At 60.5% G+C, this 48,403-nt stretch carries 59 protein-coding genes, 2 pseudogenes and 1 other annotated feature; of the genes and pseudogenes, 36 read left to right on the forward strand and 25 right to left on the reverse strand.

Features of this window, described 5'->3' with window-relative positions; translation table 11 throughout:
• Window positions 1-21: 21 nt before the first annotated feature.
• From ACWNCF_RS00845 to ACWNCF_RS00855, 3 genes are read right to left on the reverse strand one after another with little or no spacing between them, the layout of a single operon-like run.
• Entirely contained in the window at window positions 22-393 is a 372-nt protein-coding gene (locus tag ACWNCF_RS00845) for a hypothetical protein (RefSeq protein ID WP_449405686.1), read from the reverse strand.
• The gene (locus ACWNCF_RS00850; RefSeq protein ID WP_449405687.1) at window positions 341-685 is read right to left on the reverse strand and encodes a hypothetical protein; all 345 of its coding nucleotides are present in this window, start codon (window positions 683-685) and stop codon (window positions 341-343) included. The genes ACWNCF_RS00845 and ACWNCF_RS00850 overlap by 53 nt, the downstream gene beginning before the upstream one ends.
• Before the next feature lies 1 nt (window position 686).
• Entirely contained in the window at window positions 687-1,136 is a 450-nt protein-coding gene (locus tag ACWNCF_RS00855) for an FAD-dependent oxidoreductase (protein WP_449405688.1), read from the reverse strand.
• Between the two features lie 233 nt (window positions 1,137-1,369).
• Here ACWNCF_RS00855 and ACWNCF_RS00860 point away from each other — a divergent pair, with 233 nt between their 5' ends.
• The 6 genes from ACWNCF_RS00860 to arsH all read left to right on the forward strand — a co-directional run bounded on the left by ACWNCF_RS00860 (window position 1,370) and on the right by arsH (window position 5,320).
• Entirely contained in the window at window positions 1,370-1,882 is a 513-nt protein-coding gene (locus ACWNCF_RS00860) for an arsenate reductase ArsC (RefSeq protein ID WP_449405689.1), read from the forward strand.
• A 61-nt stretch (window positions 1,883-1,943) separates the two neighbouring features.
• On the forward strand, window positions 1,944-2,288 hold the full coding sequence (locus ACWNCF_RS00865; protein WP_075796165.1) for an ArsR/SmtB family transcription factor: 345 nt from the start codon (window positions 1,944-1,946) through the stop codon (window positions 2,286-2,288).
• A 36-nt stretch (window positions 2,289-2,324) separates the two neighbouring features.
• The gene (locus ACWNCF_RS00870) at window positions 2,325-2,804 is read left to right on the forward strand and encodes an arsenate reductase ArsC (protein WP_075791085.1); all 480 of its coding nucleotides are present in this window, start codon (window positions 2,325-2,327) and stop codon (window positions 2,802-2,804) included.
• Between the two features lie 74 nt (window positions 2,805-2,878).
• Window positions 2,879-4,159 carry an arsenic transporter gene (locus ACWNCF_RS00875; protein ID WP_075791084.1) on the forward strand — a complete coding sequence of 427 codons (1,281 nt, stop codon included), beginning with the start codon at window positions 2,879-2,881 and terminating at the stop codon, window positions 4,157-4,159.
• Between the two features lie 25 nt (window positions 4,160-4,184).
• On the forward strand, window positions 4,185-4,607 hold the full coding sequence (gene arsC / locus ACWNCF_RS00880; protein ID WP_258844231.1) for an arsenate reductase (glutaredoxin): 423 nt from the start codon (window positions 4,185-4,187) through the stop codon (window positions 4,605-4,607).
• On the forward strand, window positions 4,604-5,320 hold the full coding sequence (gene arsH, locus ACWNCF_RS00885) for an arsenical resistance protein ArsH (protein ID WP_258844102.1): 717 nt from the start codon (window positions 4,604-4,606) through the stop codon (window positions 5,318-5,320). Before arsC ends, arsH begins: the two co-directional genes overlap by 4 nt.
• A 47-nt stretch (window positions 5,321-5,367) precedes the next feature.
• Here arsH and ACWNCF_RS00890 read toward each other — a convergent pair whose 3' ends face one another.
• From ACWNCF_RS00890 to ACWNCF_RS00915, 6 genes are all read right to left on the reverse strand, one after another.
• On the reverse strand, window positions 5,368-5,697 hold the full coding sequence (locus ACWNCF_RS00890) for a YnfA family protein (RefSeq protein WP_308632806.1): 330 nt from the start codon (window positions 5,695-5,697) through the stop codon (window positions 5,368-5,370).
• Window positions 5,698-5,976: 279 nt separating this feature from the next.
• Window positions 5,977-7,173, reverse strand: coding sequence for an MFS transporter (locus ACWNCF_RS00895; RefSeq protein ID WP_075791071.1), 1,197 nt, complete (start codon window positions 7,171-7,173; stop codon window positions 5,977-5,979).
• Between the two features lie 158 nt (window positions 7,174-7,331).
• Entirely contained in the window at window positions 7,332-7,559 is a 228-nt protein-coding gene (locus ACWNCF_RS00900; protein WP_075791070.1) for a heavy-metal-associated domain-containing protein, read from the reverse strand.
• Window positions 7,560-7,583: 24 nt separating this feature from the next.
• Window positions 7,584-8,336 carry an HAD-IC family P-type ATPase gene (locus ACWNCF_RS00905; protein WP_449405690.1) on the reverse strand — a complete coding sequence of 251 codons (753 nt, stop codon included), beginning with the start codon at window positions 8,334-8,336 and terminating at the stop codon, window positions 7,584-7,586.
• Window positions 8,321-9,442: a heavy metal translocating P-type ATPase gene (locus ACWNCF_RS00910; protein ID WP_449405691.1), complete on the reverse strand. Its 1,122-nt coding sequence runs from the start codon at window positions 9,440-9,442 to the stop codon at window positions 8,321-8,323. The genes ACWNCF_RS00905 and ACWNCF_RS00910 overlap by 16 nt, the downstream gene beginning before the upstream one ends.
• Before the next feature lie 293 nt (window positions 9,443-9,735).
• The gene (locus ACWNCF_RS00915; RefSeq protein WP_449405692.1) at window positions 9,736-10,050 is read right to left on the reverse strand and encodes a heavy-metal-associated domain-containing protein; all 315 of its coding nucleotides are present in this window, start codon (window positions 10,048-10,050) and stop codon (window positions 9,736-9,738) included.
• A gap of 116 nt (window positions 10,051-10,166) precedes the next feature.
• On the opposite strand from ACWNCF_RS00915, the gene ACWNCF_RS00920 reads away from it, so the two are divergent.
• The 5 genes from ACWNCF_RS00920 to ACWNCF_RS00940 all read left to right on the forward strand — a co-directional run bounded on the left by ACWNCF_RS00920 (window position 10,167) and on the right by ACWNCF_RS00940 (window position 11,795).
• Window positions 10,167-10,613: a heavy metal-responsive transcriptional regulator gene (locus ACWNCF_RS00920; protein ID WP_449405693.1), complete on the forward strand. Its 447-nt coding sequence runs from the start codon at window positions 10,167-10,169 to the stop codon at window positions 10,611-10,613.
• A gap of 106 nt (window positions 10,614-10,719) precedes the next feature.
• A complete protein-coding gene (locus tag ACWNCF_RS00925) occupies window positions 10,720-10,878 on the forward strand; it encodes a hypothetical protein (RefSeq protein ID WP_449405694.1) in 159 nt (52 codons plus the stop codon).
• Entirely contained in the window at window positions 10,875-11,153 is a 279-nt protein-coding gene (locus ACWNCF_RS00930; protein WP_449405695.1) for a hypothetical protein, read from the forward strand. The genes ACWNCF_RS00925 and ACWNCF_RS00930 overlap by 4 nt, the downstream gene beginning before the upstream one ends.
• Window positions 11,154-11,228: 75 nt before the next feature.
• Complete coding sequence (locus tag ACWNCF_RS00935; protein WP_449405696.1) at window positions 11,229-11,576, forward strand: urease accessory protein UreH domain-containing protein; 348 nt, start codon at window positions 11,229-11,231, stop codon at window positions 11,574-11,576.
• 12 nt (window positions 11,577-11,588) lie between these two features.
• Window positions 11,589-11,795: a hypothetical protein gene (locus tag ACWNCF_RS00940; protein ID WP_449405697.1), complete on the forward strand. Its 207-nt coding sequence runs from the start codon at window positions 11,589-11,591 to the stop codon at window positions 11,793-11,795.
• Window positions 11,796-11,880: 85 nt separating this feature from the next.
• Here ACWNCF_RS00940 and merR read toward each other — a convergent pair whose 3' ends face one another.
• The 4 genes from merR to ACWNCF_RS00960 all read right to left on the reverse strand — a co-directional run bounded on the left by merR (window position 11,881) and on the right by ACWNCF_RS00960 (window position 14,705).
• The gene (merR, locus tag ACWNCF_RS00945; RefSeq protein ID WP_449405698.1) at window positions 11,881-12,267 is read right to left on the reverse strand and encodes an Hg(II)-responsive transcriptional regulator; all 387 of its coding nucleotides are present in this window, start codon (window positions 12,265-12,267) and stop codon (window positions 11,881-11,883) included.
• Between the two features lie 355 nt (window positions 12,268-12,622).
• Window positions 12,623-13,297, reverse strand: coding sequence for a TlpA family protein disulfide reductase (locus ACWNCF_RS00950; protein WP_226994866.1), 675 nt, complete (start codon window positions 13,295-13,297; stop codon window positions 12,623-12,625).
• 201 nt (window positions 13,298-13,498) lie between these two features.
• Window positions 13,499-13,927, reverse strand: a complete 429-nt coding sequence (locus ACWNCF_RS00955; protein WP_053821754.1) for a beta-lactamase hydrolase domain-containing protein — start codon at window positions 13,925-13,927, stop codon at window positions 13,499-13,501.
• A gap of 28 nt (window positions 13,928-13,955) precedes the next feature.
• Window positions 13,956-14,705 (reverse strand): MBL fold metallo-hydrolase, encoded by a 750-nt coding sequence (locus ACWNCF_RS00960; RefSeq protein WP_053821755.1) that lies wholly within the window; start codon window positions 14,703-14,705, stop codon window positions 13,956-13,958.
• Between the two features lie 124 nt (window positions 14,706-14,829).
• Here ACWNCF_RS00960 and ACWNCF_RS00965 point away from each other — a divergent pair, with 124 nt between their 5' ends.
• The 9 genes from ACWNCF_RS00965 (at window position 14,830) to ACWNCF_RS01005 (ending at window position 21,608) form a co-directional block, all read left to right on the forward strand.
• Window positions 14,830-15,138: an ArsR/SmtB family transcription factor gene (locus ACWNCF_RS00965; protein WP_053821756.1), complete on the forward strand. Its 309-nt coding sequence runs from the start codon at window positions 14,830-14,832 to the stop codon at window positions 15,136-15,138.
• Between the two features lie 12 nt (window positions 15,139-15,150).
• Window positions 15,151-15,582: a YeeE/YedE family protein gene (locus tag ACWNCF_RS00970; RefSeq protein WP_053821757.1), complete on the forward strand. Its 432-nt coding sequence runs from the start codon at window positions 15,151-15,153 to the stop codon at window positions 15,580-15,582.
• 10 nt (window positions 15,583-15,592) lie between these two features.
• Window positions 15,593-16,030, forward strand: a complete 438-nt coding sequence (locus ACWNCF_RS00975) for a DUF6691 family protein (protein WP_053821758.1) — start codon at window positions 15,593-15,595, stop codon at window positions 16,028-16,030.
• 11 nt (window positions 16,031-16,041) lie between these two features.
• On the forward strand, window positions 16,042-16,836 hold the full coding sequence (locus ACWNCF_RS00980) for a sulfite exporter TauE/SafE family protein (RefSeq protein ID WP_053821759.1): 795 nt from the start codon (window positions 16,042-16,044) through the stop codon (window positions 16,834-16,836).
• Between the two features lie 255 nt (window positions 16,837-17,091).
• On the forward strand, window positions 17,092-17,655 hold the full coding sequence (locus ACWNCF_RS00985) for a recombinase family protein (protein ID WP_075791073.1): 564 nt from the start codon (window positions 17,092-17,094) through the stop codon (window positions 17,653-17,655).
• Window positions 17,656-17,745: 90 nt separating this feature from the next.
• Entirely contained in the window at window positions 17,746-20,712 is a 2,967-nt protein-coding gene (locus ACWNCF_RS00990; RefSeq protein ID WP_449405699.1) for a Tn3 family transposase, read from the forward strand.
• A gap of 70 nt (window positions 20,713-20,782) precedes the next feature.
• Window positions 20,783-21,103, forward strand: a complete 321-nt coding sequence (locus ACWNCF_RS00995; RefSeq protein WP_449405700.1) for a mercuric transporter MerT family protein — start codon at window positions 20,783-20,785, stop codon at window positions 21,101-21,103.
• Window positions 21,104-21,115: 12 nt separating this feature from the next.
• Entirely contained in the window at window positions 21,116-21,391 is a 276-nt protein-coding gene (gene merP, locus ACWNCF_RS01000) for a mercury resistance system periplasmic binding protein MerP (RefSeq protein WP_075791065.1), read from the forward strand.
• Window positions 21,392-21,395: 4 nt separating this feature from the next.
• Entirely contained in the window at window positions 21,396-21,608 is a 213-nt protein-coding gene (locus ACWNCF_RS01005) for a GDCCVxC domain-containing (seleno)protein (protein ID WP_075791064.1), read from the forward strand.
• A 31-nt stretch (window positions 21,609-21,639) separates the two neighbouring features.
• Here ACWNCF_RS01005 and ACWNCF_RS01010 read toward each other — a convergent pair.
• Window positions 21,640-21,806, reverse strand: a pseudogene (locus ACWNCF_RS01010) (transposase domain-containing protein); the annotation flags it as partial.
• Window positions 21,807-22,029: 223 nt separating this feature from the next.
• Here ACWNCF_RS01010 and ACWNCF_RS01015 point away from each other — a divergent pair.
• The 9 genes and pseudogenes from ACWNCF_RS01015 to cadR all read left to right on the forward strand — a co-directional run bounded on the left by ACWNCF_RS01015 (window position 22,030) and on the right by cadR (window position 33,135).
• Window positions 22,030-23,174 (forward strand): IS3 family transposase gene (locus tag ACWNCF_RS01015; protein ID WP_449405701.1). Its coding sequence is split into 2 segments (ribosomal slippage): window positions 22,030-22,288 and window positions 22,288-23,174, totalling 1,146 coding nucleotides; the frame shifts between segments, so codons are not numbered across the junction.
• A gap of 27 nt (window positions 23,175-23,201) precedes the next feature.
• Window positions 23,202-24,329 (forward strand): annotated as a pseudogene (locus tag ACWNCF_RS01020) (FTR1 family iron permease); the annotation flags it as partial.
• A gap of 56 nt (window positions 24,330-24,385) precedes the next feature.
• Entirely contained in the window at window positions 24,386-25,390 is a 1,005-nt protein-coding gene (locus ACWNCF_RS01025; RefSeq protein WP_449405702.1) for a TolC family protein, read from the forward strand.
• Window positions 25,320-25,661: a TolC family protein gene (locus ACWNCF_RS01030; protein ID WP_449405703.1), complete on the forward strand. Its 342-nt coding sequence runs from the start codon at window positions 25,320-25,322 to the stop codon at window positions 25,659-25,661. Before ACWNCF_RS01025 ends, ACWNCF_RS01030 begins: the two co-directional genes overlap by 71 nt.
• Before the next feature lie 108 nt (window positions 25,662-25,769).
• The gene (locus ACWNCF_RS01035) at window positions 25,770-26,888 is read left to right on the forward strand and encodes an efflux RND transporter periplasmic adaptor subunit (protein WP_449405704.1); all 1,119 of its coding nucleotides are present in this window, start codon (window positions 25,770-25,772) and stop codon (window positions 26,886-26,888) included.
• Between the two features lie 36 nt (window positions 26,889-26,924).
• On the forward strand, window positions 26,925-30,125 hold the full coding sequence (locus ACWNCF_RS01040) for an efflux RND transporter permease subunit (protein WP_449405705.1): 3,201 nt from the start codon (window positions 26,925-26,927) through the stop codon (window positions 30,123-30,125).
• Between the two features lie 108 nt (window positions 30,126-30,233).
• Window positions 30,234-31,456 (forward strand): IS3 family transposase gene (locus ACWNCF_RS01045; protein ID WP_449405706.1). Its coding sequence is split into 2 segments (ribosomal slippage): window positions 30,234-30,522 and window positions 30,522-31,456, totalling 1,224 coding nucleotides; the frame shifts between segments, so codons are not numbered across the junction.
• Window positions 30,512-30,628: a sequence feature (AL1L pseudoknot), on the forward strand. It overlaps the preceding gene by 117 nt.
• 86 nt (window positions 31,457-31,542) lie before the next feature.
• Window positions 31,543-32,601 (forward strand): cation transporter, encoded by a 1,059-nt coding sequence (locus ACWNCF_RS01050; protein ID WP_075796717.1) that lies wholly within the window; start codon window positions 31,543-31,545, stop codon window positions 32,599-32,601.
• Between the two features lie 93 nt (window positions 32,602-32,694).
• Window positions 32,695-33,135 (forward strand): Cd(II)/Pb(II)-responsive transcriptional regulator, encoded by a 441-nt coding sequence (cadR, locus tag ACWNCF_RS01055; RefSeq protein WP_075796155.1) that lies wholly within the window; start codon window positions 32,695-32,697, stop codon window positions 33,133-33,135.
• Window positions 33,136-33,196: 61 nt separating this feature from the next.
• Here the strand turns inward: cadR and ACWNCF_RS01060 are convergent, their stop codons facing one another.
• Window positions 33,197-33,625 (reverse strand): YybH family protein, encoded by a 429-nt coding sequence (locus tag ACWNCF_RS01060; protein WP_075796154.1) that lies wholly within the window; start codon window positions 33,623-33,625, stop codon window positions 33,197-33,199.
• A gap of 121 nt (window positions 33,626-33,746) precedes the next feature.
• Window positions 33,747-34,904: an acyltransferase family protein gene (locus tag ACWNCF_RS01065; RefSeq protein WP_449405707.1), complete on the reverse strand. Its 1,158-nt coding sequence runs from the start codon at window positions 34,902-34,904 to the stop codon at window positions 33,747-33,749.
• A gap of 172 nt (window positions 34,905-35,076) precedes the next feature.
• Between ACWNCF_RS01065 and ACWNCF_RS01070 the strand changes: the two genes are divergently transcribed.
• Genes ACWNCF_RS01070 through ACWNCF_RS01090 form a run of 5 tightly spaced genes read left to right on the forward strand, consistent with a single transcriptional unit; the run spans window position 35,077 to window position 38,607 of the window.
• Window positions 35,077-35,457, forward strand: a complete 381-nt coding sequence (locus ACWNCF_RS01070) for a hypothetical protein (RefSeq protein WP_075796152.1) — start codon at window positions 35,077-35,079, stop codon at window positions 35,455-35,457.
• 40 nt (window positions 35,458-35,497) lie between these two features.
• Window positions 35,498-35,851 (forward strand): hypothetical protein, encoded by a 354-nt coding sequence (locus ACWNCF_RS01075; RefSeq protein ID WP_449405708.1) that lies wholly within the window; start codon window positions 35,498-35,500, stop codon window positions 35,849-35,851.
• Window positions 35,848-36,486 (forward strand): TolC family protein, encoded by a 639-nt coding sequence (locus ACWNCF_RS01080; RefSeq protein WP_449405709.1) that lies wholly within the window; start codon window positions 35,848-35,850, stop codon window positions 36,484-36,486. Before ACWNCF_RS01075 ends, ACWNCF_RS01080 begins: the two co-directional genes overlap by 4 nt.
• Window positions 36,443-37,219 carry a TolC family protein gene (locus tag ACWNCF_RS01085; RefSeq protein ID WP_449405710.1) on the forward strand — a complete coding sequence of 259 codons (777 nt, stop codon included), beginning with the start codon at window positions 36,443-36,445 and terminating at the stop codon, window positions 37,217-37,219. The genes ACWNCF_RS01080 and ACWNCF_RS01085 overlap by 44 nt, the downstream gene beginning before the upstream one ends.
• On the forward strand, window positions 37,216-38,607 hold the full coding sequence (locus tag ACWNCF_RS01090; protein WP_075796149.1) for a copper oxidase: 1,392 nt from the start codon (window positions 37,216-37,218) through the stop codon (window positions 38,605-38,607). Before ACWNCF_RS01085 ends, ACWNCF_RS01090 begins: the two co-directional genes overlap by 4 nt.
• Before the next feature lie 74 nt (window positions 38,608-38,681).
• Here ACWNCF_RS01090 and ACWNCF_RS01095 read toward each other — a convergent pair whose 3' ends face one another.
• The 6 genes from ACWNCF_RS01095 to ACWNCF_RS01120 all read right to left on the reverse strand — a co-directional run bounded on the left by ACWNCF_RS01095 (window position 38,682) and on the right by ACWNCF_RS01120 (window position 44,185).
• Window positions 38,682-39,176: a DUF305 domain-containing protein gene (locus ACWNCF_RS01095; RefSeq protein ID WP_449405711.1), complete on the reverse strand. Its 495-nt coding sequence runs from the start codon at window positions 39,174-39,176 to the stop codon at window positions 38,682-38,684.
• Between the two features lie 90 nt (window positions 39,177-39,266).
• On the reverse strand, window positions 39,267-39,896 hold the full coding sequence (locus tag ACWNCF_RS01100) for a DUF305 domain-containing protein (protein ID WP_449405712.1): 630 nt from the start codon (window positions 39,894-39,896) through the stop codon (window positions 39,267-39,269).
• Window positions 39,897-40,020: 124 nt separating this feature from the next.
• Window positions 40,021-40,692 (reverse strand): PEP-CTERM sorting domain-containing protein, encoded by a 672-nt coding sequence (locus ACWNCF_RS01105; RefSeq protein WP_075796146.1) that lies wholly within the window; start codon window positions 40,690-40,692, stop codon window positions 40,021-40,023.
• 69 nt (window positions 40,693-40,761) lie between these two features.
• Window positions 40,762-41,100: a four-helix bundle copper-binding protein gene (locus tag ACWNCF_RS01110; RefSeq protein WP_075796145.1), complete on the reverse strand. Its 339-nt coding sequence runs from the start codon at window positions 41,098-41,100 to the stop codon at window positions 40,762-40,764.
• Window positions 41,101-41,186: 86 nt separating this feature from the next.
• A complete protein-coding gene (locus ACWNCF_RS01115; RefSeq protein WP_229503780.1) occupies window positions 41,187-42,305 on the reverse strand; it encodes a copper resistance protein B in 1,119 nt (372 codons plus the stop codon).
• The gene (locus ACWNCF_RS01120) at window positions 42,302-44,185 is read right to left on the reverse strand and encodes a copper resistance system multicopper oxidase (RefSeq protein WP_075796144.1); all 1,884 of its coding nucleotides are present in this window, start codon (window positions 44,183-44,185) and stop codon (window positions 42,302-42,304) included. The genes ACWNCF_RS01115 and ACWNCF_RS01120 overlap by 4 nt, the downstream gene beginning before the upstream one ends.
• A gap of 809 nt (window positions 44,186-44,994) precedes the next feature.
• On the opposite strand from ACWNCF_RS01120, the gene ACWNCF_RS01125 reads away from it, so the two are divergent.
• Window positions 44,995-45,390: a DUF2946 family protein gene (locus tag ACWNCF_RS01125; RefSeq protein WP_075796143.1), complete on the forward strand. Its 396-nt coding sequence runs from the start codon at window positions 44,995-44,997 to the stop codon at window positions 45,388-45,390.
• A gap of 93 nt (window positions 45,391-45,483) precedes the next feature.
• Here the strand turns inward: ACWNCF_RS01125 and ACWNCF_RS01130 are convergent, their stop codons facing one another.
• The 3 genes from ACWNCF_RS01130 to ACWNCF_RS01140 all read right to left on the reverse strand — a co-directional run bounded on the left by ACWNCF_RS01130 (window position 45,484) and on the right by ACWNCF_RS01140 (window position 47,037).
• Window positions 45,484-46,194 carry a hypothetical protein gene (locus tag ACWNCF_RS01130; protein ID WP_449405713.1) on the reverse strand — a complete coding sequence of 237 codons (711 nt, stop codon included), beginning with the start codon at window positions 46,192-46,194 and terminating at the stop codon, window positions 45,484-45,486.
• Window positions 46,194-46,559 carry a copper homeostasis periplasmic binding protein CopC gene (gene copC / locus ACWNCF_RS01135; RefSeq protein ID WP_075796141.1) on the reverse strand — a complete coding sequence of 122 codons (366 nt, stop codon included), beginning with the start codon at window positions 46,557-46,559 and terminating at the stop codon, window positions 46,194-46,196. Before copC ends, ACWNCF_RS01130 begins: the two co-directional genes overlap by 1 nt.
• 82 nt (window positions 46,560-46,641) lie before the next feature.
• The gene (locus tag ACWNCF_RS01140) at window positions 46,642-47,037 is read right to left on the reverse strand and encodes a copper-binding protein (RefSeq protein WP_449405714.1); all 396 of its coding nucleotides are present in this window, start codon (window positions 47,035-47,037) and stop codon (window positions 46,642-46,644) included.
• Window positions 47,038-47,548: 511 nt separating this feature from the next.
• Here ACWNCF_RS01140 and ACWNCF_RS01145 point away from each other — a divergent pair.
• Window positions 47,549-48,400 (forward strand): CopD family protein, encoded by an 852-nt coding sequence (locus tag ACWNCF_RS01145; RefSeq protein ID WP_449405715.1) that lies wholly within the window; start codon window positions 47,549-47,551, stop codon window positions 48,398-48,400.
• The last annotated feature ends 3 nt before the right edge of the window (window positions 48,401-48,403 follow it).

Genomic DNA, 48,403 nt, shown 5'->3' on the forward strand with positions numbered 1-48,403 from the left:
CTGTGTTATGTCGTTACTAGTTCAGTTCATCGTCCTTGCTAAGGTTAAAACGGAGGAGTTAGTTGGATGATCCGGCGCCTTTTCGGTGCCGCAGCTGTGCTTGTTCGGATCGATCAGGGGCGCCAGCGCGTCGGTGCTCTCGAGCCACGGGTCATGGCGCACGCGCAGTTCGCGCGTCAGCGCAAGGTCGGGCCGCGCCCCGGCCGCGCAAATAATACGGTCGATCCCGTCGATCACCGGCGTGGCGCCGCTGATCGGCTCTCCGGTCACGCGGATCCGGCCGTCGACTTCTTCCAGTTGCTCGATCCGGAAGTTCTGGCGCAATTCCAGTCCACCAGAGTCACGCAGGGCCTTCAGGCGTATTCCAGAGCTGGCCGCGTGCCTGCAGGCCATCGGCTTCGCCGCCGCCGAACACCCGGGTCAGGTTGCTGCCGCGGGTTGCCCAGACGATGCTGGTCTTCGGATATGCCTCGGCTAGTTGCGCGAGCGCGAGCAGGCTTCCGGCTGCGGAGTGCCCTGCTCCCACGACCAGCACTCGCCGGCCCGCAAAGCGTTCACGCGCGCTTCCAAGGACATCAGGCATGCCATAGTCGATGCGCGCCGCCAGTACCACTTCGCCAAGCGCAGGGATGCCATCGGCACCCAACGGATTCTGATGCGACCAGGTGCCGGTAGCGTCAATCACGTCACTGGCCAGGTACTGCCGAGTCCCCTTCCGCCGTTTCGGTGCGGATCAGGAAGGGTGCGGCCTCGCGGCCCTTGGTCTTTACCTTGTCGAAACCGACGCGCGTGATGGCAATGACCCGCTGCCCGAGCAGCAGGTTGGCCGCAATTGCAGGCGTCGCTGCGAGCGGAGTAAGGTAAGCGTCGAGTAGTTCGCCCGCGGTCGGCAGCCCGTCGTCCGGCGGCGAAGTCCAACCGTGCTGCTGCAGGAGGCGGCGGGCCGCCTTGTCGACGTTGTATTGCCAGGGCGAGAACAGGCGCACGTGGCGGTAGGTGGCCAGGTTGGCGCCTACCTTGGGGCCAGCTTCGAGAATGAGCGGCGTTAGGCCCCGCTCGATCAGGTGCGCAGCCGCCGCAAGGCCTACAGGCCCAGCTCCAAGCACCGCCACCGGCAGTTTTTTGTTGCTATTCATTCTTGCTCTCCTCGTCTAGTCAGGCAAAGTTCTGTTGGTCCGCAGCCAAACCTCGGCATTTCCTATTTCGTCGAATTACGAATGCATGAGCGCAGCGATAGACCCGGACGCGCGCCTGAACCGGTTATTCGTTAATCGACGAATATAGAATATCGTCGTTGTCATCAAACGGTCAAGATGTTTCGATATATTTGGAAGTGTCGTATCAACCAACCGAACAGGTCGAGACCGCCATGACTGACAACAGGATTTTCAACGTACTATTTCTTTGCACCGGCAACTCCTCGCGCAGCATTATTGCCGAGGCCATCCTCAACGCCACCAGCGCTGGCCGGTTTCGCGCCTACAGCGCAGGAAGCCATCCAGGCAGCTCGGTGCATCCCTTTGCGATCGAACAGATCGAACGGCTCGGCTTCCCCGTCCAGGGCGTGCGCAGCAAAAGCTGGGATGAGTACGCAGTTGCCGATGCTCCGCACATGGACTTCGTGATCACGGTATGCGACAAGGCCGCTGGCGAGGCGTGTCCCCGCTGGCCAGGGCACCCGATCACGGCGCATTGGAGCTTCGAAGATCCAGCAGCATTCGTGGGCAGCGACCGGGAGCATCGCCAGGTCTTTGCCCGCACATGCCGCGAGATCAAGAATCGCCTCGACATCTTTTCCATGCTTCCGTTTGCGACGCTGTCGCGCCTGGCTATCCAAAAGGAACTGGCCGCCATCGGCCGTTCGGACGTGCCGCTCCTGTGAGGGCTTGCCGCACAGGCGTCAATTCCACTATACTGGAACTATCGAATATTTGGACGAGATCATGGACACGAAACCCGCACTTGCCGCGCTTGCCGCCCTCGCCCAGGAATCAAGGCTGGCAACCTTTCGCTTGCTCGTGCAGGCTGGCCCTGCAGGACTTTCCGCAACCAAGATTGCCGAGGCACTCGGCACGCCTCCCTCATCGCTGTCCTTTCATCTGAAAGAACTTACCCACGCCAACCTGGTGATTCCGCGCCAGGAAGGCCGTTTCATCATTTACGCAGCGAACTTCGACACGATGAATCAGCTGCTGGGCTTCCTGACCGAGAACTGCTGTGGCGGCAATCCTTGTTCGCCAACGAATGGCTCGGGATGTGAGCCCATCGCTTCCAGCCAAACAAGCTAATTTCTGCGCTTATTTCCTCTCAACCTAAGGTCTACCGTGAACGTACTTTTTCTTTGCACCGGCAATTCGTGCCGCTCGCTCATCAGTGAAGCCGTCTTCAATCATCTGGCTCCAACTGGCTGGCACGCCATCAGCGCAGGCAGCCAACCGACCGGCAAGTTGAACGACAAGGCGCTCGCCCTGCTCGCCAGCAAAGGCATTTCCACCGAGGGCTACTACAGCAAGTCCTGGGACAATTTGCCCGTCACCCCTGACCTCGTGGTAACGGTGTGTGCCAGCGCTGCCGGTGAAACCTGCCCGGCCTACCTCGGTCCGGTGCTTCGTACGCATTGGGGTGTCGAAGACCCAAGCCACGTCGTCGGTACCGAAGAGGAAATCGACGCCGCCTTCGAAAAGGCCTACGCCATCCTCCGCGCACGTATCGAAGCCTTCCTCGCCCTGCCGCTCGAGAAGTTGAAATCCGACCGCGCGAAGTTCAAGACCGAACTCGACCGCATCGGCCATATCGGCGCCTGAACGCCACCTTCCGTTACGTCAGCCGGGCCATTGCCCGGCTTGTCCATGTGCCCGTAGCTCCCTGAAAGACTTCCGTGCTGATCGCATTTCTCATCTTCCTGATAACCCTCACCTTCGTCATCTGGCAGCCTCGCGGCCTCGGTATCGGCTGGAGCGCCGCCGCGGGCGCCGCCGTGGCCTTGCTCGCGGGCGTCATCCACGTCAGTGACATTCCCACCGTCTGGCATATCGTCTGGAATGCCACCGGTGCGTTCGTGGCCGTCATCATCATCAGCCTCCTGCTCGACAAGGCCGGCTTCTTCGAGTGGGCTGCGTTGCACGTGGCGCGTTGGGGCGGCGGCAGCGGCCGGCGCCTGTTTGTGCTTCTTGTCTTGCTGGGTGCGGCCGTGGCCGCGCTGTTCGCCAACGATGGCGCGGCGCTGATCCTGACGCCCATCGTCATCGCCATGCTGGTCGCCTTGCGATTTTCGCCGAAAGCCACGCTGGCCTTCGTAATGGCGGCCGGTTTCATCGCCGACACTGCCAGCCTGCCGCTGGTCGTGTCGAACCTCGTGAATATCGTCTCGGCCGACTATTTCAATATCGGCTTTGCGCGCTACGCCGCAGTGATGGTGCCGGTGAACCTGGTGTCGGTGGCCGCGACGCTTGCCGCGCTGGTCTGGTTCTTCCGCAAGGACATCCCGGCCAACTACGACGTGACACAACTGAAACGCCCCGAGGAGGCCATCCATGACCGCGCCACCTTCGTCACCGGCTGGTGGGTGCTGGGCATGCTGCTGGTCGGCTTCTTCTGGCTCGACGCTGCCGGCATCCCGATCAGTGCCGTGGCCGCGGTTGGCGCAGTGCTGCTGCTGGCTGTCGCTGCGCGCGGGCACCGGATCTCGACCCGCGAGGTGCTGCGCGGCGCCCCATGGCAGGTGGTCGTATTCTCGCTGGGGATGTACCTGGTGGTCTATGGCCTGCGCAATGCCGGGTTGACGGACTACCTCACTGCCCTGCTCAACCGGTGCGCCGAGCATGGCGTGTGGGGCGCAGCGCTCGGCACCGGCTTCATCACTGCCATCCTGTCGTCGATCATGAATAATATGCCGACCGTACTCGTGGGCGCGCTGGCAATCGACGCCACCACGGCACAGGGTGTTGTGCGCGAAGCGATGGTGTACGCGAACGTGATTGGTGCTGACCTCGGCCCGAAGATCACGCCGATTGGCAGCCTCGCCACGCTGTTGTGGCTGCACGTGCTTTCGGCGAAGAATATCCAGATCTCTTGGGGCTACTACTTCCGGATCGGTATTCTCCTGACCCTGCCGATCCTGCTGGTGACCCTGAGCGCGCTTGCCCTGCGCTTGAGCTGAGAAAGGACCGAACATGAACAAGGCACTGGACGTCACGATCTATCACAACCCCGATTGCGGCACCTCCCGCAACACGCTGGGCCTCATCCGGAATGCCGGCATCGAGCCGACCGTGATCGAATACCTTAAGAACCCGCCCGACCGCGCAACACTGGTCAACCTGATTCAGCGCGCAGGCCTGCAGGTTCGCGGCGCCGTACGCGAGAAAGGCACGCCATTCCTGGAGCTCGGCCTGGATGATCCCGGGACGACGGACGAGCAACTGATCGACGCGATGCTCGCGCATCCGATTCTGATCAACCGGCCCTTCGTCGTCACGCCAGTCGGTGTCCGCCTGTGTCGGCCGTCTGAAGTCGTGCTGGACATCCTGCCGGCGCCGCAGCGTGCCGCCTTCTCGAAAGAGGACGGCGAAGCTGTCGTCGACGAACAAGGAAAGCGAATCAAATGAGTAAAATCCCGAATCTCCCCAACATCAAGCCCGAACTGCTTGACCAGCCTACGCTCGAGAAGCTCGCGCCAGTGGGCGACCTGAGCCATCCGCCGCGCATCCTGATGCTGTACGGCTCGTTGCGTGAGCGTTCCTTCAGCCGCTTCCTGACCGAGGAAGCCGCGCGCATATTGGAGCACTTCGGCGCAGAGGTGAAGATTTTCGATCCGATGGAACTGCCGATGGCCGGCAGCGTGCCGGAGACGCATCCGAAAGTCGTCGAGCTGCGCGAGCTGTGCCTGTGGTCGGAAGGCCAGGTATGGTGCAGCCCGGAGCGCCATGGTGCGATCACGGCGGTGATGAAGAACCAGATCGACTGGATTCCGCTGGAAATGGGCGCGATCCGGCCGAGCCAGGGCCGCACGCTGGCGGTGATGCAGGTCTGCGGCGGTTCGCAGTCCTTCAACGTGGTCAACACCCTGCGCCTGCTGGGGCGCTGGATGCGCATGTTCACGATCCCGAACCAGTCCTCAGTGCCGATGGCCTATAAGGAATTCGACGACGAAGGCCGGATGCGACCGTCTGCCTACTACGATCGGGTTGTCGACGTGATGGAGGAGCTCTTCAAGATCACGTTGCTGATGCGGGGGCGAACCGATTTTCTGACCGACCGCTACAGCGAGCGCAACGAGCGTGCGCTCAAGGCGATCAATCGGCAGATCGAAAAAATTTGAACTGCTGAGGCTGGGTTGGCGCCAGCAGACCTCTTACCCGCGGCCAATCATCCTCTGGACCAGCCGGAGACAATAATCGCCATTCCGAACAAAGCGATCGCCGCGCCAGCCCAGTCCATGGTCGACAGCTTCACGCCGTCGACCACGCGTAGCCAGACCAGTGCAGTAGTAACGTAGACGCCGCCATATGCCGCGTACACGCGGCCGCTGGCGGCAGGGTGTAAAGTCAGCAGCCACACGAAGAGTGCCAGGCTTGCTGCAGCCGGGGCAAGTAGCCAGATCGGGCCATTCTTACGAAGCCATAAATATGGCAGAAAACAGCCTACAATTTCCGCAACGGCTGTGGCAATGAACAACAGTCCAGTCTTCCAGATCATTAATTCTTCTTTCGTCTACGAGGATCCGTCTGCTTTACATGCCAGTGCTCGACCGAGGTAGCAGAATCCTGTTGGTAACAATCCAGGGCGAAGACCAACGGACGGGAAACCTTGTCAGCTTTGGCGTGCATTCGCCGATGCGCATTAACAACGCTGCCTCCTTCCGCATGGTCTGCCAAAGGGGAGGACCTGGCATTATACGATCAGGAGTTGGACGCCAGGCTGTAAGCGCCGCTGCCAATGCTTGAAAGCGCCCCCCAACCTAATCCATCTTTCCGTTCAGGACGCGGTTTCCTCACGGAAAAGCCTAAACGCGAGTAAACAAAGTACCGCTTCCACCACGGCAAAAAGGGTCAATGCCTTTCCGAAGTCAAATAAGCTCAGCACCTCCCCGAAGATGAGACTGCCCAGCCCGAAACCGATGAATAACATAAATACGTTCAGGCCCATCGCTTGTCCTGGGCGCTGGCCCCCGAGGGATGTCACGATGCCGGCGAACAGCGGCTGGGTCATGTCATAACCCAGCGACAACACAGTTACCGCAAGCGCTGCGACCAGCAACGATGTATGCGAGAGCAGCGCTGCAGCGGCCAGTGCGCCGAGGCCCAGGCCGAGTGGCACAATGCGCCCGCGGCCGAAGCGATCTGCGGCGCGTCCGATCAAGGGTCCGAACAAAAAGCCGGGGACGCCGTAACCGAGCAATGCCAAGCCGATACCGACGGGGCCCAGGCCATACTGCCGCTCGAAATACAAGCCGAGCCATGTGAAGACGCCCGAGTGGAAAATCGAATTGAGCAACACAAAGAGATAAGTACGCTGGCCCCGTGCCGATGTGATCAGACCGCGATATGCTTGAAATAGCATGCTCCAGCCGCCCTGGATGGACTGGGTCGCGTCTGCGATCAGATTCCGATACGGAAGCAGAACGGCCAAGATGCCAGCCCCCGCGATGCCGACGCCGATGAAGATGATGCGCCATCCAGTGTACGGCTCCAGAACGGCGCCGATGGTGGAACCGAAAGCCATACCGCCGGCCATGGCGCCAAACAGCCAGCCCAGGGGGCGCCCTCGCCGCTCATAAGGGAATAACCGGCCGATCAGGACAAGGGCCAGCGGCACGACGCCACTTGCGCCGAGGCCGGTCATCAGGCGCCAAAACGCGAGTTGCGTGATCGACTGTGCCGTAGCTGTCAAGGACGTCAGCAGCGCAAACGCGCACAGCGAGGCGGCCATGATCCGCCAGATGCCGATGCGGTCGGCCAACAAACCGTAGGCGAGCGTTGCCGCACCGTATGGAATGAGATACGCAGGGACGATGAACCCGGTTTCGTGCGGCGAGACCGCGAATGTGGCCGCTAGCTGGGGAATGATGGGGGCCACCATGAAGGCCTGAAAGAAGATGATGAACGTTGCGGCAGCGAGCACGCGTAGCAGCGCTTCGCGCTGTCGGTTCATATCAATGGTCGTTGAGGTCATTGTTAATATTCTCGTTTCGGGAAATAGTGATCATTCGGCGGCGGCTGCTTCTTCATCAAGGACAAGCTGACGGTGTCTTGAACCCGCTTGGCGGATGGCGGCAAAATGTACTTACGTTGAATGCTCGCCGCGCACTTCAGTCGTCAATCGTCTCGCAATCAGCTCAAGATCCTGGCTTCGAAGCCCGCAATCTTCAGGGTCGCCAATATTTGTTCAGCTGTCACCAGTTCGGGGGTGATGACAACAGCGATGCGCTGTGTCTTCGCGCTGGCAACCACTTCTTGAACGCCGGGCATCCGTCCCAGCGAAAAACGGACCCGGGTCTCGCAGCCACCGCAATGCATCTTCTCCTCGCCAATCACCTCGAAATCGACCTTGGCAATCATGTTGATATCCTTTCCTATAACAGTTCAAATCCTGACCGGCTCCGCCGCGCGTCCGACGCTCAAAATCGCATCGAAGAAGAGGCGGGGCCGACCGCGTAGCGAGTTCGAAAAAATGGCGGTGACGCTGAACGCCATTGCCGCCATCGCCCAGATGGGGTAGACCAGGCCGGTCGCAGCAAGCGGGATCCCGATCCCGTTGAACATGATGGCCAGACAGACGTTCTGCAACATCTTGCGGTAGCTCCAGCGGCTGATCTCGCGGGCATCCAGAACCGCTTCCAGGCGGTTGTTCAAGATGATGATGTCCGCCGCATCAATCGCGATGTCGGCGCCATTCCCCATCGCGATTCCGACGTTTGCCTGCATCAGGGCGACCGAGTCGTTGATCCCATCGCCGACCATCGCGACACTTCCGGCTTGCTGCATCGTCCTGATCAGGCTTGCCTTCTCCTGCGGAAGCAAGCCTGCATGAACCTCATCGACCCCGACCTCGTTTCCTACACGCTCGACGGCAGCCCTGTTATCGCCACTCATCAGGATCGTGCGTATTCCTGCCTGGCGTAGCCGGTCTATCGTATATTTGGCGTTCGGCCGAACGGCATCACCGAAGGCGAGCAACCCGAGAACTGCGTTCTCGCGCGCTACGAGAACGACGGTCCCGCCTTTTTCTTCCAGCGTTCGTACCCGCGACTCGATGTCCCCCAAGGGCACTGCCTGCTCTTTGAAAAACACAATATTTCCGACCAGGACCATTTGATTCTTCAGCGTCGCCCGCACGCCCCGGCCCGGCCCGGCACCGCTTCAAAGTGGTCGAGCGGCGGCAGTCCAATCCCGCGTTCCAGCGCTGCAGTCATTACGGCTTTTGCCAGCGGGTGCTCCGAAGCCGTTTCCACCGCGGCCGCCACGCCAAGTAATTCGTCTTCCGTGTCGCTCACAGCTTCCAGTTCAAGCAGATCCGGCTTGCCTTCGGTAAGCGTCCCCGTCTTGTCGAACACGATGTGTGTCACCAGCCGCAACCCCTGGAAGGCTTCGCCCGTGCGCATCAGTATGCCGCGCTCCGCAGCTCCGCCAGCACCGCGAACGATCGCCAGCGGCGCCGAGATGCCGAGGGCGCAAGGGTAGCCCATCACGAGAACCGTAAGGCCTGCAAACACGGCACGCTCGATGCCCGGGCTGTTGCCGGTCAGCAAAGGGAGAATCCACCAGGCGAGAAAGGAAAGTGCGGACAGCGACAGCACGGCAGGAGCGTAGAGCTTCAGCACCTTGTCGACCAGGTGCAGCATTCCGGGCTTCAAGGCGCGGGCATCCTCGACCTCTTGCACTACGCGCTGCAGAAAACTGCTTGCTCCGACCGCGGTCACGCGAACAAGTAATGTACCCAGTCCGTTCATCGATCCCCCGACGACAGTGCCGCCGGCCCTGCACTCGACCGGAAGCGGCTCGCCGGTGACCAGCGAGACGTCGACGGACGAATGGCCGTCGGCCACGACGCCGTCGACCGGGATACGCTGGCCAGGACGGACACGCACCAGGTCGCCGATAACGACCTGTTCGATCGGAAGCTCTTGTTCCTGGCCATTACGCAGCACGTACGCGGTGTCGGGCTGCAGATCAAGCAAGCGCCGCACCGCTTGCGAGCTGCGCGTCTTCACGATTAGCGATAGCCACTCCGAAAAGATGTGGTAATTGCAGACCATGACAGCCACACAGAAGAAGGGGGCTGCCGGAAAGGTCGGGCCGCCGGCAACGATGCCGTACACGCCGCCGGCCAGGCCCGCAAACGCCGCTCCTTCCAGCAAGACGTGCTGGTTGATGATCCGGCGTCGCAGCGATTGCCAGGCGATGTAAAGGATTTGCCGCGCGAGCACGAAGACGACTACCACGGCAAGAACGGCAGCGAGCCAAGCTTCGTGGCCCCCCCATCCGCCCGCTTTGCCGCAGCCATGTCAGGCCAATGACTTCGACCAGCGCAAGGAGTGTTCCTGCAGTCGCTTGCGCCCAACCGCGCGGGCGCAATACGAGGAACACCGCCGCAATGAGCGATACGGCGACAAACGCTTCGAGTAGTGCGTACCAGAAATCCCCCGGCCGCGCGACCAGCGTCAGCGACCCCAGGCTGAAGAACGTCGCCCAAAGAAACCGCCTTGCTCCATGTACCAGATCGCGTTCATCCTCTTCAAAGGGCTTTAGCTTGCGTGGATCCGAAATGCTGTAGCCCATCTGGCGCAGAGGTCTCCAGCAGTACCTGTGGCCGAACCTTGGCCGGGTCGTACTCCACCAGCGCCTGCTCGTGCGTAAGGCTGACGGCCACGGCGTCGACGCCCGGGTGCTGGCGCAGCGCCTTTTCAATCGTGCCCGTGCAAAGTGAGCAGTGCATCCCGGCGACCCGCGCTCGCATGCGCATCCGGTCGGGGTGGCTACCTAGTTCCTGTGTCCACATAGGGCTTTCCAGATTAGAAGAAGCCTCCAGAGTGCTTTCAGCCGTGCTCATGAGTTGGTCCGAAGTTGTCGAATGCCGCCATTCTGAAGGCTGGAGCATAGTCAAGGGTCAAGGCCTTTTCGCTCGCAAGACAGGGCTTGACTCTGGACCTACCTCCAGGGTTTAGAATGCAATCGGAGGTGCAAGTGATAACGATAGGAAAACTGGCAACATTGTCGGGCGTGACGGTCGATACGCTGCGGTTTTATGAGCGCGAGGGCCTACTCGCTCCGGCGAGCAAGAGCGAAGGCGGTTACCGGCTCTATGATGAGGATTCGGTCGTCCGGCTCCGGTTCATCAAACAGGCGCGGGACTGCGGCTTCACGCTGGGCGAAATCCAGCAGTTGCTGGTGTTGCGCGGCCAGAGCAAGGCCTGCTGTGGCGATGTCCGGCAGCGGGCGATCGAAAAGAAGCTGCAGGTGGAGGGAAAGATACGGGCACTCTCGGCCATGTCCAAGGCGCTGGACCATTTGATCGCTGACTGTGCCAATGAAACCCACCCTATCAACGGCTGCCCGATCCTGGCGGCTCTCGAGAAGGCAAGCACATCTTCCGACAACGAAGGAAAAACGTGAAGATTGAACTGTTCTACGCACCAGGCTGCGACAAATGCGCTGCCAATCGTGAGAATCTCAAGGCAGACTTGCCAGCCAGTGCATCCCTGACGTCGAGTGGTGCGAGTTGAACGTGCTCGAGCATATGGAATATGCCGTCGAACTTGGGGTGCTTACCTTGCCGGCCATCGCCATCGAGGGAGTGCTCGAGTTCCCGGCGCTGCCAAACGTGAAGCAGTTTGCCGCTGCCATCGCTCGTAAGGCGGCCAGCGTGGAAAGGTCATGATCATGGATCCCTCAGCGCTGGGGCAAGCCGTCCAGCATGCCGGTTTCGCTGCTGTTGGCGTAGGGTTTCTGACCGGTCTCTTCTTCAGCCTGAATCCCGTGGCCGTCGCGGCGATCCCGGTGTCGCTCGCTTACGTCACAAAGGCGCGGGACCGGAGCGAGTCCATCACCTTTGGAAGCATGTTCATTCTTGGCATGCTCGCGATGCACGTGCTGCTCGGGTTGCTGGCCGGCCTGAGCGGACTTTGGGTCGCGCGCCTGCTCGGGCGCCAATGAAGACTCGTGCTTGGGCCGTTCCTGATTCTCCTCGGTCTGATCTGGCCGGGCTGGCTTCGATTGCCGCTCCCGACCGTGTCCGTTCGCGCGCGGCGTGTTACCGGCGTTTGGGGCGCCTTCACGTTGGGCATGGTCTTCTCGGTAGCGGTCTGCCCATTTTGCACGCCAGCCTTGCTGGTCCTGTTGGGAGGGGCCGCTTCGGCCGGCTCGCCACTACTGGGCGCTGCGTTGCTGTTGGCATTCGCGATCGGGCGCTCGATCCCTGTTGGCTTGGGGGCGTGGGCTATAGGCTGGCTGGAGAACTTGAAGCCATTTTCCAAATACTCGAAAACGTTCGAAGTCATCGGTGGCATCGCGCTGATCGCGGCGGGGCTATACATGCTGAACGCCTATTTCTTCATCATTCCATCGCTGGCGGCGTGAGCCGCCTCAACGGTGATCGCCATGAGCGAATCGACCACGTTATCTGATGACATCACAGCGGCATTCGGACGCGCGTGCAGGGAGAAGGACTGGCAAATTGCCGAGTTCCTACTCCAGGCACTGGAAGCACTGTCCGAGCGCGACCAGGCCGATGAACAGGCACGAAGGACGCGCCACCTCCGGCTTGTTTTCTCCTCTGAGAGTCGATTAATACCTTGAGAACGCTCTTGCAGGTAAGATGCGAACCGTTAACACCTTGTTTGCCGCTGCGACTGGCCGGCCACTGGCAAGGACGTGAAAGAAATCAGTCATCGATCAGTGCCTGGATTATTGGGCAACCGGCACCAGGATGCTCGCTATCACAGCGCGATACCATCGTTGCGAGCGCTGTCTTCATTGCAAGCAGATCGCTTAATTTAGCCTCTACCATGGCGAGCTTCTTCGCTGCCAGGTCGCGGGTGCTGGCACAGGTCTGCGAGCCTTCCAGCTTGAGAAGACTCGCGATTTCATCGAGCGTAAAGCCAAGGTGTTGTGCCCGCTTGATGAAGCGAATCCGGCGTACATCCTCGCCCGCATAGGTGCGGTAGCCGCTGTACGGCCGCGCCGGCTCATCGATCAGTCCACTTCGTTGATAGAACCGGACCGTCTCCACATTCACGCCGGCGGCGCTGGCCAAGCGGCTGATGGTCATTTTCTCTGTCATGTACTTTACTCCGTATATGTGTACGGAGTTTATCCTGTTTCACCATAAAAGCTGTTTGGAGCGAGCATGGGGTGAAGAGGGAAAACGGAAAAAATCAGGCGCTAAGACATAATGAGGGGTCGAGGTGCAGCGGAACGGCAAACCAGGTTAAGGCCACTCCTGACTTTTTCGTTGCTTGCTGGGTTATGCAGTGGCCGCAGCCAGCCCTTGGCTACTGCTTCCAACACAGAGTAGGAATACTGGCCAAGCATGTTGATGTGCTCATGCAGTAACGGCGGCAGCCTGGCCATGTCATCATCTCGAACATCAGAGCTGACATAAAACAGCAGCGGTATCCCAGTGCTCAGCGAGAGCCGAAGAAGCTGTCGATTTTCTCGGTTAGTGTTGCGCGCGAAAGCTCACCCATATGCCGCTTGTATAGCCGGCCTTGAGCATCATAGAACAGCGTTGTGGGGTAACCAGACGAACCAGTTCGGGCACTTACCTGCTTGGCCGGATCGAGAACGATATTTGGCATTTGTAACCCATTCGCGTCGAGGTAGCTTTGTACGGTTGCTGCTGATTCTCCTTGATTCGCAAACACGAAGTGGATTTCTGGATGGGCTAGCTGTGCAGCCTTTAATACAGGCATCTCACGTCGGCACGGCGGACACCAAGTTGCCCAAAGATTGATAATCAAGGGGCGGCCCACAAAGGCACTGAGCGGCACAGTTGTGTTGTCGAGGCGGCGTACCTCAATTGTCGGGACAGGCACACCCACCGGCGTAAGGGCATGATTCAGCGCACTTCCTCCGAAAAAGACAAAGCAACCCGTCAAGGTTGCAGTCAGAAGCGGCCTACGTAGTGTCGTCGAGCGCCGTGACAATTCCATGCCAACCAAAACGGCCGTCGCGAAACCGGCCAGGTTGTCGAAGCCTCCATCACGAAAGTCGATGATCGACAATGGAGCATTGGAATAAATCTCATGATGTCTTAATACGAAGATCGAGCGTCCGGCGAGGAAACCGAACACGATCATCTTCCAAAGAACGGGGCCCGGATCGACACCGCGCCTCGTGCGGAACCACGCGGCAACAGAATGGGCAAGCGTTATGCCTGCTAAGAGTAGTGCTACTTGTACAGGGACGACGAGCGGCCCAAATCGTACAGCATCCAAAAAGTGGCTCCCTGAATCGAAATTTGTGAACTTTAACTTGCAGTTCTAGTTGCGAATGAACATCTATTTGGCCGTGACTTGCCTGACGAAGCTGGCGAAATCAGCGGAACCCTGAAGGTTGAACCCCATGGTTTGCGCTTCCTCGAACGTGCGTTCCGCTGTCCACCCATTCTGCTTTGCACGACTAAGCGCGAGCAGCAACGCGGCCCTCGTGCCAGTGGCGCAATGCAGTAAATGCGGCCCTTGTGTTCTCTGCATTACTTGACTTAACTCGTCAATCTGCTGCTCTGACAGGGCTGTCTTGTTGACTGGTACATTGAAGTAATCCAGTCCACTGTTCCTGACCAACTCGGCGTTCGAGGTGGCCGTTTCCCCAGGCGTACGCATGTCAATTACGGTGTGAATGCCTTGCTGCTTCGCCTCCACCAAATCCTGCCCCGAAGGCTGGGGACCGATGAACAGGCCATCCCCTATTTGCTTGAAGTTTGTCATTTCAATTTCTCCGTTGGTTAGCGGCACGTCAGCCCTGCGGGCTCTGGGTCATCTGGCGGCAATAGCTGGCCAAGTTCTCTGGCAGGTCTGGGGGACAGACGCCACATTGCTTATTCCCCGGGACAGCGTAGTCAATGAACTTAGGGTATGGAAGGTTCAGCTTGGCCATGATGTCCCTGAACTCTTCGAGCGTCTTTTCCCCGCCCAGGCGGGGATTACGCTTCTTTTCCTGCGCGATCGAGGAGACAAAACGCTGCTGGTAGTCGTGCGCCGGGTAGACCAAGGTTTCGTCGGGCAAAGCAAACAGCTTCTCTCGCACGCTTTTGTAGAGCGCATCGGCATCACCGTTTTGAAAGTCAGTCCTGCCACACCCCTCGATAAGTAAGGCGTCGCCTGTGAATACGCGGTCATTTAAAAGATAGGCAAAGTGCCCGTCGGTATGGCCGGGGGTATGCAGGGGCTGCAAAGTAATACCCCCGACCTGAAATGGCCTGCCTTCTTCGATGCCGACATCGGCACATGACAACTGATCGTAGGCAGGCGCGGCAATCTTGCTACCCACGGCACGCTTCATTTCCAAAGCTGCGGTGATGTGGTCGGCATGGATATGGGTATCGACCGTGTAAGCCAAGGTCAGACCTAACCTGTGCACCTCGGCCAGATCCCGATCCATGGTCGCAATCACGGGATCGATGAGGACTGCCTGTCCCGTGTCCTCGTCCCCCAGCAGATAGGTATAAGTGCTCGACAGGGGTTCGTACAGTTGTCTAAAAATCATGAGCGCTCCTTAATAGTCGTCGTGATCAGAGTTCGACACATGGATCATCGTCTCTACGTTTAATATATTATGTTATGGTATAATGTTCGTGTAAAGTGTTACTTTTAAACGGATCTACGTGGCCATGCCAAAGCAAATTGATTTAGTGAAACTGCATGCCGCAGCTGGGGAGGCTAGCAAGCTTCTGAAGGTACTGTCCAACCCCGACCGTATGCTCTTGCTATGCCAGATGACGCAGGGCGAGTTCTCGGTCAAAGAGCTGGAAACCATCACTGGGATCTTGCAGCCTACGCTTTCACAGCAGCTGACCGTGCTCCGCGAAGAGCGACTAGTGAATACGCGCCGTGAGGGCAAGCAGATCTTCTACAGCATCTCCAGTAGTGAGGCACTGGCAGTGCTACAGGTGTTGTACCAACTTTACTGCCCAACGTAATAGGAGGCTGTAATGATGATTGACTGGAACAATTTCACGCCCTGGACGTCGCTGGCGGGTGGGCTGATGATCGGAATAGCCACGGCACTGTTCTTGGTATTTAACGGAAGAATTGCGGGCATCAGTGGCATCGTGGGTGGCCTGTTAACGCCCGCAAGGGGCGATATCGCCTGGCGTCTTGCGTTCGTGGGCGGCCTAGTGCTTTCTCCTCTCGTGTTTTCAAGCATCGCTCCCCTGCCCCAAGTGCACATCGAGGCCGGTTACCCGGTCTTGATCCTGGCCGGACTGCTGGTAGGGATCGGTACCCGTTACGGTTCGGGCTGCACTAGCGGACATGGCGTGTGCGGGCTGTCGCGTCGCTCCCCGCGTTCGATGGTGGCTACCGTAGCCTTTATGTCCGCCGGATTCGTGACCGTCTACGTTGTTCGCCATCTTGTCGGCTAAGGGAGCAAAAATGAAAATCTTCATGTCGCTGTTGGTCGGCCTGTTGTTCGGCTTGGGGCTTATTTTGTCCGGCATGAGCGACCCCGCGAAGGTGCTCGGCTTTTTGGACCTGGCCGGAAACTGGGACCCGTCGCTTGCGTTCGTGATGGGCGGCGCTGTAGTCGTCGGCGCGCTGGTGTTTCCGTTCGCGGCCAAACGTCCGAGATCGATCCTGGGCGACGCCATGCGCTTGCCGACGGCTACGCAAATTGACCGCCGTCTCGTGCTCGGCGGACTCGCGTTCGGCGTCGGCTGGGGCCTGGCCGGCTATTGTCCCGGTCCTGCGCTCGCATCGCTCGCACAAGGCGGCGCCAAACCCTTGCTGTTCTTCATCGCCATGCTGGTCGGAATGGCGTTGTTTGAACTGCTCGAACGAGCAAAAGCCAAAGCCGCATCACCGGCCGCGTAACCGGGGCTGTGATGATTACGGGTCTTCTCTTGGGGGCGGTGGTAGGTATTGTCATGGGTCTGACAGGAGCTGGGGGAGGCATTCTCGCGGTCCCACTTCTTGTCTTCGGCATGCACTTAACGATCGCCGAAGCCGGCCCCGTTGGCCTGCTCGCCGTCGGTGTTTCTGCCGCAGCAGGTGCTTTGATGGGCTTAAAGGCTGGGATTGTGCGCTACCGCGCGACCGTGCTCATTGCCGGCACTGGCATCCTGCTCGCGCCACTCGGTGTATGGTTGGCTCACCGTTTGGACACGCGACTGCTCAGCCTGTTGTTTGCCGCTATTCTCGCCTGGGTCGCATATAAAACCTTCCGTGAAATCGTCGGCCGCAGTGTCGAGTCCACCTCTCTTACTCTGGATCGACCCTGCATTCGGGACGACATGAGTGGACGGTTTATCTGGACGAGCAAGTGCGCCGGCGCCTTATCGATCGCAGGTGCCATTGCGGGCATTCTGTCCGGTTTGCTCGGGGTAGGCGGCGGGTTCGTCATGGTGCCGGCCTTGCAGCGTTTCACGGATTTAGCGGTGCAATCGGTCGTCGCTACCTCGCTCGGTGTTATCGCACTTGTTTCGCTAACTGGCGTAGCGGCCAGCCTATCTACAGGAAAATTTCCCCTTGGTGTCGCGCTCCCGTTCGCAGCAGGAAGCATAGTCGGGATGGGAGTCGGCAGTGTGCTCACCTCGCGGCTTCCGCAAAAGTATCTGAAAGCTGCTTTCGGGGTGATATGTCTCGGGGTCGCTGCAATGATGACTTTTAAATCACTGTAGAGGAAACGATCGATAACACAACCCATATGCTCCTGCTGGCTCTCTTGGCCAGAGAATCACTCGTTCGTAGAACAGCATTAAGAAACCCCGTTCGCATTTTCGCCGTCACCTAAGCATGTGAGCTTAGGCTACACCCCAATTAGGCGTCAGGAGGGCCCTGCAAAATGCGTCAGGATAGAGTCATATAAACATTTTATTGACACCTGACCGGAAGGCTCATAGATTTCAGCCTGACATTCACAACAAGGAGGTTCCTTGAAGGGCCAACGAATCGGTTACGTCAGGGTCAGTAGTTTCGACCAGAACCCGGACCGGCAGCTCGAACATGCACAAGTCGACAGGGTATTCACCGACAAGGCATCGGGCAAAGACACTCAACGGCCGCAGCTGGAAGCGCTGCTGGGCTTCGTGCGCGAGGGGGATACCGTGGTCGTGCACAGTATGGACCGCTTGGCCCGCAACCTGGATGACCTCCGGCGCCTTGTGCAGAGCCTGACCAGGCGCGGCGTACGCATCGAGTTCGCCAAGGAGTGTTTGGCCTTTACCGGTGAGGACTCGCCAATGGCGAACCTGATGCTGTCGGTCATGGGCGCCTTTGCCGAGTTCGAGCGCGCCCTGATCCGTGAACGGCAGCGCGAGGGGATCGCGCTGGCCAAGCAACGTGGGGCCTACCGTGGCCGCAAAAAAGCGCTCGCGCCCGAGCGTGTGACTGAGCTACGCACTCGGGTCGCCGCCGGCGAGCCGAAAGCGGTCGTGGCCCGCGACCTTGGCATCAGTCGAGAAACCCTCTACCAGTACCTAAAAACGCGCACCGTATGAACGTTCATGCACTCATGATCGGACAGCCCTGAGCCCGGATTCTCTGCTCCATGTGCTTCTCTTTCATCAGATTTCCAAGAAATCGAACAAATGCCACGCCGCTCACTGCTTTCCGATACTGAACGCGACAGCCTGCTCGTGTTGCCCGAAAGTCAGGATGATCTGATCCAACAATATAGCTTCACGGACGCCGACCTGGCGTTGATCCGGCAACGCCGTGGCGCCGCAAACCGCCTCGGCTTCGCCGTGCAGATGTGCCTGCTGCGCTACCCTGGCTACGCGTTGGCCAGCGACACCATGCTGCCAGATCCTGTGATCCATTGGGTTGCCAAGCAGGTGCGCGGCGACGCCGGCGCCTGGCCGGAATATGGCGGACGGGAGAAAACGCGCAACGAGCACCTGCACGAGCTGCGCGCTTACCTCGGGCTGTCCGTGTTTGGCCTGCCTGATTTCCGCAAGCTGGTACACAGCCTGGCTGACCTCGCCATGCAGACCGACAAGGCCATGATCCTGGCTGCGCATTCCCTCGAAACGCTGCGCCAGAAGCGCATCATTCTGCCGGCGTTGACCGTCATCGAGCGCGCCTGCGCCGAGGCCGTGACGAGGGCGAACCGGCGGCTCTATCGCACGTTGATCGAGCCGCTGGAGCGCCACCACAAGCGCTCCCTGGACAACCTGCTCAACGTCGCGCCTGACATGAGCATTACCTGGCTCGTGTGGCTCCGCCAGTCGCCGCTCAAGCCCAATTCCCGCTACATGCGCGAGCACATCGAACGCCTCAAAGTGTTCCAGTCGCTCGCCCTGCCGGACGGGCTGGGCCGCCAAATCCACCAGAACCGGCTGCTGAAGATGGCCCGCGAAGGCGCGCAGATGACGCCGCGCGACCTAGCCAAGTTCGAGGATGAGCGACGCTACGCGACGCTGGCGGCGCTGGCCATCGAGGGCATGGCCACCGTGACGGACGAACTGGTCGACCTGCACGACCGAATCATGATCAAGCTGTTCAGCGCCGCCAAGAACAAGCATCAGCAGGACTTCCAGAAGCAGGGCAAGGCGATCAACGACAAGGTGCGGCTGTATTCGAAGGTCGGCCGAGCACTGGTTGAAGCCAAGGAATCGGGCGGCGACCCATACGCCGCGATCGAGGCGATCCTTCCATGGTCTGAGTTCGCGCTGAGCGTCACCGAGGCCGGCCAGCTGGCGCAGCCCGAGTCGTTCGACCACCTGTCGCTGGTCGGCGACCAATACAGCACGCTGCGCCGCTATACACCCGAGTTCCTGGATGGGCTCAAGCTGAAGGCGGCGCCGGCCGCGCAAGCGGTGCTCGACGCAATCGACGTGCTGCGCGAAATGAATATGACCGGCGCGCGCAAGGTGCCCGACGACGCACCAATCACTTTCGTCAAGGCGCGCTGGAAGCCGCTCGTCATTACCGACGAGGGGCTTGACCGCCGTTTCTACGAAATCTGCGTGCTGTCGGAGTTGAAGAATTCGCTGCGGTCCGGCGATATCTGGGTCCAGGGATCGCGCCAGTTCCGCGACTTCGAGGAATACCTGCTGCCGACGGCGAAATTCGGCGCCATGAAGACAGCGTGCGAACTGCCGATCGCGGTCAACCAGGACTGTGACCAATACCTGCATAACCGCTTGTTGCTGCTCGAACAGCAACTGGCCAAGGTCAACCACCTGGCGCTGACCAATGAACTGCCCGACGCGATTATCACCGAAACCGGACTGCGGATCAGCCCGCAGGATGCCGTGGTTCCGGAAGAGGCCCAGGCGCTGATCGACATCACCGGCGGCCTGCTGCCTCGTATCAAGATCACGGAGCTGCTGATGGACGTGGACGACTGGACCGGATTCACCCGCCATTTCGTCCACCTCAAGAGCGGCGAACAGGCCAAAGACCGCACGCTGCTGTTGTCGGCGATCCTGGCCGACGCGATCAATCTCGGCCTGACCAAGATGGCGGAATCCAGCCCGGGGGCGACCTATGCGAAGCTGTCCTGGTTGCAGGCCTGGCACATCCGGGACGAGACATATTCGGCGGGCCTGGCCGATCTCGTCAATGCCCAGTTCAAGCATGCGTTCGCTGAGAACTGGGGCGACGGCACGACGTCCTCGTCGGACGGCCAGCGCTTCCGCGCCGGCGGACGGGCGGAGAGTACGGGCCACATCAACCCGAAATACGGCGCCGAGCCGGGCAAGCTGTTCTACACCCACATCTCGGACCAATACGCCCCTTTCAGCACCAGGGTGGTCAACGTCGGCGTTCGCGATTCAACCTATGTGCTGGACGGCCTGCTGTACCATGAATCGGATCTGCGCATTGAGGAGCACTACACTGACACTGCCGGGTTCACGGACCACGTGTTCGCGCTGATGCACTTGCTCGGGTTCCGCTTCGCGCCACGCATCCGCGACGTGGGCGACACCAAGCTGTACGTGCCCGGCAAGGTAGCGGACCACCCGGCACTCCGCTCCATGATCGGCGGTAGTTTGAACATCAAGCACCTGCGCGCTCATTGGGACGACGTGCTGCGCCTGGCCGCCTCGATCAAGCATGGGACCGTCACGGCCTCCCTCATGCTGCGCAAGCTCGGCAGCTACCCGCGGCAAAATGGCTTGGCGATCGCGCTGCGCGAGCTGGGCAGGATCGAACGCACGTTGTTCATCTTGGACTGGCTCCAGAACGTCGAGCTGCGCCGCCGCGTGCACGCCGGTTTGAACAAAGGGGAGGCGCGCAACGCGCTGGCCAGGGCGGTCTTCATTCATCGGTTGGGCGAAATCCGCGACCGGACATTCGAGCAACAACGGTACCGCGCCAGCGGCCTGAACCTGGTGACAGCCGCCATCGTGCTGTGGAATACGGTCTATCTGGAGAGGGCAACGCAGGCCTTGCGCGAGTCGGGCAAGCTCCCCGACGCCCGCCTGCTGCAATTCTTGTCGCCCTTGGGCTGGGAGCACATCAACCTGACCGGGGATTACGTCTGGAGGCAGAACCGGAAGGTCGATGAGGGGAAATACCGGCCGCTGCGGGACTTCAAGGAGCGGTGATAGGGCTTAGCGCCCGATTTTTTCCGTTTTCCCTGTTCGCCCCAGCATGGCAATCGGAACGAAGGGATCCTTGGTCGCAGGCGCGTTGGCGGCGCTTGGCGCCTCAGCATGTTGCGCCGGTCCGCTCATCCTCCTGCTGCTCGGCATTAGCGGCGGATGGGCATCTCACCTGATTGCGTTCGAACCCTACAGCCCCTACTTCACCGCGCTGACGGTGCTATTTTTAGGAGCCGCCTTCCACAACTTGTACCTGCGCCGGCGCGCCTGCGCGCTTGGCGACGCCTGCGCCGTTGACCGTGTCCTCAGGAACCAGCGCATCATGTTCTGGTTCGTTGCCGTCCCCTCCGTACTACTGCTGACGTTTCCCTTGTACGCCCCGCTGTTCTATTAAAAGGATTTCCCGATGCGTATTTCTACATTAATCGTGTCCGTGTTACTGAGCGGATCAGCCTTCGCCGGCACCTCAGAAACGCTTACCCTTAACGTGCAAAACATGACCTGTGCCGGATGCCCGATCACGGTCAAGAAGGCGCTTGAACACGTTCCTGGCGTGAGCGAGGTGAGCATCGACTTCGTGCACAAGACGGCCACCGTGCACCTGGATACGGACAAAGCCAACGTCTCCATGCTGACCAAAGCGACCGCTGACGCAGGCTTCCCTTCGACCGTCAGGAAGTGATGCGATGACCGAGGCAATTTTAGAGTCGACCCTGACCTGTCCGCATTGCGGGCTGAGCAAACTGGAAACCATGCCGACTGATGCATGCCAGTTCTACTACGAGTGCGAAGGCTGTGCCGTCGTGCTGCGGCCAAAGGCCGGTGACTGCTGTGTCTTTTGCTCATACGGTACGGTGAAGTGCCCGCCGATTCAACTGGAGCGTCCCTGCTGTGGCTAACGTACGTTCCTTGGAGCTTCGCTATTGCTGACGACAGCACTTCCGCGCAATCCGGCGGCAAAAACTCGTCGATGCGATTCACCGGATGGTCGGCAATATGGCAAGCACATGGCGCAACCATGTCTCAGAACCCACGCCAGTCACTTTCGCCATGCCGATCAGCGAATAGGCGGCGGCCTCGCGCTCGCCGCCACGTTCATTTTCAGGAATTTGTTCATGGTACGCTGTCCTAACTGACTCTAGGCTTAAAGGCGAGGACGGTGGCACTAGCTAGGGCCGGGCCGATTCCGGCTGGGGGTATCGCACTCCTCGTCGGCCTGCCAGGCATTCGTAACACCCATCAACTAAACTCGTGGCGATGGCCTTCCCCAGTTTTGACGGACACATCCGATAGGTATGATGTCACTATCGGAGGTAATGCATGTCACGTGAACGAAGGTTCTTTTCAGAAGAGTTTAAGCGCGAAGCGGTCAAGTTAGCTAGTCAACCAGGCGCGAACAAGTCGGCGATCGCACGCGACCTTGGGATCGGCGCAAATCTGCTGGGGCGCTGGTGCCGCGGGCTGGATGAGAGCGAGGTGAACACCAAGGCCAGTGATAAGGTTTCGGTCGCCGAGTATGAACGGATGCGACGCGAGCTCGCCAAGGTTAAGACGGAGCGCGACATCCTAAAAAAGGCGCTCGGCTACTTCGCTGCCGACCCCAAGTGAAGTACGGCTTCATCGTCAAGCATCGGGCGATCTGGCCAACGCGAACGATGTGCCGTGTACTAGGGGTTTCCGCGAGCGGCTTCTATGACTGGCTTGACCGGCCATTAAGCGCACGCGAGCAAGAGAACGAGCGGTTGTTGAAGGCGATTCGGCTTAGCCACCAAGGGAGCGATGGAACATATGGCTCACCACGTGTATATCGCGATCTGCGCGATGCCGGAGAGACCTGCAGCGAAAACCGTGTCGCCAAGCTGATGAATGCCGCTGGCATCAAAGCCAGGCACAAGCGTCGCCGCACGCCAGGCCAATTGGAAGCGACCGTGCATTCGATCGCGCCCAACCTGCTGGATCGCCAGTTCGAAGCGACCGCGCCAAACCAAAAGTGGGCGGCCGACTTCACCTACGTCTGGACCGCTGAAGGCTGGCTCTTCGTGGCAGTCGTGCTGGATCTGTTCTCCCGGCGCGTGGTCGGTTGGTCGATGCAGCCGACGATGACGGCGCAGTTGGTGATGGATGCCTTGCTGATGGCGGTCTTCCGGCGCGGGCGGCCCCGAGCTGTTCTGCACCATTCGGACCAGGGCTCGCAGTACACGAGCGAGGATTTTCAACGGCTGCTCGCGGCACATGGCATCGTGTGCAGCATGAGCAGACGGGGCAACTGCTGGGACAACGCGGCGATGGAAAGCTTCTTCTCGACCTTGAAGACCGAACGCCTCAGTAAGCGGCTCTACAAAACCAGAGACGAGCTACGAGCGGACGTCTTCGACTACATTGAAAGGTTCTACAACCCAAAACGCAGGCACTCAACATTGGGCTACGTCAGCCCGGTACAATTCGAAAATCTACAATGCGCCTAACGGATGTGTCCGTGGAATTTGGGGAAGGCCAACCTGCGGTCAACCCCGGCGTCGGCAGGCGCCGCTACCGTAGACACCTTGCCATTGGCGAAGGCGAAGCTGCGAGAGAGCGTGGCGGCTATCGACAAAGGCGATATGCAAGGCGCATCGCGGCTGGCACTGTCTGCCTATCTCGATGGATTCGAGCCGGTAGAACCTGCACTTGCGGCAAAGGATGAATCTTTGTTCAACCACATCGAAACGACGATGGGCGCGTTTCGAAGCGCTATCACGTCGGGAAAACCAGCCGAAGCGCGGGTTATCGAGCAGCGCCTTCAGGACCTGTTGACCGAAGCCCAGGCGGCGCTTGGCGGAGCCAGCGATCCACTCTCGACCTTCATCGGTGCACTGACGATCCTGCTGCGGGAGGGCATAGAAGCGTTGCTGGTGGTAGTTGCAATGATCGCTTTCCTGAAGAAGGCTGATCGTCGCGATGTTCTGCCGTACATTCACGCGGGCTGGGTCGCCGCATTGACTGCCGGCGCCGCGACCTGGGGAGTGGCCACCTATCTTGTAGATGTGTCTGGCGCCAGCCGCGAAATGACAGAGGGCTTCTCCGCCGTGTTTGCCGCTATTGTCCTGCTCACGGTGGGAATCTGGATGCACCAGAAGAGTCTTGCCGGCCGCTGGCAGGCGTATGTGCGCGACAAGCTATCTTCGGCACTGACAAAGAGCTCGGCATTAATGCTGTTTACCTTGTCTTTTGTGACCGTCTATCGTGAAGTCTTCGAAACAGTACTGTTCTACGCGGCTCTGTGGAGCGATGGGAACGGTCCGTACATGCTCGCAGGTCTGGGGTGCGGAATCGCGATTTTAAGCGCGATCGCAGTCGTCCTGCTGCGGTCGTCTGCGCGTCTGCCGATAAGCCAGTTCTTCGCATTCAGCTCAGCCCTGGTTGCGGTGCTCGCCACGGTATTGATCGGAAAGGGAGTGGCCGCTCTGCAAAAAGTGGGGATATTCGAGAACACGGCGGTTAGCGCTCCGCACATCGAGATTCTTGGTATTTACCCGTCTTTGCAGACCTTGACAGCCCAACTGCTGCTCGTCGCCGTCGTAATTATTTCCGTTACATACAATCTGCGCTCTAGAAAAAACTTGAACGCAGAAAGTGCTTGACCCTCCAGTAACTGCAGAGTTTATAAATAGCGAATATCCGTACGTAAAGGTTCTGCATGGCGAACTGCTCTCATAACATATCGAAATTCCTCTTCATAGCGATACTATCCAATGTCTTGTCGACGGCACAGCCGCTTCATGCTGAAACAGTATTTGCGACTGGACAGGCATTCACATTGCGGGAAGCTGTTGCACGCGCTCAGGAAAGTGCACCTGGGGTTCAGGGCGCCAAGGCCGCGGTCGATAGTGCCGACGCTGCAGTGCAGGCCGCACGATTGCTTCCAAACCCGACATTATCCGTGGAAGCTGAAAACATTCTTGGCACAGGTCGTTATGCACGGTTCGGCGGAAGCGAAACGACCTACTCTGTCGCGATGCCGCTGGAACTTGGCGGGAAACGTAGTTCCCGCACTCGGGTCGCACAAGCCGAGCAGTCGGCGGCACAAATTGGTGTTGCCGTCGCCAAAGCAGACCTGACGTTAAAAATAACCCAGGCGTTCATTGCCGTCGCGGCAAGCGAACGGCGTCTCAGGATAGCGGATCAACGGCGGGAACTGGCAGTGCAGACTGAACGCGTCGCACACCTTCGCGTTGGTGCCGGCAAGGTCTCCCCTATCGACGAACAGAGAGCGTCCGCCCAGCGTCTCAGAGCGGATGTCGACGCAGGTCGTGCCGCGCGTGCGACAGAAGTGGCGCGAGCAAACCTGGCCCGATTAATCGGGGCAACACAACCATTGGCAATCGTGGCGCCGTGGTTCGACGATACGAGTGCAGAAGCCGGGATCGATGCGCCAGAAAGCTCGCTGTCACGCGCGGCCGCCGAGGCCCAGGTGGCGGCTGCCCGTGCGCGCGTAGATAGCGCGCGTCGCGCCCGCATCCCAGACCTGACCGTCAGCGCAGGTACGCGCCGGATAAAGGAAACAAGCGACACCGCCAGCAGTCGTCGCGCTATCGATTCCACTTCCCCTGTTCAACCGGGGCGATGCAGAGGTGGCCCGTGCGAGGGCCGAACTGGACAAGGCGGAAGCAGAACGCAACGCTGCCGCACTAGACCTCGCTGAAGCCCTTGCATCTGCCCGGGCCGACGTCACTGACGCTAGGGCGAGCGCCATATCTGCGAGCGGTCCCGAGCTAGCTGCGGCCCAGGAGGCGGCGCGTATCGCGCGTATCGGCTACGCCGAGGGCAAGTTTTCGCAACTCGATCTGATTGAGGCCGAACGCTCTCTGTCACAGACGCAGGAAGCTGCCATCGACGCCTTGGCCACGTTTCACGACGCCCGCGCTCGTCTGGCGCGACTGCTCGGACACCTCGACCCAATTTATAAGGACTGATTGATGCCCAAGTTTTACCGTCCCCTCATCTACGCGTGCTTGTTATGGCTGGCAGCGTGCTCCAAATCACCGCAGGCTGGCAGGGAACCAGCTGCCGAACAACCGCATGTGGAACACACGGGCGAACAGCGCAAGAATGACAAAACTGAAGAGGCAGAGAAACGGGAGTCGGCTGAGAAAGGTGAAGCCTCCGAGAAGGGTAAAGCCGACACCATTCGCATGACGAATGCACAACTTGTCGCATCGAGCATCGAGGTAGCACCAGTACGTCAGATCGCCACCGACTCGGTCGAAGCGCCAGGGATGATCGATGCGAGTCCTTCACGCTCCGAAGTGGTTGCGGTCGCCGTTGGTGGTCGGATTACCGCCCTGCACCGTAATTTAGGAGAGCCAGTAAATCGTGGTGATGTGCTCGCGGTCGTCGAAAGTGGCGAGGCGGCTCAGCTGAGAGCGGATTTGGAAGCGGCACGGCGAGACCGCGAACTCGCGCGGGGCACCTTGCAGCGCGAAGAGCGGCTGTTCAAAGAAAAAGTGTCAGCCGAACAAGACTATATCGCTGCCAAGGCTGCCGCAGCTGAAGGGCAGACACGTTACCGGCTCGCCGAGCAGCGACTGGCTGCTGCCGGAGGCAGCGGGAGTGGCCCCTTGAACCGTCTTGTGGTGCGCTCCCCCATCAAAGGCTACGTGGTTGCGCGCCAAGCGGTATTGGGCAACGTCGTTGGACCCAACACTGAGCTTTTCCGTATCGCCGACTTGTCCGAAGTGTCGGTCGCGCTGGCTTTGGCCCCCGAGGATGCCAGTCGTGTGCATGTGGGCGCCGCGGTGGACGTCTCCACGCCGACCCGCAATGGCACTGCACATATCGCCTTCGTATCGCGGGTGATCGACGCAAACACGCGTCAGGTGCAGGCCTTGGCGACCCTGCCGAATGCCCAAGGTCTCTGGCGGGTGGGTGAAACAGTTCGCGCTGCCGTCCTGCTGGAGCATCCGAACGGAAAGACTGTCCTGGCTGTCCCTCAGAACGCGCTGCAGACGGTCGAGGACAAGCCTTCCGTCTTCGTTCGTACGAATGACGGCTTTGCAGTCAGGCCTGTCACGCTCGGCCCGTCCAATGGCAATTATGTCACGGTCGTCTCTGGCTTGACGGGTGACGAGCGCGTCGCCGTGACCAACAGCTATGTACTGAAAGCCGAGCTGGGCAAAGGCGAAGGTGGTGATGATGATTAACATGACGCTTCCACGGATGCGAGGACGGGGCCTGAAATGATTGCTCGCATCGTCACCTTCGCGGTAGCCCGTCGTTGGCTGGTACTGTTCACAAGCTTGTTGGCGGCCCTGGCCGGTGCCGTCGCTCTGTCGCGCCTTCCCATCGACGCCGTGCCCGACATTACCAACGTCCAGGTACAAATCAATACGTCGGCTCCCGCCTTGTCACCGGCCGACGTCGAGCGGCAAGTAACTTTTCCTATCGAGACAGCGTTGGCAGGAATTCCGGGGCTGCAATCCACGCGTTCGCTGACCCGGCACGGTTTTGCTCAGGTCACGGCTGTGTTCTCGGAAGACACGGATATTTACTTCGCCCGCCAGCAGGTGGCTGAGCGCCTGCGCTCCGCCGAACGCGATCTGCCTACAGGTGTCGCTCCTGCCATGGGGCCTGTCGCCACCGGTCTGGGCGACGTTTACATGTGGACAGTGGAGTTTTCCGGCCGACACGAATCCGGGGCGAAGACCGGCCTGCAACCGGACGGCAGCTACGTGACGCCAGAAGGCACCCGGCTGCATAACGAGGTCGAGAAAACGACGTATCTGCGTACGATCCAGGACTGGATCGTAGCACCGCAGCTCAAGACAACGAAAGGGCTTGCCGGTATCGATGTCCTGGGGGGATACGTCAAGCAGTACGTGGTCATGCCCGATCCGCAACGACTCGCGGCGGCAGGCTTGACCATGACCGCCCTGGCCGAGGGGCTGGAACGCAACAATACCAGCGCAGGCGCCGGAATCGTTGAACGTAACGGTGAAGCGCTCACGGTGCGGGCCGATGCACGCGTCACCACGGTGGACGATCTCAGCAAGATCGTCGTCGCCACGCGTAACGGCACACCTATCCTCGTTTCGCAAGTCGCACAGGTTACCGTTGGCCATGCAGTGCGCTTTGGTTCTGCGTCGGAGTCCGGCCACGAAGTCGTACTCGGTACCGCCGTCATGCGGATAGGAGAAAATGGCCGGACCGTTGCCGCCGCGGTCGATGCACGATTGAAGGAAATTGCCCGCTCGTTACCAGCTGACGTTATCGTCAAGCCGGTACTCGATCGAACCCGGCTCGTCGACGCAACGATCCACACTGTCGCCAAAAACCTGATAGAAGGTGCGCTGCTGGTCATTGTGGTGCTGTTCGCACTGCTCGGCAATATCCGGGCCGCGCTGATCGCGGCTGCGGTCATTCCCATAACGATGTTGCTGACCTCGGCCGGCATGCTGCGGGCCGGCGTGACCGCAAATCTCATGAGCCTCGGTGCGCTCGACTTCGGGCTGATTGTTGATGGCGCCGTGATCATCGTCGAGAATGCCTTGCGACGTCTCGCTGATCGGCAGCACGACGCCGGCCGCGTACTGACCAAGGCTGAACGCCTTGAAGTGGTAGCGACCGCCGCGCGGGAGATGATCCGGCCTAGTGTCTATGGTCAGGGCATCATCATGCTGGTGTATGTTCCCCTGCTGACGTTCCAAGGGGTCGAAGGAAGGATGTTTATGCCGATGGCCGTAACGGTCATTCTGGCGCTCGCGTTCGCATTCGTCCTGTCGCTGACCTTTGTGCCTGCAATGATCGCCCTCTGGCTGTCGAAACACGTCGAGGAACAGGAGAACCGGTTCGTGGCGGGAACGACAAGGCGCTACGCCACCTGGCTCGACCGTGCCGTGGCACGGCCAAAGCTGACAGGTGGCATCGGTGTTGGCGCCCTGGGTCTGGCACTGCTGCTGTTTACGACGCTGGGCCAGGAATTCCTGCCAACACTCGACGAAAAAGACGTTCTGCTGCAAGCCTGGCGTATTCCGGGAACCTCGGTGGACCAAAGCCAGTCGATGCAGTTCGCGATCGAGAAAGCCGTGGCGAAGCTTCCAGAGGTCAAACTGGTCTTTTCCCGCACCGGCACCGCCGAACTCGCGTCCGACCCCATGCCGCCCAACGGTACCGATACCTTCATCATCCTGAAAGAGCGCTCCGAGTGGCCAGAACCAGGCATGTCGAAAGCCGAGGTGGTCGAGAAGATTGAGCGCGCTGTCGCCGTTCTTCCCGGTCAAACGTATGAGCTGACACAGCCTATCCAGATGCGTTTCAACGAGTTGCTGGCCGGCGTTCGAGGAGACATCGCGGTCAAGGTCTACGGTGACGACTTCACGACGATGACCCAGACGGCCGAACGGATTGCCGCCCAGTTGCGTGAGACCGAGGGAGCGGCCGATGTGCGGGTCGAACAGGTGGCAGGACTTCCCCTTCTCGATGCAAGGCTCGACCGGGACGCCATGGCCCGTGTCGGACTGACGGCCCAGGATGTGTACGGCACACTGGCTGCGGCGCTCGCCGGACAGGAAGCAGGTATCGTGTATGAAGGCGATCGCCGCTTCGAGGTCGTCGTGAAACTTCCCGATGCGGTAAGGCAGGACATCAACGGTCTGCGGCAATTGCCTGTTCCTACCCCGGCGGGCGGCTTCGTCCCCTTGGGGTCGGTGGCTTCGCTGGTTGCAGCCAAGGGACCCAATCAGATCAGCCGCGAGAACGGCAAGCGCCGCGTGGTTGTGCAAGCCAACGTTCGCGGTCGTGACATCGCCGGCGTGGTGCAGGAAGCGCAGGCGCGCATCGCGTCGCAGGTGCGGTTACCGGCCGGTACCTGGCTCGAATGGGGTGGCCAGTTCGAGAACCTGGAGCGCGCACGATCCCGCCTCGCGATCGTCGTGCCGCTTTGTTTCGTCTTGATCCTGTCGCTGTTGTACTCGGCGGTGGGCTCCTGGCGCAAGACCGCGATCATTTTCACTGAAGTACCGTTGGCCCTGGTCGGCGGTGTGGCTGCCCTATGGCTGCGTGGACTTCCGTTCTCTATCACTGCGGCCGTGGGTTTCATTGCCCTGTCGGGTGTGGCAGTGCTCAACGGCTTGGTGATGGTGAGCGCGATCGACGATCTCGCGACACGCATGCCTTGGGAGCGCGCAGTACGCGAAGGCGCGGTGCGGCGCCTGCGTCCGGTCATGATGACTGCCCTGGTAGCGTCCTTGGGATTCGTACCGATGGCCCTGGCGACAGGCGCTGGAGCGGAGGTTCAACGTCCGCTGGCAACAGTGGTCATTGGCGGGTTGATTTCGGCCACCTTGCTGACTCTGTTCGTCCTTCCTGCCCTTTGTGCTCGCTTCGCACGGCCGACGAACACGTCTGCCATGACGGAGAGAGGTAGAACGTCAGTCTCGTAAAAATGAGGACGGCTTCGTGCACGCACTCGGAATCTGCAATCACGTAAGCTCGACATCCTGAACCGCCCCGGGTTTTGTAGAGGCTCCATTGTTTGAGAAAATGGAGTCATGAAGAAGCAACCCAAGTATTCCCCTGAAGTGATCGAGCGCGCCGTGCGTATGGTCAGCGAGGCTGCCAGCGAGTACAGCTCGCAATGGGCAGCGATCGAATCGATCGCTGCCAAAATCGGCTGCACACCCGAAACGCTGCGCCGCTGGGTACGCCAGCAAGAGCGTGATACCGGCCAGCGTCCTGGTCCGACCACCACCGAAGACGAGCGCATCAAGGCGCTGGAGCGAGAGGTGCGCGAGCTGCGTAAGGCAAATGAGATCCTGCGTCTGGCGAGTGCGTTTTTCGCCCAGGCGGAGCTCGACCGCCGCTTCAAATCGTGAGGGCGTTCATCGACCAGTACCGCCATGCCTACGGCGTCGAGCCGATCTGCAAGGTGATGCAGGTCGCGCCGTCGGGCTACTGGCGTCACGCGGCGCAGCAGCGTAATCCGGCATTGCGCTGCGCCCGCGTCCAGCGTGACGATGAGCTGAGTGTCGACATTGAACGGGTCTGGCAGGCGAACATGCAGGTCTATGGGGCCGACAAGGTCTGGCGCCAGCTGCGCCGTGAGGGAACCGATGTGGCCCGCTGTACCGTGGAGCGTTTGATGCGCAAGGCCGGGCTGCGAGGCGTCATGCGCGGCAAGGTCGTACGCACAACGAATGCTGATGCAAAGGCGCCATGCCCACTCGACCGGGTCAACCGTCAGTTCAAGGCACAGCGTCCGAATCAGCTGTGGGTCAGCGATTTTACGTACGTTTCGACATGGCAGGGCTTCGTCTATGTCGCCTTCGTCATCGACGTCTTCGCTCGGCGCATCGTTGGTTGGCGCGTCAGCAGTTCGATGCGGACTGACTTCGTTCTCGATGCGCTGGAACAGGCCCTTTACGCGCGCCAGCCGGAACGAAACGCGTTGGTCCATCATAGCGACCGCGGCTCTCAATATGTGTCGATAAAGTACAGTGAGCGGCTGGCAGAAGCCGGCATCGAGCCGTCTGTGGGCAGCAAGGGGGACAGCTACGATAACGCCTTGGCCGAGACCATCAACGGGCTTTACAAGGCTGAATTGATCCACCGCCGCGCTCCTTGGAAAACACGCGAGGCCGTAGAGCTGGCCACGCTGGAATGGGTGTCCTGGTTCAACCATCACCGCTTGCTGGAACCGCTCGGCTATATACCGCCAGCCGAAGCTGAGGCAAACTATTATGCGCAACTGAGCAGTCAGGCTATCCCGGCCTGACTCACATAAACCGGCCTCCACGAAATCCGGGGCGGTTCATCCAGATAACCTACATGAATCAATAGCAAGCTATGTCCAGCGTTACGATGACCTACTTGGAAAGCACTTTTTCCATTCCCAAGATGGATTGCCCATCCGAAGAAAACTTGATCCGCATGGCACTTGGCAACCGTTCTGGCATTCGATCGTTAATGTTCGATCTATCCAAACAGGAACTTACGGTGGTACATCTGGGTGAAGCGGAAACGATATTGAGTCGGCTGCGCCCGCTGAACCTGGGCGCTGTACTCAAGGCTTCACAACCAGCTTTGACTCCTGAAAGTTCGTCCTCGGAAGGGCCACGATGGGAAAGCGTGTTCACCATTCCCAAGATGGACTGCGCATCCGAAGAGAACCTCATCAGGATGGCGTGCAACGATGACCTCCACGTACTGTCGATGTCGTTCGATTTGCCGAACAGGGAGCTGAAGGTGATGCATACCGGATCGGCCGAGCACGTGCTCGAACTGCTCCTGCCCCTCAGGCTGGGCGCCAGCCTGCGCAGTTCGAGCGCGGCGACCACCGATCCGGATCACTCACGGCATTCAAGCGACGAGGATGGGGCGGAGGCGCGGACTCTGCGCCTGCTCCTGGCGATCAACGGCGTCATGTTTTTTGTCGAGCTGCTCGTCGGGTGGATCGCACAGTCGGCGGGCCTGGTTGCCGACTCGTTAGATATGTTCGCCGACGCTGCAGTCTATGGACTGGCGCTGTATGCAGTCGGCCGTGCGGCGCATCTGAAGACGCGGTCCGCTCATATTGCCGGGTGGTTGCAGATGGCTTTGGCGATCGGAGCGCTCAGCGAGGTCGTCCGGCGCTTCGTGTACGGCAGCGAACCGCAATCGCTCCTGATGGTGGGTATTGGCCTGCTCGCCCTGGCGGCAAACGTGAGCTGTCTTGTACTTATTACCAAAAAGCGCGACAGCGGCGCCCACATGAAGGCAAGCTATATTTTCTCCGCGAACGACGTTGTGGCCAACCTTGGAGTGATCGTGGCCGGTGTACTGGTGAATTGGACCGGTTCGCCTTATCCGGACCTGGTCATCGGTATTATCATCGGCTTGGTGGTCCTCAATGGGGCGCGTAGGATCCTCCAACTGCGCTGAATTCGTAAGCCGTGATTGCTTCCTGTGGCAGGAAGGCGAAAGAACGAACTCGAATCCTTATGGCTACTCGAGGGCCTAACATGAGGTGTAAAAATGAACATGCGAATTGGCGAACTGGCGAAGCTCGCGGCCTGCCAACCCGAGACGATTCGATTCTATGAGCAAAAGGGGCTAATGCCGGCGCCGATCAGGTCGCATGCGAACTACCGCTTGTACGACGCCAGCCATGCTGATCGTTTGCACTTCATCCGCCGTTGTCGCGCGCTAGGAATATCGTTGGATGAAGTGCAGACTCTGCTAGGTTTTCAGGATCGGCCGGACATGACATGCGGCGGAGTGAACGATTTGGTCGACCAGCATATTCTTGAGATCGACCGGCAGATTGCAGACCTTCGTACCCTGCATGCCGAGCTTTCCGAACTGCGTAGGCAATGCGATTCTGCGCGTCCCGCTGCGCGGTGTGAAATCCTCAAACAACTGGGCGAAACCTCTTCGTCAGACGGTCCCAGAAGTGAACACGTCGCTGAGCGTTGAAGCAAGCTCGAGCACCATGAAAGGTAACGCGAAAGCTACCCGTGCCGTTGCAGCAACTCTTCTACTTCACTTTCCGGGACGACCAGTGGAAATGCGTAACGACCCATCCCTCACCTTTCTTTTCCAAGACTGCGGTTTCGGTCCCGATTAGGCGAACCGCCGAACCTTTATACGTGCCTTGCGTCTCGGTTTCCTGGATGACGACGGCCATGTCGCCACCTATCCGCTCGCTTCCTTTCACCACCTTCCGGCTTGTGTTCTTTGCGAAAGCGACATCGGCGGGAAGATGGTGCCCTGCGTATTCGTCCTTGGACTGCTCGACATGGCCACTCTCGAAGATCTGGACTGCGGGACTGAGTAGCGACAGCGCCTTTGCGGTATCACCGCTGGCGACCGCTGCATGGTACTCCCCAACGACCTCGGTCGGACTGGCGGCGAAGACGGGAAGTGATGTCACAGCAAAAAACGCGAGGCAGAACAGTCGGCGCATCGAGGCTCCTTATAGACCGAAATTACAAGCCTGACATTACACCAGAGATGGGTAAGCACCTCAAGATTTTCGGCAGTCCTACCTCGATACTTTGTCGTCATGGCCGGCAACTAGATTCCAATCACGTCCGAACTGCACGAACACGTGCAAATAGCTGCATCTTCAGCCACTGACGCACACGCGGCGTGTTCGACTCAAAAGGCAGATAGAACAGGTAAGCGCCGACAACGAGTACCAGATACATGCCGCCATACATGAGGTAATGGGACAACCGGTAGGGCGAGAGCTGGCCGAGACCCAACATCGACGCGAGCAGATGCCCCATCAACAGGATCAGTGGCACGTGCAGCACGTACAAGGTGAATGAAAAGTTCGCGAAGAACCGTCCCGTCCGGTCCAGCCAGTCCAGCTTGGGCCCCAAGCGGCGCTTGAACTGCATGCTCAACAGGAACAGTACGAGCAGCAGGCTGAAAACTAGATATTGCGGAAAGCCTTCCGGCGTGATGTCGGTTTTACCCTTCAGCCGGATGACGACGGCGCTGCCGACAAACAGGAACAGCAAGGACCAGCGCCAGAGCGGACCCGCCTCGATCTTCACCCGTGAGAACGCCGCGCCTAACAGCCATATCGAAAAATAAATCAATATGCTGCCGTGCACCAACTGGAAGATGGCGCCGATCGCCAACACTGCCGCCGCCCGCGTCGCGATTGTCCTGCCCCGAAACACCAGCACCAAGAGCGGGAACAGCACGTAGTACCAGGTCTCATTGGCCAGGCTCCATAACGGAAAGTTGCCGCCGAACGGGGGGACGATGAGCGTTTGCAGGCCAATCATGTTCCCGAAAAACGCGCTCATCGAGTACGGCTCGGACGTCGAAAACGACACGCGCGCCGTATCGAGGGCGCCGACGACAGCACCTGCAAGCAACACGATCAGGAAAGTCGGCACAAGCACGACCCACAGCCGCGAGACCCGGTCGATCGTGTAATTCTGAAACGCGCGGTCCGCGTCCAGCTTGTTGAGAAAGCTTCCGCCGACCAGCCAGCCACTGAGCACGAAAAAGACGATCACGGCAAGGTAAGCGAATCCGGCGCCGAACGCTAGGCCCTGAAACAGCAACGGGGGCTTCGTTACTGTGCCGAAGCCGGGATACATCTGGGCACGCAGATGTGCTGCGGCCACCACCAGCGCTGCGAGGCCCCTCAACAGGGAGATCAACATCGAGTGCCAACAGTCTTCCTGCAGATTCGTCTTTTCGAGAATGGTGATTTTCGGCATGACAGCCTCGCTGTGTGAACAAACCCGAATAACGATATAACCCAACCATTGTTGATGTCCTGACTAGTCCCAAGTGCAGTTGACGCCTGCAGGGCCTTGCTGGTCTTATCCGGTCCGAAGCGCCAAAAGCGCTGCCTTGATGCATTCTCTAGATTTGCGGTACCATGTTTGGATGATGCGCACGATCTTTCGCCTTCTGCTGTGGCTTTCGATCACGGTGCTGTCCCTGCAGGGCGGCGCTGCGATGGCGGTCGGGCAGCCTGAACAGGCCGTGCACGAAACAGTGGTCATGACCGGCCACCAACACCATCGGGCCGCCGCGCAAGCGGACGGAGAGCACTGCACCGAGGCTGGCTCGAAGACAGCGGTTTCGTCACACGCCAAGTGCGCCGCTTGTGCAAGTTGCTGCGTTGGCGCCGCCGCGCCTCCGGCACTACTGCCGACCTTCCACGCACCGCCGTTCTCTTCCTCGCTGCACGCTCTTGCGGAAGCCGCGATGACGTCCTTCGTCCCTCCCGCCCTCGAGCGACCACCACGCCTCGATCTCGTTTGATTTTTCCGCGCGCGCTGACGGCGCGCATCCGGGCTGCCTGGTGCGGCCCTCAATCAACACGAAACAAACCATGAAATTTTCAGACCTGCTGCTGTTCGCAGCTGGCGTGCCGCTGCTCGCTTGCGCGCAAGCGCAGCAGACCTTGCCGTCCGCCGCCGACGCGAATGCGCCTGTCGCGCCCCTGCAGTACCAATCCGTCTTCGCCGATGTCGTCGCGTCGAAGGAAGCGCCGCAAGCGCCCGATAAACGCTGGGCTCGCGCTAACCGCGTCGTCCTCGGCGAGGAAGCAGAAGCTTCCGTATCGGGCGAACAGTCCACTGCTGGCGTATCCCAGAAGGTCTCCACGCCAGAACACATGCACGGCAAGCACGAACACGAAGGAGCGCACCAATGAACTCACCTGTACGACCTGGCCTGCGTCGATTGGCCGTAGCGGTCAGCGCCGCGCTGCTCGCAGGCTGCGCGAGCTTTTCCCAAGATGGCGGACTCGATGATGTCGTCCGGATGACGCAGGAACGCATCGCCCAGCCGGCACCGTTGAAGCGGGACCAGGACTCGCGGGCCGAAGTGACCGCCCTGCTCTCCAAACCGCTCACCGCCGACGCTGCGGTGCGCATTGCCCTGCTCAACAACCAGGGCCTGCAGGCGTTCTTCGCCGAGCTCGCGATCGCCGAAGCGGACTTCGTCCAGGCTGGGCGTCTGCCGAACCCGGGCTTCAGCTTTGGTCGGGTACGCGGGGGTGGCGAGACCGAAATCGACCGGGGGCTGTCCTTCGACCTGGCAGCGCTCGTGACCCTGCCGGCCCGCACCCGCATCGAACGTCGGCGCTTCGAACAAGCCAAGCTGCAGGCGGCAATGCAGGCTGTGAACCTGGCGGCCGACACGCGCAAGGCGTATTACTCGGCCGTGGCCGCGGCGCAGGCCAGCCGCCTTCGCGGAAAAGGTACGCGGATCGGCCGAGGCGGCAGCCGAGCTTGCCGCGCGCATGCGCGCCACGGGCAACTGGAGCACCCTCGACGCCGCGCGTGAGCGCGCCTTCTACCAGGACGCCTTGACCCAGCAGGCGCAATCCCGCCTGCAAGCCACGACCGCACGCGAGGAACTGGTCCGCCTGCTGGGCCTGTGGGGCCCTTCCCTCGCATTCACCCTGCCGGACCGACTTCCCGATCTTCCCGCCCAGCCAGACCAGCCGGCCAATGCCGAAGCGACCGCACTGTTGCAGCGGCTCGACGTCCTCATCGCGCGTCAGGATGCGCAGGCGACGGCACAGGCGCTCGGCCTGACCAAGACGACCGGCTTCATCAATGTGTTCGATGCGGGTTACGCCAACAAAAGCACGACCGGCGCGCCGCGCGAGAACGGCTACGAGGTATCGCTCGAGTTGCCGCTGTTCGACTGGGGCGGCGCGCGCGTGGCGCGGGCACAGGCAAGGTACATGCAGGCGGTCCACCGTACCGGCGACATCGCCGTGAAAGCGCGCTCCGAAGTGCGCCAGGCCTATGCGAGCTATCGCACCGCCTACGACATCGCCCGCCACTACCGTGACGGGGTCGTCCCCCTGCGCAAGCAGATCGCCGACGAGGTGCTGCTCCGCTACAACGGCATGTTGGCGAGCACCTTCGAATTGCTTGCCGAATCGCGCGAACAGCTTGCGGCCGTCAACGCCTCCATCGCGGCGCAGCGCGATTTCTGGATCGCCGACACCAATCTTCAGACCGCCATGAATGCAGGCGGCAATACTGATTCAAGGACAGCACAATGATTTCCCGTCGAGATTTTTTCAAAGGCGCCGGCGCCGTCGCGGTAAGCACTGCCGCAGTCAGCCGTGTGGGCGCAGCATCGCTGCCCGAAGCGATGGTCATGGACAATGCAAAGACCCATGTGCCGCCGCCACCCGCCACCGGGCGTCCGTTCAACCCGGTCGTGACCCTGAACGGCTGGTCCCTGCCCTGGCGGATGAACAACGGCGTAAAGGAGTTCCACCTGGTTGCCGAACCGGTGGTGCGCGAGTTCGCTCCCGGTATGAAGGTCAACTTGTGGGGCTACAACGGCCAGTCCCCGGGCCCGACCATCGAGGTCGTCGAGGGTGACCGGGTGCGTATTTTCGTGACCAATAAACTCCCCGAGCACACCAGCGTGCACTGGCACGGCCAGCGCCTGCCGAACGGCATGGATGGCGTGACCGGTCTCACCCAGCCGGGTATCGCGCCGGGCAAGACCTTCGTCTACGAGTTCGTGGCGAAGCGCCCGGGTACCTTCATGTACCACCCCCATGCCGACGAGATGACCCAGATGGCGATGGGCATGATGGGATTCTGGGTGACGCACCCGAAGGACATCGGGCGGTTTGCCGTCGACCGCGACTTCGTGTTCCTGCTCAGCGCCTACGACATCGAACCGGGCAGCTATACGCCGAAGGTCAACACGATGCTCGACCATAACCTCTGGACCTTCAACAGCCGGGTTTTCCCGGGTATCGACACGATGCCGGTACGGCAAGGCGACCGTGTGCGCATCCGTGTCGGCAACCTGACGATGACGAACCACCCGATCCATGTTCACGGTCATGAGTTCGAGGTGACCGGCACCGATGGCGGCTGGACCCCGCCCGGCTCGCGCTGGCCGGAGGTGACCACGGACGTCGCCGTCGGCCAGATGCGGGCGATCGAGTTCATCGCCACCGACCCGGGTGACTGGGCCTTCCACTGCCACAAGTCACATCACACAATGAATGCGATGGGCCACAACGTGCCGACGCTGATTGGCGTTGACCACCGAGGCATTGCCGAGAAGATCAACAAGATCGTGCCGGATTACATGGTCATGGGCGACAAGGGCGGCTCGATGGGAGGCATGGAAATGCCGATCCCGGAAAACACTCTGCCGATGATGACTGGCGACGGGCCATTCGGCGGCGTCGAGATGGGCGGCATGTTCACCGTGCTGAAGGTGCGCAAGGACCAGAAGCGTGGCGACTACAGCGACCCGGGCTGGTACAAGCATCCGGCGGGTACGGTCGCCTACGAATGGACTGGTCAGTTGCCTGAGCCTGCACGCAGCAGCGATGCTGGACGCAGCCTGATGCCGGCCACCAGCAAGCCCGACGTCGAGCTGCAGGTGCGCAAACCCTCGGGGCATGCGGAGCATTAAGGCAAAGCACACTAGCAGCATGACGGAATGCCGGCATGAACATTGTGTCGGCACACTGCACGACGCCTGGCCTCTCAGTTCTTTCGCTCCAGATCCCGGATGTATTCCTTCATTTCGCCAATTTCCTTTTTCTGTGCAGCGATGATCCCGTCGGCGAGCTTGCGAACCCGCGGGTCGGTAATGTTGGCGCGTTCGCTGGTCAGGATGGCAATGGAGTGGTGGGGGATCATGGCGCGCATATAGGCCACGTCGCCCACCGTCGCCTGGCTGCGCACCAGCCATAGCGCACCAAGAAATACCACTAGGCTTCCGATAAGGATTCCTACGTTGACTCCTTTGTTCGGATACATCTTCCACATGAAAGCAAGCATCACGATTGCCATCGTGGCACCCATGATGAGTGCCATGAACGCTCTTGTTTCGCTGAAGAATATGTGGTCGTCTGAATAGACATTCAGATACATCAGCCCGAACATGACGATTGTTCCAGCCGCGATCATTTGAGCAAAGGTTGTGTATTTCATTGTTGCCATCGTATTGCTGCGGTGAGGTGCAGGCGAATCTTGCATTGATTTCTCCTTTAAAACGAATCGACGTAAAACAGCGCCGGGTTAACATGACCCGGCGCCCGATGCTGCCGGTTAGCGCGAGCAAGCCTTTCAGAAGTCCTGATCCTTTCTCTTGTCGCCGGTAGCGGGCATGAATCCGCAATCGCGGAATTGCTCGCACAGCATGTGCCGCATCTCGTTGATCTGGTTCTTCTGCGTCACGACGATGTTCTCGCAGTAGCGATGGAGGGAGTCGTGGTCGATGTCGCTCTTGACCTGGCAGTGCAGGCTGGGCGCGAGTGCGCTGAGATGATGGTTACTGAAGGTGCGCAGGAAGGTCTGGTTGAACTGTGCGCCGGCCGGCGTACTCTCGAGAGTCGCGATCATCCTTTGGCCGTCGGCGGTGAGTTGGGGCGTGTGCTGCATTCCGTACCAGTCGCGCAAAAAGCGCTGGGCCCGCATGATTTCTTCTCGCTGCGTGCGGTTAGCCTGGCGAGACATGGAGCGAATTTGATCATCGCTCGCCTTGGCCACGGTGGCGCCGTAGCCAGGTGTCGGCGACGTCCCTTCGCCAGGATTGCTGACAGGCGCATTGCGTTGCGTGTCCGTGCCGGCTGCCAGCTCGGTCATCCGCAATGCCGAGTAATGGTGGTCGATGATAAAGACGAGATAGTTCTTCTCGAACGTCGCAGTCGAGCCGCGACCCGGGCCGTCCGCGGACGCCGTGCCCGTGATCGCCACGAGCGCCAAACCCGCGAGTGCACGCGTGGCCAAGGTGCGGCAACGCGATACCGGCGTTGCAGCGTGCGTGAAATACAGATTAGTGCGTTTCATCTTTCTCTCCTGTATGGTTGTGATGCGAGGTTCAAGCCACAGTCTTTGCCTGCTTCGATGTGAGGCTGCGCCGGCGAGCCAGAGCAGCAACGCCGAGTCCGCCCAACAGCATCGACCACGTCGCCGGCTCGGGCACGGCCATAACGACATTGTTCGCCGCTGCCCAGTACACGGTGCCGTCGTCCTCCATGTTCTGGAAAGACACAGAGGTGAGCGGACGATCCGACAGGAACGCGACAAACGCGTCCTGTGAAGCATTCGACAGCGTGAATGTCTCGCTGTCCGCACCGGACACCGCGCTTAGCACGATGGTGCGGTCCGGCATGAAGGCGCCGAATGAATCGGTTCCGAAGAAGTTGCCACCGAAGCCGAATACCCCGGACGAGAACGCGTTGAACGTGATGACGTCGCTGGACATCGTTCCACTCAGCCAGATATCGCCCCCGCTTCCCGACGGGTAAAAGCCGCTGTCGCCAGGTCCTGCACTTACCTGGTAGGTGTAGGCGCCGGCCAGGCGGCTCAGGGGGCTGCCGGTTTCTACCATGGCCAGGTCGTCGAAGGTGTCGGTGGCCGAGCCGGACACCGCATTGAGAAAGGCAGCGCGGTCGGTGAAGACCGTGATGTCTGCATGTGCGGCGGAAGCCGCCATCGTCACGGCGCATGCGGCAAGCAGCTTCCGTGTAAGGAACAGACTGGAGTTCATCTTGCGGTTCCTTTCGTATGCGCCTTCCCGCTTCCTGCGGGAAGGCATTGTTATCGCGAACGCAAGCCCTCAAGCCGCCGCGGTCGATCCCATCCGGCGGCACTCCTCGGCGCAGCGCCGGCAAGCAGCCGCGCAATCCTGGCAATGCTGCATCTGGTGCTTGGCGCACTCGTCACCGCACGCCTGGCAGATCTGGGCGCAAAGCTGGCAGAGCGCTCCGGCGAATTCGCTGCCCCGGGCCATGAAGGCGGCAGCCAGCCGGCAGATCTGTGCGCAGTCCATGTCGAGTGCGATGCAGCGCGCCATCATCTTGACGTCGTCTTCCTGCAGGCAGGCCGTCGAACACATGTCGCAGGCGTCGGCGCAGGCGTTGCAGGCATCGATACATGATTGATACTGTTGTTGCATGACGTTCTCCTTGAATGGTTGAAAATACCTCTTCAAAACGTCCCTATGGATAGTGCGGGGGTGGTCATGGCCACCCCGCTTCGTGATCAGAACCAGATGCGCACGCCCGCAACGATCTGCGTGCTCTTGTTTCGTTCTCCCCTCGCCCGCGCATAGTCGGCGGTGTCGCCGAAGTTGCGCGCCCAGGTCACGCCGACATACGGGGCGAACTGGCGCCGGATCTCGTAGCGCAGGCGCAGGCCAAGTTCGAGATCGGACAGCCCGCTGCCCACGCCTCTGGCCGGATCGGAGCGGCTGTACAGGTTGGCCTCGACTTCGGGTTCGAGGATCAGCTGCTGCGTGAACAGCAGTTCGTAACGCACGTTGAAACGCGCGGCAAGCCTTCCACCGGACCAGTAGGCGGTCGCTTCCGTATCAAACCAGTACGGCGCCAGGCCGCGCACGCCGAAGGCCAGCCAGTTGCGCGAATCGCCGCCACCGCTGTCGTGGCGTACGCCGAGTTGGGTACTCCAGAAGGTCGCGAAGGTGCGGTCCCACAAGGCTTCCGTACGCAGGGACTGTAGGTGCCCTCCGCGCCGCTCACCCTCGGCCTTGAACCAGGCCTTGTTGTAGTCGTTCCCGTACCACGCTTCGGCGTCTAGATTCTGGCCGTGTTCGCCGTCACCCTTCGCGTATTCGAACTTGTCGAGCAGGATCCGGCCGAAGCGCATCTCGTCGTTCATCTCGTTGCCTGGCAGGTGCGCGAAGCTCGTGCCTTCGGCATAGGCGTCCGGATCGCGGGCGTCGGGCGGTGGACTGCCGCCCTGCATCGGGCCCATCTTCATGTCGTGGCCCATTCCGCCCATGCCGCCCATCGCTTGTCCCATGCTGTGGTCCATGCTTGGTTTGCCCTGTTGCGGCGCCGGCTTGGCGTCCTGCACCCGGTCGTCACCCGCATGATTCATCTGCGAGTGATCCATCCCGGACTGGTCCATCTGCGATTTTTCCATCTGCGTGTGGTCCATCCGCGAATGGTCCATCTGAGAATGGTCCATCTGGGAGTGATCCATTCCTTCCATCGTTTTGGACTGGCCCGTGCCGGATGTCTGGCCGGTTCCGCCCTCCTTCGGCGGCTCGGTCGTCTGGGCCGATGCCGCGTCCGCCGCCACGAGGCCAAAGATCAGCAGCGCGACCGCTGCACCGGTTTTCGTCGTTGCGGTTTTCATGAAACGACCACCTCCCTGAACATGCCTGCTTCCATGTGATAAAGAAGATGGCAGTGGTAAGCCCAATGGCCTGGGGCGTCGGCCGTCACCCGGTAAGTGACGCGCTGGGCCGGCTGCACGTTAATCGTGTGCTTGCGGACCAGGAACTCCCCGCTCGGCGACTCGAGCTCGCTCCACATGCCATGCAGGTGGATCGGATGGTTCATCATGGTGTCGTTCACCAGTACGATGCGCAACCGCTCGCCGTGCCTGAAGTGGACGGGCTTGGACTCCGAAAACTTCTGGCCGTCGAAGGACCACATGAAGCGCTCCATGTTGCCGGTGAGGTGCAATTCGATCTCGCGGGTCGGCTCACGGTCATCGACCGGTCCACCGATCGTGTGAAGATCGGCATAGGTCAGCACGCGCCTCCCGTTGTTGCGCAGATTGATGCCGGGGTCGTCGAGATTGGTGCGAGGCATGTCGACGTGCATGTCGACACCCGGGCCATACTCGGTGCGGGCGTGGGTGACTTTCGGAGGCGTGCCCTGGGCCATTGGCATCGTGTGGCCGCCGCCATGGCCGGCGTGCTGCATCGGCATCTGCATCTGCCCGTGGCCCTCGCCCATCCCGCTGTGAGACATGCCCGGCATGTCGTGCATGCCCTCCATCGAGTGCATGTCGTGCGGCGCCTTCCCTTCCTTGCCCGGCGCCTGGCCCATGCCCGACATGCCGCCCATGCTCCCCATTGCCATCGCGCCCATCATGTCCTGCATGGCCAGCCACTGGGGCGGATCCATATCGGGCACCGGGGCAGACATGCCCGCGCGCGGCGCCAGCGTCGCGCGCACGAAGCCGGAACGCCCGATCGACTGCGCGAAGATGGTGTAGGCCTGGTCGCCGGTTGGCTCGACCAGCACGTCATAGGTTTCGGCAACGGAAATCCGGAATTCGTCGACCGGCACGGGCTCGACGTCCTGTCCGTCCGCAGCGATCACCATCATTTTCAGACCCGGAATGCGAACGTCGAAGATCGTCGTCGCCGAGCCGTTGATGAAGCGCAGCCTGACTTTCTCACCCGGACGGAACAAGCCGGTCCAGTTCCTGTCCGTAGGCGTACCATTGATCAGGTAGGCCATCCTCACGCCCAGGTTGCGGCTGGCGGTCACGTCGCTGAAGTCCGTCGGCAACATGCGCATCTGGTTCCACATCTTGCGCTTGTCGAGCGCGGCCCCGAGGCCGTTCTTCCGTATGTCGTCCAGGAACTGGCCGATGGTCGGCTGGTTGGTGTTGAAGAAGTCGCTCATTTTCTTGAGCTTGGCAAAGACCTTGGCAGGATCGCCATCGACCCAGTCCGACAGCATGACGACGTAGTCACGGTCCGCCTTCACCCGTTCACCGTTCTTCGGCTCGATCACGATCGAACCGGCCAGGCCGCTCTGCTCCTGGAATTCGGAATGGCTGTGGTACCAGTAGGTCCCGCTCTGCTTGACCTGGAAGCGATAGGTGAAGGTCTGGCCCGGAGGAATCCCGGTGAAACTGATGCCGGGCACGCCGTCCATCTCCGCCGGCACCAGGATGCCGTGCCAGTGAATGGAACTCGTGACCGGCAGCCGGTTGGTCACGCGCAGCGTCACGGTGTCGCCCTCGCTCCAGTACAGGACCGGCCCAGGAACCTGGCCGTTGACCGCGGTGGCGACCTGCGGTGCGCCAGTGAAGTTGACCGGCGCCGGCACGATCTCCAGGTCGAATTCGGTGCCGCGCAAGATCGGCTGCGCGGCCTGACCGGCTGCCAGCAGTCTGGCTGGGACCAGCCCGGCGAGGGCGGCGGCCCCTGCGCCCTGCAGGAGCCGTCGTCGCCACCGGTTCACGGCACTCTCCTCAAAAACACGTTGCTGCATGAAGTATTCCCCTAGATGAAGTGATGAAACAATTGCCGCAGTACGGGCCCGCGTCGCGCACGCAGGCGCACTCGCAGCAAACCTCGCTGCGCAGCTACGTGGCGGATGCGGCCTGCGCGCACTCCCAAAGCGTGCGGGCTCCGCGCGTGTTTCGTCGATATCGAAGTTCGAATGAAGATGAATGGCTGGCAGGCATCGATCGATGGCATGTCGCGTGCATCCCGCATGCGCGACGTCTCCGACGGATGCCGGGAGAGCGTTCAGCCCACCTGGGAAGTCAACCGCGTGGCGGTCGCTCTATGCGGGATGGGATCCAGCCCGTGAAGGAGGAGATTGGGGAAACGGAGTCAGTTGCAAACTGCTCTGCTGGAAACCCAGCAACTGCGAACGGCGGGGGCGCCGAGGCGCCGATATAGCCGGCACTGCACGCCCGGCAGGAAGAATGCTTTTGGTGGGCGCCACTATCGCAGGGCATGTCATGATCTGCGGCGACGCTGGCGTGCGCTTGTGCGGTCGACTGGGTCATCGACATCGCCATCTCATGCTCGTCGCAGTCATCCATGACCGTAGCTTCCGGGCTTGCCGATGTGGTATGCGCCATTCTGCATGGCGATGTGATCGTGGCGGCGATGCCCTGCACGGGCAGCGACACGATCAGTATCCATAGCATGAGGACTCGAACGAATGGGCGCATGTAAATCAATCTAGCACATGCAAAAATGACATGTCCGCACGATACGGCACCGCAACGTTCGAAGCTTACCTGCCGATGGGATTGCCGATACTTTCGCATATGCTAGAATCGACGTGTGAAAGCCATCCTGAAAGTCTTGATCGTCTGGATGACGTTGCTGGCGGTGCCGCTCCAAGGCTTCGCTTCCGCGACGATGTCCTTCTGTGTGCCGCCAGTGGCGGCACTGGACAGTCACGACCACGAATCGATGGCCGACGACGTCGACATGTCCAGTGCTCACGCCCATGACGAGCACACGGGTCCGGACATACAGGCCGATCATCATCCCGCGTCTCATCATCAGGCCGGCAAGTGTGCCACCTGTGCGACATGCAGCGTCTGTTTGTCGATGGCACCGTCGTTCGTTGCCGTGCTACCGGCAACTGCTTCTTCGTCAACAACCATTCCCTTTGACCGGCATCTCTTGCCATCGGTCTACCTTGCGCTTCTAGAGCGACCTCCACGCGTCTGACCTTTCACACTGCTGAACGTTTCGTTCCTGCCAAGGCACGGACGTACCTGGCTACGCCTTCGTTGCCGGCACCTCAGCGTGCACAGCCCTTCTTTATCTGTAACTAAAACGGACCGCGTCAGGCCGGCAAGCGCCCAGGTTGCGCCAGCTTGCATACAGGCCCGTGGCCAAGATGCCGGTAAGCGCGAACGTCGCCGAGCCGGATAGGGACGCTACATAAGCCGCCCGCGCGCGTCTGTCGGCCGTGGCCATGTTTTCGGTTGCCCTCAACATGACCCCGCCAGCAAGGAACACTTCACCGACCCATAGGCTGATCAGGCCGAGGTGGATCCAGTCCGCCAGCAAGGGCAGGCTGAAGTCGCCTTCGCTGGCGGCGTGGCTGACCATGCCGCGCGTGTACCAGAATACGGCAAGCGCCGCCAAAGTCAGCAGTGCAGGCACCTGGTTGCGATCGCCGCGCATGCAGGTTCCGAAGGTAGCCATGGCTAGCCCGAACATCCCAATGGACCACGCGAGCCCAAGGTGTGTCGAGGTCAGCATCGACCAGGTGGCGCCAGCCGCTTCAGTCACTGGGACCTCGGCCATGGCCGCCGATTCCAGCCACAACAGCGCCGCGTTCGCGGCCAGAGCGACGACGACACCGGTCAAGGCAGTCTTGCGGACGGACTGGCGGCGCGCGTCGGCCCAGCTGGATGCGTCACGACTAATCCACAAGCGCGAAGCGCTCGCTCCCGTGACGAGGGCTACCGCGACGTTCAGGAGGGCAGTGACGACGTGCTGGACAGCTTGCAGGTCCAGCCCCATCACTTGACCTTGAACGTGACTTCGCCCTTTGCCTTATGGCCGTCGTGGGTCATCGTCGACCACTGGATGTGATACTCGCCCGAGGACAGCGGTGGTAGCGGCGCCGTCATGACGGTAGGATCCGCCTTGTCGACGGTGGTCGCGGTGACCGGGATTTCGTTATTTTGGGGTCCCATCACTTTGATTTTGCTGAACGCAGGCTCGAGCGCCTCGTTGAACTTGAGGCGCACCTGCTTCGGTGCATCTCCGAGCGTGCTGCCGGCTTGGGGATCCGATGATTGCAACTTGGCGTGTGCGAATGCGACCGAAGTTACGGTACTTGCGAAAGCGAAGGTGGCCAGGGCCAAAATGTGTTTGATGGGCATGTTTTTATTCCTGATTCTTTGGTTGGGTCGAGGTATGGGTGTGGAGCGTTCTGCCCGCAGCGCCGACAGAACGCCTGCAGCTTCAGTTGGCCGCTTCCAGTTTGGTCACGGTGAAGGTCCCGTTGATGCGTTCGACACGCAGTCGGATCTTGTCGCCAGTTTTCACTTGGTCGAGCATTGCCGGATCCTGCACCTTGAAGGACATGGTCATACCAGGCATGTTTAGATTGGTCAGCGGGCCATGTTGTACCGTCAGCTTGCCGGTGTCCTTGTCGACTTTCTTGACCTCGCCATCGGTCAGCGCATTCGCATCATCCTGCGAAGCGGCAGGCGCGGCGTGGTGCTGACCGATGGCGAGGTCAAGAAAGTCGACAAGGACACCGGCAAGCTGACGGTACAACATGGCCCGTGACCAAACTGGAAGCGAGCTGAAGCTGCAGGCGTTCTGTCGGCGCTGCGGGCAGACGCTCCACACCATACCTCGAGCCGACCGAAGAATGCGGAATTAAAGCGTGCCGATCGAACGCCTTTTGGCCCTGGCCGCCTTCGCTTTCGCAAGTACCGCTGAGCTTCGTCGCATTCGCACACGCCAAGTTGCAATCATCGGAATTGCCCAAGCCGGCAGCGCGCTCGGAGATGCACCGAAGCCGGTGCGCGTCACTCAACGAGGCGCTCAAGACTGCTGCGTTCAGGCAAAATCGAGTGATGGGACCCCGAAGATGACGAAATGCCCGGTCACCGCGACCACCAGTCGACAAGGCGGTCCCTACCGTCATGACGGCGCCGCTACCACCGCTGCTCGGGCGAGTATCACATCCAGTGGTCGACGATGACCCACGAACGGCCCAGATAAGGCAATGGGCGAAGTCACGTTCAAGGTCAAGTGATGGGGCTGGACCTGCAAGCTGTCCAGCACGTCGTCACTGCCCTCCTGAACGTCGCGGTAGCCCTCGTCACGGGAGCGAGCGCTTCGCGCTTGTGGATTAGTCGTGACGCATCCAGCTGGCCGACGCGCGCCGCCAGTCCGTCCGCAAGACTCCTTGACCGGTGTCGTCGTCTGGCTTCCGGCGAACGCGGCGCTGTTGTGGCTCGAGATCGGCGGCCATGGCCGAGGTCCCAGTGTGACTGAAGCGGCTGGCGCCGCCTGGTCGATGCTGACCTCGACACACCTTGGGCTCGCGTGGTCCATTGGGATGTTCGGGCTAGCCATGGCTACCTTCGGAACCTGCATGCGCGGCGATCGCGACCAGGTGCCTGCACTGCTGAGCTTTGGCGGCGCTTGCCGTATTCTGGTACACGCGCGGCATGGTCAGCCACGCCGCCAGCGAAGGCGACTTCAGCCTGCCCTTGCTGGCGGACTGCGAGCCGACCTCGGCCTGATCAGCCTATGGGTCGGTGAAGTGTTCCTTGCTGGCGGGGTCATGTTGAGGGCAACCGAAAACATGGCCACGGCCGACAGACGCGCGCGGGCGGCTTATGTAGCGTCCCTATCCGGCTCGGCGACGTTCGCGCTTACCGGCATCTTGGCCACGGGCCTGTATGCAAGCTGGCGCAACCTGGGCGGATTCGAAAACCTGGTCGGCAACCCGTATGGCAAAACGCTTGTAGCGAAGCTGCTGCTCGTAGGCGTTGCGACGATGCTGGGTGGGATCAATCGCTTTGTCGTGATGCCGCCGTGGCTCGCGCGCGAGTCCGCAGGAAATGCCGCCCCCGAGCTTTTACCGATGCGGTTCAAGCGCATACTTTGGATCGAAGCGCTTGTATTGCTTACGGTCGTTGTTCTGGCGGCCTGGCTTGCATCGACATCGCCCCAGAGCAACGGGAACGTGCAGACGTACTGAGTG

The sequence above is a fragment of the Massilia phosphatilytica genome, assembly GCF_977014125.1.

Excerpts from the sequence above, each read along its gene's own strand:
- merP (WP_075791065.1), top strand. The coding sequence starts at position 21,116 with ATGCGTATTTCTACATTAATCGTGTCCGTGTTACTGAGCGGATCAGCC.
- ACWNCF_RS01085 (WP_449405710.1), top strand. The coding sequence starts at position 36,443 with ATGCGCGCCACGGGCAACTGGAGCACCCTCGACGCCGCGCGTGAGCGC.
- ACWNCF_RS01090 (WP_075796149.1), top strand. The coding sequence starts at position 37,216 with ATGATTTCCCGTCGAGATTTTTTCAAAGGCGCCGGCGCCGTCGCGGTA.
- arsH (WP_258844102.1), top strand. The coding sequence starts at position 4,604 with ATGAGTAAAATCCCGAATCTCCCCAACATCAAGCCCGAACTGCTTGAC.
- ACWNCF_RS01095 (WP_449405711.1), bottom strand. The coding sequence starts at position 39,176 with ATGCAAGATTCGCCTGCACCTCACCGCAGCAATACGATGGCAACAATG.
- ACWNCF_RS00895 (WP_075791071.1), bottom strand. The coding sequence starts at position 7,173 with ATGACCTCAACGACCATTGATATGAACCGACAGCGCGAAGCGCTGCTA.
- cadR (WP_075796155.1), top strand. The coding sequence starts at position 32,695 with ATGAACATGCGAATTGGCGAACTGGCGAAGCTCGCGGCCTGCCAACCC.
- ACWNCF_RS00930 (WP_449405695.1), top strand. The coding sequence starts at position 10,875 with ATGATCATGGATCCCTCAGCGCTGGGGCAAGCCGTCCAGCATGCCGGT.
- merR (WP_449405698.1), bottom strand. The coding sequence starts at position 12,267 with ATGACCATCAGCCGCTTGGCCAGCGCCGCCGGCGTGAATGTGGAGACG.
- ACWNCF_RS01070 (WP_075796152.1), top strand. The coding sequence starts at position 35,077 with ATGATGCGCACGATCTTTCGCCTTCTGCTGTGGCTTTCGATCACGGTG.
- ACWNCF_RS01025 (WP_449405702.1), top strand. The coding sequence starts at position 24,386 with ATGGCGAACTGCTCTCATAACATATCGAAATTCCTCTTCATAGCGATA.
- ACWNCF_RS01050 (WP_075796717.1), top strand. The coding sequence starts at position 31,543 with ATGACCTACTTGGAAAGCACTTTTTCCATTCCCAAGATGGATTGCCCA.
- ACWNCF_RS00980 (WP_053821759.1), top strand. The coding sequence starts at position 16,042 with ATGATTACGGGTCTTCTCTTGGGGGCGGTGGTAGGTATTGTCATGGGT.
- ACWNCF_RS00920 (WP_449405693.1), top strand. The coding sequence starts at position 10,167 with ATGCAATCGGAGGTGCAAGTGATAACGATAGGAAAACTGGCAACATTG.
- ACWNCF_RS00890 (WP_308632806.1), bottom strand. The coding sequence starts at position 5,697 with ATGATCTGGAAGACTGGACTGTTGTTCATTGCCACAGCCGTTGCGGAA.
- ACWNCF_RS00860 (WP_449405689.1), top strand. The coding sequence starts at position 1,370 with ATGACTGACAACAGGATTTTCAACGTACTATTTCTTTGCACCGGCAAC.
- ACWNCF_RS01080 (WP_449405709.1), top strand. The coding sequence starts at position 35,848 with ATGAACTCACCTGTACGACCTGGCCTGCGTCGATTGGCCGTAGCGGTC.
- ACWNCF_RS00970 (WP_053821757.1), top strand. The coding sequence starts at position 15,151 with ATGATGATTGACTGGAACAATTTCACGCCCTGGACGTCGCTGGCGGGT.
- ACWNCF_RS00855 (WP_449405688.1), bottom strand. The coding sequence starts at position 1,136 with ATGAATAGCAACAAAAAACTGCCGGTGGCGGTGCTTGGAGCTGGGCCT.
- ACWNCF_RS00915 (WP_449405692.1), bottom strand. The coding sequence starts at position 10,050 with ATGAGCACGGCTGAAAGCACTCTGGAGGCTTCTTCTAATCTGGAAAGC.
- ACWNCF_RS00955 (WP_053821754.1), bottom strand. The coding sequence starts at position 13,927 with ATGACAAACTTCAAGCAAATAGGGGATGGCCTGTTCATCGGTCCCCAG.
- ACWNCF_RS01040 (WP_449405705.1), top strand. The coding sequence starts at position 26,925 with ATGATTGCTCGCATCGTCACCTTCGCGGTAGCCCGTCGTTGGCTGGTA.
- ACWNCF_RS00950 (WP_226994866.1), bottom strand. The coding sequence starts at position 13,297 with ATGATCGTGTTCGGTTTCCTCGCCGGACGCTCGATCTTCGTATTAAGA.
- ACWNCF_RS00965 (WP_053821756.1), top strand. The coding sequence starts at position 14,830 with ATGCCAAAGCAAATTGATTTAGTGAAACTGCATGCCGCAGCTGGGGAG.
- ACWNCF_RS00900 (WP_075791070.1), bottom strand. The coding sequence starts at position 7,559 with ATGATTGCCAAGGTCGATTTCGAGGTGATTGGCGAGGAGAAGATGCAT.
- ACWNCF_RS00975 (WP_053821758.1), top strand. The coding sequence starts at position 15,593 with ATGAAAATCTTCATGTCGCTGTTGGTCGGCCTGTTGTTCGGCTTGGGG.
- ACWNCF_RS01120 (WP_075796144.1), bottom strand. The coding sequence starts at position 44,185 with ATGCAGCAACGTGTTTTTGAGGAGAGTGCCGTGAACCGGTGGCGACGA.
- ACWNCF_RS01060 (WP_075796154.1), bottom strand. The coding sequence starts at position 33,625 with ATGCGCCGACTGTTCTGCCTCGCGTTTTTTGCTGTGACATCACTTCCC.
- copC (WP_075796141.1), bottom strand. The coding sequence starts at position 46,559 with ATGCCCATCAAACACATTTTGGCCCTGGCCACCTTCGCTTTCGCAAGT.
- ACWNCF_RS01005 (WP_075791064.1), top strand. The coding sequence starts at position 21,396 with ATGACCGAGGCAATTTTAGAGTCGACCCTGACCTGTCCGCATTGCGGG.
- ACWNCF_RS01115 (WP_229503780.1), bottom strand. The coding sequence starts at position 42,305 with ATGAAAACCGCAACGACGAAAACCGGTGCAGCGGTCGCGCTGCTGATC.
- ACWNCF_RS01130 (WP_449405713.1), bottom strand. The coding sequence starts at position 46,194 with ATGGGGCTGGACCTGCAAGCTGTCCAGCACGTCGTCACTGCCCTCCTG.
- ACWNCF_RS01140 (WP_449405714.1), bottom strand. The coding sequence starts at position 47,037 with ATGGTGTGGAGCGTCTGCCCGCAGCGCCGACAGAACGCCTGCAGCTTC.
- ACWNCF_RS01110 (WP_075796145.1), bottom strand. The coding sequence starts at position 41,100 with ATGCAACAACAGTATCAATCATGTATCGATGCCTGCAACGCCTGCGCC.
- ACWNCF_RS00960 (WP_053821755.1), bottom strand. The coding sequence starts at position 14,705 with ATGATTTTTAGACAACTGTACGAACCCCTGTCGAGCACTTATACCTAT.
- ACWNCF_RS01105 (WP_075796146.1), bottom strand. The coding sequence starts at position 40,692 with ATGAACTCCAGTCTGTTCCTTACACGGAAGCTGCTTGCCGCATGCGCC.
- ACWNCF_RS00990 (WP_449405699.1), top strand. The coding sequence starts at position 17,746 with ATGCCACGCCGCTCACTGCTTTCCGATACTGAACGCGACAGCCTGCTC.
- ACWNCF_RS00865 (WP_075796165.1), top strand. The coding sequence starts at position 1,944 with ATGGACACGAAACCCGCACTTGCCGCGCTTGCCGCCCTCGCCCAGGAA.
- ACWNCF_RS00845 (WP_449405686.1), bottom strand. The coding sequence starts at position 393 with ATGGCCTGCAGGCACGCGGCCAGCTCTGGAATACGCCTGAAGGCCCTG.
- ACWNCF_RS01065 (WP_449405707.1), bottom strand. The coding sequence starts at position 34,904 with ATGCCGAAAATCACCATTCTCGAAAAGACGAATCTGCAGGAAGACTGT.